We start from the raw sequence: 43,252 nt of genomic DNA, 5'->3' as shown, positions 1-43,252 counted from the left end.
AAAGAACTCACGACCCTTGATTACTCAAACGCCGCTCTTTCGTACTACCGAGGCGCATGGACAATTCCTCGGACGGGACTTTAACCCGCTAGCTAAATTACTGTTACTGCGAACACCTGACCCCTTTACTTTCGTTACTTTTTCTGAAGTACAAAAAACTGCAACGCAATGGCTTTTAACTTACAAAAACGAAAGCCAGCACATGAGATTGGGCGGCATCACCCCGAAACAAAAACTAGCATTACATGCCCAGCTATCTAGTTTTAAGTGAGCTTAAAAATGGTGGGACTACCAATGGAGCTCCGAGCTTGGTTTAGGGAGCTACTGATTTACAGTGGATCATCGTTCTTTGAAAGAACACGGTTCTGTTTGTGGTTAGTATATAAACTTTATATGGCTAATGAAATTCAGGGTAGCGTAAAAAACTACGAAGGGATTTCTATCTTTTATAAAGATTTACGGGAATTTCAATCTGCAAATTGGGTAACTTAAGACACTTGCTTTAAATTAAATAGGAATTTATTTAAATGAAAATATTTTCAGCCTGCTTTCCATCCATTAATAGCCGCAAGGAAAATGAAAAAGAAATTTCCGTTGATGCGCTAGACAAAAAAATCCACTCTGCCATTATTAAAAACCATTGTATTTCGAAATCCGCATGTCATCATACAGCAATAGAGATTGCCTTGTTTGATGGCAAAATAGGGAAAGAAACAAAGTCTGAACTATATAAATCTCTGGAGAATAATTATTCACAACGATATAGAGATATTATGGAAATTGGGGAGAACAACACAAATAGTAGTTTAGTTGTGGATCAAAAGCAGAGTGGATTTCTTAATTTTATCAAACAAGACGGAGTCTTGTGTCATACGGCATATTTAAAGGCCAGTGATAATGGTAGTGTTGAATATTATCACACAAACTCCATGACAATTGACAAGGAAATCCTTGATGAATGTGGTTCTAATTCTATGTCACTAGTATCGGGATCAGGCATTACGCATTATGAAATGAACCACAATTCAATTTCTGCAATAAATAGAGTAATTTCATCAAATAACTGGAGTGTTTCTTTTACTCCGGCATCTTCACTGGCTGATCTGAATTAAATTTGGAGGCTGTAATCAGTTCAGGGCGACTTTCCTGACAGGGGGCGTACCAATGAAGCGCTTGATTTTCAACACATTTTAAATCGCATTTTTTTAATGTGTTAAATTAATTATATGTATTTACTTGTAAATAACTGGTAAATAACTGGGGTCAAATAACTAGGGTCAGAGTAAAGTTAAATCTGCTTACATCAGCTCTGAGGGTATGAAGCACCGCAGGATTTAAGCTTACTCTCTCCCCAGTCATTCGAGATAGCAGATAAGATCTGAGATAGCAATTGCGCTGAAATCCCATTGCCCTACCCGCCCAAACCCACTAAGCGATCATCAAATAATTGCAAAGCACGCCCCAATTGGGCAAGGGTAAATCCGCAATAATAAAGCCCCGATCCTATTGCTATCGGGGCTTTATTTAACTGATGTTATGGCTATTTAATCCGCCAATGCTTCTTCCAGCACTTCAATAAAGCGGGCGTTTTCTGCTGGTAGGCCAATCGAAACGCGCAGGGTGTTGGTTAGGCCGTAAGGGGCGAGTGGGCGGATAATTACGCCGCGTTGCAGCATAAACAGATTAAGCGCTGCGGCATCGCCACAATGAAAAGCGATGAAGTTGGCTTGGCTAGGAATAAAGCTTACGCCTAGGCGCACAAAGGCTGCTGTTAATTGCGCCATGCCTTCGCTATTGATACGCAGGGTTTCTTTTAAGAATTCTTCATCATCCAGCGCGGCTGTCGCTGCGGCTTGCGCAAGGCTATTCACATTAAACGGCTGGCGTACGCGGTTGATCATATCGGCCACTTCTGGTGAAGTGAGCGCCATGCCCACACGCAAACCGGCCAAGCCAAAGGCTTTAGAGAACGTACGCACCACGATAAGGTTGGGGAAGTCTTTTAACCAAGCGATTGAATCTGGGCGCTTTTCTGGGGTAAAGAACTCGGTATACGCCTCATCCAATACCACCAGCACATTTTTTGGGCAGTTTTGTAAAAACTCAAGTAAATCACCTGGCCTTGCCATGGTGCCGGTTGGGTTATTAGGGTTGGCAATCCAAACCACCTTAGTGCTTGGCACAATAGCGGCCTGCATGGCGTCTAAATCATGGCCGTAATCCAGCGCATTCACTTGAATACCCTGCGCGCCAACGGCCTGCGTTGCTAAAGGGTAAACAGCAAAGGCATATTGCGAATAAACCGCCGAATCGCCCGGTGCTAAGAATGCGTGGGCAATCAGCTCCAGCACATCGTTCGAGCCATTGCCTAAAACAATTTGCTCGGTTTTAACATTGTATTTTTTTGCAACTTTGCTTTTTAAATCAAAGCCATTGCCATCTGGATAGCGGGCTAATTCGTTCAACTCTTTTTCGATAGCCGCTCTGGCCTTGCTCCCCATCCCCAGCGGATTTTCATTTGAAGCCAATTTCACGATATGGTCAGGGTTTAAGCCCATTTCACGCGCCAATTCAGAAACCGGCTTACCTGGCTGATAAGGCGCAATTGAGCGAACATATTTTGGAGCTAGATCTTGCAAACTCATTTGAAAATCCTTTTTGCTATCCGACGAATCGGGTATAGAGGGGAACCACACACTGCCGCGCGATAAATTAAACGACAGCCTTAAAGTCAATCCAGCACAAATACTTTCTAAATACCTAATATGCTAAGTTTTCCACCACTGACCTTCTATTGCACTCGGCATATTCGCCAAAATATCCAATAAATTGCGTGGATCGGCTGCAGATTGCAATTTACTGTATTCTGCCGCAGCCAAAAAGCCCGCAGCTACCGTTTCTTCAAGGAATTTTGTGAGTGAATTGTAATAATTACCCGTATTAAGCAAGCCAACCGGCTTGCTATGCAGCCCGATCTGCGACCAAGTTAAAATTTCAAACAGCTCATCCAGCGTACCAAAACCGCCTGGCATGGCGATAAAGCCACTGGCTAACTCGGCCATTTTGGATTTGCGGCTATGCATCGAATCCACAATATGCAACTCAGTGCAGCTCTCCAAAGCCAGCTCTCGCACCGCCATAAACTCTGGGATCACCCCAACGACCCTACCCCCTGCATTCAAACACGCCGTGGCTACTTCGCCCATCAGGCCAACGTGGCCGCCACCGTAAACAAGGGTGATTTCGCGCTCGGCTAAAGCCACGCCTAAATCCCGCGCCGCGGCCGTAAACTCAGGCTTAAGGCCGTGTTTAGCACCACAAAAAACAGCGACTGATTTCATTTTTTACCTTAGTTATTAAAACGATGCCTCAGCTAGCCTTGATAAAGCGCTAAACCTTGAACCACAGAGTAAAACGAGCACACAGAGCACACAGAGACTCCCCCTTCAAACCTCGCTTTCTCTGTAAAACTCTGTGCTCTCTGTGTGCTCTGTGGTTTAAGATTTTGCCTACGCAGCATTAAGCGGATGCATACTTATAATCAGGAAACCACACCTACCGCTGACAAAACAATGCCGCTCCCGTAAGAGCGGCATTGCATTTAGCGACGTCAGATTTAAATAACAGCGACGGGATAGGAGCCTAATACTTTGACAAAAGCAGCCACATCACTCAGCTCGGCCAAAGCGGCTTGTAATGGCGCACCGCTCACATGCCCTTCTACATCCACAAAGAACACGTATTCCCACAGACCGGCTCGACTAGGGCGGGATTCGAATTTATCCATTGAAACACCGTTTCTTGCCAGTGGCTCAACCAAGGTATGTAACGCACCAGGGCGATTAGGGGCGGAGATCACTAGGGAGGTTTTATCCCGCCCGCTTGGGCCCACTTCCTGCATGCCCAACACCAAAAAGCGCGTGGTGTTGTTTGGCTCATCTTCGATGTTTTGTGCCAGGCTGATCAGCGCGTAGTTTTCTGCAGCCGCATCGCCAGCGATAGCCGCAGAAGATTCATCTAAGCTGGCCAACCGTGCTGCTTCGGCATTGCTAGAAACCGAGACCCGCTGCACCTCGGCAGGCAGGTTTTTATTTAACCACTCATGGCATTGCGACAAGCTTTGCGCGTGCGAATAAACCCGTTGCAATCCTGCCTTGCCTTCCACCTTGCGCAGCAAATGATGATGAATGCGCAGCACCACTTCGCCACAAATCTTAAGCGGGGTATTGACCATTAAATCCAGCGTGCGGCCCACCGCGCCTTCGGTAGAGTTTTCTACTGGAGCCACCACATAATCGGCGGTTTTAGCTTCTACCACGCGAAACGCTTCGTCAATCGAGCTGCAAGCCATAGTATGCGCCGCATGGCCAAACTGCTTAATTGCCGCAGCTTGGCTAAACGTGCCTTCTGGCCCCAAATAGGCAATGGTTAGCGGGCGCTCCAGCGCGAGGCAAGCCGACATAATTTCGCGGAACAGCTTGGCCATGGTTTCGCCGCTTAATGGGCCTTTGTTTAAAGATTTTACCCGCGATAAAACCTGCGCTTCGCGCTCTGGGCGATACACAATGCCGCTGCCTTTAATCTCACCAATAGTGCGGGCATGGCTAGCACGCTGGTTGAGCAGCAGGATGATTTGTGCATCGATGGCATCGATGGCATCGCGATGTTGGCTTAATTGTTCTTCGCTCATTGATCTAGCGGCCTGTAAATAACAATGGAATATTTATGAATTAGGGAATTGCAGTACGTTGAGCAAATTAATCAATATGGTTAAATCTTAAACCACAGAGAACACAGAGACCCACAGAGTTTCACAGAGGAAATAAAGTACAGCTCTAAGTAGTTCTCTGTGATCTCGTTTTTCTCTGTGGTTCAAGGTTTAGCGCTATGTCACACCCAGCTTATATATAACTTCAGCCCCCGCCCTAGCCCATCGCACACCGAATTAGCCGTGACTTTTTGCAAAAGTGCGCATGTATTCGCATAACACACGTACGCCTTCGATGGGCATGGCGTTATAAATGGAGGCGCGCATTCCGCCTACAGATCGATGGCCCTTTAATTGCAATAAGCCAGCGGCCTTAGCTCCCGCTAAGAAATCATCGTCTAATTTCTCATTTTTCAAATTAAACGGAACGTTCATGCGCGAGCGAAAAGGTTTATCCACTGGGCAGTGATAAAAACCATTCGATGATTCGATGGTTTCATACAGCAAAGAGGCTTTTTCAATGTTTTTTTGCTCAACTGCCGCCAGCCCACCTTGATTCAACAACCATTTAAACACCAGCCCCGCCACGTAAATACCAAAGGTAGGCGGTGTGTTGTACATGGATTCGGCATCGGCGTGCACGCTGTAATCCATCATGGTTGGGGTATTGGCGCGAGATTTACCTAGCAAATCTTCCCGAATAATGGCGATACAAAGACCAGACGGGCCAATATTTTTTTGCGCACCGGCGTAAATCAAGCCAAATTTAGAAACATCCATAGGGCGAGATAATATCGTTGACGACATATCACAAATCAGAGGCACTTCGCTTTTTGGGATTTCAGCAAACTCAACACCACCAATGGTCTCATTGGCACAGTAGTGCAAAAGCGTCGCTTCTTTAGAGCGTTGCCAAGTCGATTCGGCAGGCACATAGCAAAAGTTGCGATCTTCGCTTGAGGCAATCACATTGACCTTGGCAAACCGCTTCATTTCTTTAATGGCGATTTTGGACCAGTGGCCGGTATTAACCACATCAATCGTGCCGTTTTCGGGCAGCAAGTTAAGCGGGATCATGGAGAAATGCAGATGCGCTCCGCCTTGCAAAAACAGCACTTTATAATTTTTAGGAATGCCCAGTAGTTTTCTAAGGTCGGCTTCGGCCTCATGGATAATCTGGGTGAATTCTTTACCGCGATGGCTCATTTCCATCACGCACATGCCCGAGCCGTGCCAATCGGTTAGCTCTTGTTGCACAGTGAGCAATACTTCACGGGGCAAAACAGCGGGGCCGGCAGAGAAATTATAAATCTGAGTCATGGCGTTGATCCCTTAGGCAAGTAGAAAATGGGCGCGGGCAACCGCGACTGGCTTGCTACGATCATCCTGCCAAGCGGTCATCAGCACATTGGCGACGCGCTTACCTTGGCGAATAATCTCACACTGGCCGTAAAGCTCCGCTGGCCGCCCAGTGCGTAAATAATCAATAGAAAAATCAATAATCTTTGGCACGCTTTGCGCCTCAGAAGCCCACATCACGTGCAAAATAGCGGCGTTTTCTAAAAAGCCACCAATCACACCGCCATGCAGTGCAGGCAAGATGGTGTTGCCAATATTGTGTTTTTGAAACGGCAAGAAAAACAGCGGCTGGCCATCTTGTTCGCGGCTTTGAATACCCAGCAATTTGGCATAGGGCACGGCATCAACTGCGATAGAAAGCGATGCAAAATCAGTAATAGGCGGGCTCATGCGGCCACCTTGCGGGCTAATCGCCCATAAACACCGTTAAGCACCTCAAGCGTGATTAAATTCATGACACCACCTCGCGTGCAGAGTTGCGCATAAAAGTACCTACGCTATAGGCAATCGGATCATTAATATCATCCTGATAAGCCGTGGCACGGGTAAAAGCGATCTGCTTAGTAAGTTTATAGCACTCGGCAGTACAGTAAATGGGGAAATCAGGCTTAGCTGGGCGCAAATAATCAAGGCGTAAATCTAAAGTGGCGATCGCTTCCAGCTCGGTCAGCATGGTGTAAATTGCCCCAGCGCTGGTTGAATCCACCAGGGAAGTAACAACCCCACCATGAATCACCCGCGTTGCGGGGTTGCCAATCAGCTCATCTTTAAACGGCAGGCAAACCGTCATGCTGCCGTAGTGTGCGTCACCAAATTTAAAGCCCAGTACTTGGCAATGCGGCAGGGTCATAAACCAATCTGAAATTTGTTTAAATAATGCAGGTGATGCGATCGGCTTTTTTTCGCTCATTGACCATCCCTTATTTTTAAAGGCATCCACACACAACACTGGCCTGTCATGCAGGCCAGTGTTGTATTGCGCTTAAAACAATTACTCGCTATCTGGCGCATCGCCCTCAGCAGCAGGTGCATCGTCTGTTGCAGCGGGGTTTTCTGTATCCACTGCATCAGCAGCTACTTCACCCTCTAGCAGCTCTTCATCGCCTTCAAGATCATCATCTGAATCGGTTTCGCATACTTTTTCGAGACCAGACAAATGCTCGCCTTCATCCAGATTAATCAAGCGTACGCCCTGTGCGGCGCGGCCTGTTTCACGGATTTCAGCCACCTTGGTGCGAATCAGCACACCACCCGTTGTGATCAGCATCACATCATCGCTATCTTCAACCAGCGTTGCCGCAACGAGCTTGCCGTTACGATCGCCGGTATCAATGGCGATCACGCCTTGCGTACCACGGCTAGTCAGGCGGTAATCGCCGACTGGCGTGCGCTTGCCATACCCGTTTTCGGTTGCAGCCAGCACTTGCTGATCGTCGCGCTCGGCCACTAGCAAGGAGATCACTTTCTGACCTTCTTGCAGCATCATGCCGCGTACACCGGTAGCAGTACGGCCCATGGCACGCACATCGCCTTCGTGGAAGCGTACTGATTTACCTGCGTCAGAGAACATCATGATTTGATCGCCACCATGCGTCAGCTCAACGCCAACGAGGTAGTCGTCCATATCCAAGCCAACCGCGATAATGCCTTTCTTCATTGGGCGTGAGAAATGCACCAAGGATGTTTTCTTCACGGTACCCATTGCGGTTGCCATAAAGACAAACTGATCTTCGGTAAATTCTTTAACCGGCAGAATTGCACTGATTTTCTCGCCATCTTGCAGTGGCAACAGGTTCACAATCGGCTTGCCACGGCTATTACGGCCGCCCTGAGGCACGTTGTAAACTTTCAGCCAGTACACGCGACCATGCGATGAGAAGCACAAGACATAATCATGGGTATTCGCCACAAATAGCTTGTCGATGAAATCGTCTTCCTTGGTCGCAGCGGCTTGTTTACCACGGCCACCACGGCGTTGTGAGCGATATTCATCCGCTGGTGTGGCCTTCATATAGCCACTGTGCGTCAGCGTCACCACCATATCTTGCGGCGTGATCAAGTCTTCTAAGCTGAGATCTTCGCCGTAGGCAATGATTTCAGACTTACGCACGTCACCAAACACGGTTTTGACTTCGTTCAACTCAGTGACGATGATTTCGGAAACGCGCTCTTCACGCGCCAAGATATCGAGTAAATCGAGCACTTTTTCCATCACATCGCGGTATTCAGCCACGATCTTGTCTTGCTCAAGGCCAGTCAGGCGCTGCAAACGCAGCTCCAAGATAGCTTGAGTTTGCACATCGGATAAACGATAGCCATCGGTCAAGCTAAAGCCGAATTCGAGCGCCAAACCATCTGGGCGCGATGCGCTGACATCGGTGCGGCTGAGCATTTCTTCAACCAGCTCGGAGCGCCAAGTGCGGCTCATCAAGCTCACTTTTGCTTCCGCTGGCGTTGGCGCAGCTTTAATCAAGGCGATAATTTCATCGACATTAGATAATGCAACCGCCAAGCCTTCCAGAATATGGCCGCGTTCGCGTGCTTTACGCAGCTCAAATACGGTGCGGCGCGTCACCACTTCACGGCGATGACGCAGGAAGCATTCCAGCACCTGCTTGATATTCAATAGGCGCGGCTGGCCATCGACCAGTGCCACCATATTGATACCAAAGCTGTCTTGCAGCTGAGTGTGCTTGTAGAGATTATTTAAAATAACCTCGGCCACTTCACTGCGTTTAAGCTCAATCACCACGCGCATACCGGATTTATCCGATTCATCACGGATTTCGGTAATGCCTTCGATGGTTTTCTCGCGTACCAACTCAGCAATACGCTCCAAAAGGCGCGCTTTATTGACCTGATACGGCAGCTCATCCACGATGATGGCCTGCTTATCGCGACTCACATCTTCGAAGTGAGTGCGGGCACGCATAATCACGCGGCCACGACCGGTGCGATAACCCTCGCGCACACCGTGAATACCATAAATGATACCGGCAGTCGGAAAATCAGGCGCGGGGATGATGTCAATAATCTCATCAATGGTTAGCTCTGCATTAGCCAGCAAGGCTAGGCAGGCATCAACCACTTCGGTGAGATTATGCGGCGGAATATTTGTCGCCATCCCAACGGCGATCCCCGACGAGCCATTAATCAACAGATTAGGCACGCGAGTAGGCAGAACTGTAGGTTCGAGTTCTTTTTCGTCATAGTTTGGGGTGAAATCGACGGTTTCTTTGTCGATATCCGCCAACAACTCGGATGAAATTTTTTCTAAACGACACTCTGTATAACGATATGCAGCGGCAGAATCGCCATCAATCGAGCCAAAGTTACCTTGGCCATCAATGAGGGGATAACGCAGGGAAAAGTCCTGCGCCATCCGCACGAGCGCCTCGTAGGCGGCGCTATCGCCGTGCGGATGATACTTACCGAGCACGTCACCAATCACGCGGGCACACTTCACATAGGAGCGATTCCAAACGTTATTGCTTTCATGCATTGCAAACAGAATGCGGCGGTGTACCGGCTTTAAGCCATCACGAACATCGGGCAATGCGCGTCCCACGATTACACTCATCGCGTAATCGAGGTAAGAGCGGCGCATTTCCTCTTCGAGACTTACCGGGATTGTTTCTTTGGCAAAGTTTTCGAGCATTAGATAGGGGCCGGGGCGTCATGTAATACGCACCACGCGTTTTTGACGACGGTGGTGCCGTTGCAATGCCACAACACATTAGTTGCAGCACGCGCGTTCGATCATCAAGTGTACCACGGGGGCGTAGATGCTCCAATTGACCCCATGCTTGAAGTGTCTCTCCACAACAAAATAGACACATTGCGGCAAAAATTACAGCCTTACTATTTGCCGCAAGCATTGTGAAACCATTAGAATGCAGCACGTGTATGGAAAAAAAGCCTTGACGGTTCCTCTCGCGAGGCTTATCCAGAACCTACAAGCAATATAAATATCAGCTTGCTAAACGATTTTCTAGGAGATTAAAAATGCTGTCGATCAAGCAATCCCTGACACGCCTTGCCGTTGTTGCTGCCTTAGGTGCTATGAGCACTGCTGCATTTGCTGGCGTAGAAGCTTACACACAGAATGCAAACACCACGGGTGGCGTTGTTAAAAATGGTATCGGCGAATGCTGGCGCACAGGTACTTGGACTAAAGAAGCTGCAAACGTTGAAGGTTGTGATGGCTACGTTAAACCAGCTGCTGTAGTTGCTCCCGTTGTAGTTGCTCCAGCTCCAGCTCCGGTTGTTGTTGCTGCACCAGTAATCAACACTAAGCACTTCACACTGAAATCAGACGTTCTGTTTGATTTCAACAAAGCAAGCCTGAAGCCAGCTGGTAAAGATGCTTTAGACAAGCTGTACGACGAAGTTAAAGCAATGGACCCTAAAGACGGCCAAGCTGTTGTAATTGGTTACACTGACCGCATTGGTTCAGACAAATACAACCAACCACTGTCTGAAAAACGTGCAAAATCTGTTGCTGATTACCTGATTACTAAGGGTGCTCCAGCAGGCCAAATCAAGTTTGAAGGCCGTGGTAAAGCAGAGCCAGTTACTGGCGACACATGCGGTAAGATCAAAAAACGCGCTAAGCTGATTGAATGCCTGTCCCCAGATCGTCGTGTTGAAATCGACATCAAAGGTACAAAAGAAGTTATCACTCCAGCTAAGTAATCCTTAGCCACGGCAAAAAGCCCCGCCAGTGCGGGGCTTTTTTCTATTTAACTTGAGCTTGGAGAAGCCCAATGCGTCAACTTGCTCTCACCCTTTTGCTAACACTGACGAGCCAAATCGCCTTGGCAGACGCGGCAAGCAGCCTTAAAGACTATCTAAACAATACCAAATCGATGCAAGCAAGCTTTAAACAAGTTGTGAGCGATAGACAAGGCAAAACACAAACCAGCAGTGGTATTCTTGCCATCCAACGCCCAGGTTTGTTTCGCTGGATGTCACAAAAACCTTTCGAGCAACTCCTGCTTGCTGACGGTAAACAATTTTGGGTTTACGATCCAGACTTAAAACAAGCCATTGTTAAAGATATTGGCAAGGCTCTAGAAAGTAGCCCTGCGGCGCTGTTGGCGGGTAATAATCAATTTGAGCGCCTCTACACCCTCAATGCACTCCCCAACAAAAACAATATCGAATGGCTAGAGGCCAAGCCTAAAAAAGCAGACAACTCCTTCGACACCATCAAGCTTGGCTTTAACCAAGGTCAGCTTACGCAGATGGAACTCCACGACCATTTTGGGCAAACCACCCGCATCTACTTTAGCGATATAAAAATCAATCCTAAAATTGATGCCAGTCAGTTTCGCTTCACCCCACCCAAAGATGCCGATGTAATTCGTGAATAAACACAAATATTCTTTTTCACCTACAAAATGCACGTAAAACACACATAAATCCGCATCGTTTACAGTTTGTTTTTTGTGTTTTATGTAAAAAACATGTGCTTGATATCAGTTAACCATCGCTAGGTATGCCATTTCAGTGAGTGATTTATTTTCCAATCTCGGCAAAGGACATATTCCACTTGCCGAGCAATTACGCCCAAAAACCATAGACGAAGTCGTTGGCCAGCAACATTTACTCGGCACCGGCAAGCCGCTAGCGGCCGCTATTTTAGGCGGAAAACTGCATTCCATGATTTTATGGGGGCCACCTGGCGTTGGCAAAACCACCCTTGCCCGCTTATTATCTGGCGCCTTTGATGTAGAATTTATTGCACTTTCGGCGGTTTTTTCTGGCGTAAAAGATATTCGCGCAGCAATGGAAGAAGCCGAAAACCACCGCAGCATGGGGCGGCACACCCTGCTATTTGTGGATGAAGTGCACCGTTTTAACAAGGCCCAACAAGACGCTTTCTTACCCTTTGTTGAATCAGGCCTTGTCACTTTTATCGGCGCAACCACTGAAAACCCTTCATTTGAAGTCAACTCCGCCCTCCTTTCCCGCGCTCAAGTTTATGTTTTAAACGCGCTATCAGAGGCCGAGCTGACCGAATTACTACTACGGGCCTGTCAAAAATGTCTGCCAGAGCTGACTTTTGAGCAGTCGGCCATCGATACCCTCACTGGCTTTGCCGATGGCGATGCTAGGCGCTTACTCAATTTAATTGAGCAATCTGCCACCGCAGCACTGGCCGCCAAGCGTGTACAAATTGATGCAGCCTTTTTAAGCGACACCCTCACCCTCAACGCCCGACGTTTTGACAAAGGCGGCGACTCGTTTTATGACCAAATATCCGCATTGCATAAATCAGTACGCGGTTCCAACCCTGATGGTGCGCTGTACTGGCTGACCCGCATGCTAGATGGTGGCTGTGACGCACGCTATTTATCACGGCGTATTGTACGTATGGCCTGGGAAGACATCGGCCTTGCCGACCCGCGCGCCATGCAGATCTGTAACGATGCTGCCACAACGTTCGAGCGCCTTGGTAGCCCAGAAGGTGAGCTAGCCCTCGCCCAAGCCGTAATTTACCTTGCCATCGCCCCCAAATCTAACGCGGGCTACTTGGCCTATAAAAATGCCAAAGCACTCATCGCCACAGACAAGAGTCGCGAAGTCCCCATACACCTACGCAATGCACCCACCAAGCTAATGAAAGAGCTTGGTCATGGCAAACACTACCGTTATGCGCACGACGAACCAGAAGCCTATGCAGCGGGGGAAAGTTATTTGCCTGAGGGTTTAGAAGACGTGCACTTTTATGAGCCGACGCCACGGGGCCTAGAGGCCAAAATTGCCGAAAAACTACGCCACCTTGCCGAGCTAGACGCCGCATGGCTAAAGCTAAATAAAATGTAGCTTAGGCACGATTTTATGCCCAGCCTGCGCATCAACTTAAACCGTTGCCATAACAAAATACGGCATTGCATCAAGATGCATCTTTTTGTTGGGGACGGGTGCAGCCCTCGTGCTTTTGCGGCACGAAAAAGATCTTTTCAACTTTGCTTAGCGCCCATGGGGCCTAGGACAGGTTAGAAGCTTGTGTCTGGACCAGACATAGCTTGGCAGACACACTACTAAGGCTCAAATCGATCACCAACTTGAGCCTTGGCATACCAAGCAAGTAATGCAGGAACAAGCTCCTCGCCATCGGCAGGGCCCCATGCGGCAAAGTCTGCTTCAGCAATCGGCTGATATGGGCCGTGCTTGACTTCAAAAATCACCCCACCCTGATCCAAAGACAATACCGCATGCCATACCCCCGCTGGGGTTTCTAATACAGCAGCTTCTGCCCCTAAAACACAACGCTCAATCACATAGCCTGCTTCATCAAAATGCAGCACGACAAATCGCCCCGCCAAAGGATAGAGCAGCTCCCAAGTATGCGGATGGCGATGCGGGCGCACCAAGGTATCTGGCTCCATCGCAATCGCCAGCCGTTGAATGGGGTCGGCTAGTTCGGCATGCATATTTAGATTGGCACGACGGCGTGGCGAGGCCTGCGCCGCATCAGCAAGCTGGGCGATATGGGCTGGGGTAATTTGTTTCATCGTAATTTACTCAGCAGCCGCAACAACGCGAATCAAAATTGCATCACCCACCTGCACCACTTGGCCAGCACGAATTTTGCACGCCTTACGCAGCTCTTGCTGCCCATCCACCTGCACATCCCCCGATGCCACAATCATCTTGCCTTGCCCACCAGAGCTGGCAACATTAGTGATTTTGAGTAGATTATGCAGCTCGATAAATTCATTACTCAGTTCTACTTCAAATTCTTGCATTTCATGATCTCTTATTTTAATGCCCAATTAAGGGCTGGAATGATACCCGTTTCTTAATAATTATTTTTAAAACTTCACCCGGTATAAACCAAACCGGCACGCAAGCGCCGTACAATACCTTGTAAATCCAGAGCATGATCGGCCTCTAATTTAGAAGCTAAAAATAATAATTTAATCCAATTTATTTTATAATTTTCATCATTACTTGCAAATACAATCACGTTATAGCTATTAAATGCACGGCAATACCATATACGGCCATTAAAGATGCGCTTTAAGCGTTCTAAATAAATACTTAATTTAGCATCCGTGCCCCATAAGTTAATCACTAATACACCTTGCTCTGAAAGCGCCATTCGGCAATGATCGTAATAAGATTCACTTGCCAGCTCGGCAGGTAGGCCCTCTTTGTTATACGCATCCAGCATAATCACATCGGCACTAGCTAAACCATCGGCCATGTATTTAACCGCATCTGCTTGAATAATTTCAAATCGCTGATTATCTTTCGGAATAAAAAATTCATTACGCAGCGCAATCACTTCATGGCTTATTTCTAAGGTAGTGACTTTACATTCAGACAAATGCCGATAACAATATTTAGGCAAAGACCCACCCCCTAATCCCACAATAAGCACATGGGCAGGCTGAGCGTTAAATAATAAAAATCCCATCATCGTTTGCGAATAACCCAATGCCAAAGCATAAGGATCATCGAGATCCATCGCACTTTGTGTCGATTGCTCATCAAAATGCAAAGACTTAAGACCATTTACTGTCGTAAGATAAAGGTCTTGCTCTAAATATTCAGGAATTGCGGTCATTAACTATGCCTAAAGAATTACCCACGCAGAATAAGCCATGGTTTTTATACCTGATCGAATGTCAGGATGATTCAATTTATACAGGAATCACTGTTGATGTAAAAAAACGCTACGCCGCACATGTTAGCGGCAAAGGCGCCCGCTATACGCGCATCCGCCCACCACAAAAATTATTGGCCGTGATTGAATTTAAAGACCGCGCTAGCGCTGCCAGCAGCGAGTACACCATCAAGCAATGGACGGCCGCACAAAAACGCGCTTTTGCGCAAAAACACAGCTTGAGTTAGTTTATGGCTGCTCGTCTTGCTCAACCCGCTCGCGAATGTGCACTGATCTTGCCAATAGCATCAATAAACCAGCCAAAACCATTAAAGCCGGAATCGCCAGCTTTAAGCCTAGGCCATGATAATCTTTAAGATACACGGCAAACCCTGTCGCAATCAGCATAGGAGCGGTCACAACACTAGATTTATTAATCCCTTCAAAAGCCAGTACGGCCACGCCTGCAGCAATCAAGCCCAAAATAATTAAGGTGCCCATTTGCGGCATAAGCTGCAGCTCATTCACCAGCCAGCCCGCACCAATTGCAATTAATACAATAGGAAATGCTGCACTGCGTTGCGTCATGATTTGACCTCCATTTTAAAAATTTCGCCCACAAAAAAATATAAACTCACGAGCAAATGCACATTGGAATCGAACTAGCCTATACCAGCGCTACTTGCTGCGCCCCTACGCGTTTATATTCCTAAACGTTGACCATCTCAAACAAATAAAAAAATGAGCAAGAGACATCATCAAGATAAAAAGTATAAAGTGAATCAAGCGCCCATCAGCGTATTACATTTTTTTTAGTGCGCTTAGTATTTCAAACCCACCAATCATTGTAATTTGCTAGTGCTTAGCTATAAGACAAGCCCATTACTTCGCGCACATCGCGCATCGTATCTCTTGCCATATCACGAGCAGCTTCACAGCCATCTGCCACAATACTTTTAAGCAAGGTGGGGTCTTCAACATAGGGCTGGGCACGCTCAAACATGGGCTTTTGCTCCGCAACAATCCCATCAATCACCGGCTGCTTACACTCAATACAGCCAATCCCTGCACTTTTACAGCCTTCTACCACCCACTGCTGCACCGCCTGATTTGAGTACACCTGATGCAGCTTCCACACAGGGCAACGCTCAGGATTACCGACATCGGTGCGGCGCGCACGCGCTGGATCAGTTGGCATTTGCCTGATTTTTTTTGCCACAGAATCAGCATCTTCGCGCAGACCAATGGTATTACCGTAAGACTTAGACATTTTTTGCCCATCTAAACCAGGCAAACGGGGCACGCTAGACAGCAGCGGCTGCGCCTCGGGCAAAATCATTTTGCCACCGCCCTCTAAATAACCAAATAAGCGCTCTCGATCGCCATAACTTAAATTTTGAGTATCTTGCAATAAAGCTCTAGCAGCCTCTAATGCTTCAACATTGCCATCCTGCTGGTAGCGAGTGCGTAAATCATCGTAAAGCTTGCCTTTTTTGCCGCCAATTTTTTTAATCGCAGCTTCGGCTTTTTCTGCAAAGCCGGCTTCTTTGCCAAAGACATGGTTAAAACGCCGCGCAATTTCCCGCGTCATTTCAATATGCGGCACTTGGTCATCCCCAACCGGGACTAAATTACTGCGGTATAACAAGATATCTGCGGCCTGCAGCAGCGGATAGCCTAAAAAGCCATAGGTATCCAAATCTTTATGGCTCAGATTCTCGATTTGGTCTTTATAGCTGGGCGCACGCTCTAGCCACGAGAGCGGCGTTACCATAGAAAGCAATAAATGCAGCTCCGCGTGCTCTGGTACACGGCTTTGGATAAAAATAGTTGCCTGTGCAGGATCGACCCCTGCGGCAATCCAATCAATCACCATATCCCAAACGCTTTTCTCTATCTCGCCAACATCATCATAATTAGTTGTGAGCGCATGCCAATCGGCCACCATAAACAAACAGGGATGTTCACTCTGTAGCTGCACCCAGTTCTTGAGCACACCATGATAATGCCCAAGATGTAGCTTGCCAGTGGGGCGCATGCCGGAGAGAACTCGATCGGGGAACATCGCAAATCCTATAAAGAGAAAAACCTAATATCAACTAGACAATAAAATGCACTAAGCGGTAAGCCAGCGCAATAAAGGGAGCCATAATACCGCTTAATAACCCTGTTGCTAGCAAGCCTATTAAAACAAACATACCATAAGGCTCAACACGGGCCAGCTTTGCGGCCAAATGATTGGGCAAGACCGATAGCAACATCCGTCCCCCATCAAGCGGTGGGATGGGAATAAGATTTAGCACCATTAACACCACATTAATGCTAATCCCCGCTTGGGCCATATACGCCAAGGGTAATTGAAACGAGTTGCCATCTAAGCCTTCGGCCAATTTAAATAACAACCCCCAAATAATCGCCATCACAAAATTAGAAGCTGGCCCCGCCGCGGCCACCCACAACATATCGCGTTTAGGATTATTTAAACGGCTAAAATCAACTGGCACGGGCTTAGCCCAGCCAAATAAAAACCCACCAGGCAGAATAAGAAAAATAAGCGGCAATAAAATTGTGCCAATAGGATCAATATGCTTTAAAGGATTGAATGTCACCCGCCCTAATAGATAGGCAGTTGGATCACCCAATTTTTTAGCCACAAAGGCATGGGCGGCTTCATGTGCAGTAATCGCAAACAAAACCGGCAACGCCCAAATGGCGATTTTTTGAATCAAATTGAATTCCATTTAAATCCTTAGCAAAAAGTAGGTGGGCAAAAAAAGCTCAGCACGGCGCACTGGCAGTGCCATCTAACAGCCTGTCAAACCTCGCATCGATCGCGAGCAAGAGATGCAACAATGCTAAAACACGCCCAATCTACAAGCCCAAAGGCGCTAGGCTACCCTTGCCTTCTCGTAGCAGCTCGGCACTTTCACTGGATAAATCCACCACGGTCGTTGGCTCTATACCGCAATAACCACCTTCAATCACCAAATCAACATCATGCTCAAGGCGATCACGAATCTCCCACGCATCCGTCATGGCCTCTTCGTCACCGGGTAGAATCAATGTAGAGGATAAAATCGGCTCGCCCAATTCTTCTAGCATTGCCAAGGCAATGGGATGATCTGGCACACGCAGGCCAATGGTCGATTTTTTAGGGTGCCAAACGCGGCGCGGCACTTCTTTGCTGGCTTCTAAGATAAAAGTATAGCTACCCGGCGTAGTGGCTTTAAGAATGCGGTACACCCGATTATCAACTTTAGCATAGGTGCCAATTTGCGATAAATCGCTGCAAACCAAGGTGAAGTGATGTTTATCATCCAGCTGACGAATGCGCTTAATCCGCTCTAATGCGTCTTTTGAATCCAGCTTACAGCCAATGGCATAACAGGAGTCGGTGGGATAAACCACCACCCCACCCTTGCGGATAATATCAACGGCTTGCTTAATTAAACGGGCTTGCGGGTTTTCTGCATGAATAGAAAAAAACTGAGACATTATTTAACCTACTGAAATTGGAGAATGCATTGCCTCTGGCGGCAACCAGCGATGCCAAACCGGTACGCAATCCATAGGGAGATCTGGGTTTAAACCAGGCTCACGCGCACCTTCACCCGTGGCGTGATAATCCGTGCCACAAGAGGCCAAAAAGCCAAATTCCTGTGCCAAGCGGCCAAAGCGGGCGGCATCTGGAATACCATGGCAGCCAGAAACCACTTCAATGGCCTGCCCACCTAAGCGTTTGTATTCGGTGAGCAAGACACGCAAGGTTTCATTGCCCATTTCATAGCGGGCTGGGTGGGCCAAAACGGCGATGCCGCCTGCACCCGTAATCCATTCGATCGCTTCGTGCAAACGTGCCCATTCGTGCTCTACAAAGCCTGGCTTGCCCCGCACCAAATAGCGTTTAAACACCGTGCCCATATCTTTACATACGCCGGTATTGACCAAATGCCGCGCAAAATGTGCGCGGCTTAAAATAGCGGGGTTATCGGCGTATTGCTGCGCCCCTGCCAAAGTGCCATGAAGGCCTACTTTATCTAGCTCACGCGCCATGCGCTCGGCACGCTCGCCTCGGCCAGAGCGCACAGTGGCAAGCCCTGCGAGCAGCGCCTCATTATGGCGATCAAACCCTAGGCCAACGATATGCAAAATATGCTTACCCCAGCTCACTGAAATCTCTACGCCATTGATAAACTTCATCCCCAGAAGCGCCGCTTCGTCCTCTGCCTCGGCCAAGCCACGGGTTTCATCATGATCGGTAAGTGCAAATAACTGACACCCCCGCGCATGCGCTTTACGCACCACTTCGCGCGCAGGCAGCAAGCCATCGGAATGGTTTGAATGGCAATGTAAATCGACGGGGGTCATGCTTTTTCCTTGTTACAACACACTTTCAAATAACAAATGGTCCATAAAATACACCAACATAAGCCTGAAGTATTAGTCGCCTTGCAGGCTCTTTAGCATTTTTCGTGGACTAAAAATTCTAATTAGATACATCTAACAATAGTTACGCCGGAAACACACCGGTCGAAAGATAACGGTCTCCGCGATCACAAACAATGGAAACAATCACTGCGTTTTCTACTTGTTGTGATAATTGCAGAGCCGCCGCCAGCGCACCGCCGGATGAAATCCCGGCAAAAATGCCTTCTTCACGGGCAAGGCGGCGCGTGGTTTCTTCTGCCAGCGCCTGATTAACTTCCATCATCCGATCTAACTTAGAAAAATCACAGATAGCAGGCACATAATCCACGGGCCATTTACGAATACCAGGTATTTGCGCGCCATCGCAAGGCTGAACACCCACAATTTGCACGGCTGGATTTTGTTCTTTTAAATAACGCCCAGTGCCCATAATGGTACCGGTAGTACCCATGCTGGAAACAAAATGAGTGATACGGCCCTCTGTATCTTGCCAGATTTCTGGGCCAGTGCTTTGGTAGTGAGCAAGCGGATTATCTGCGTTGGCAAACTGATCTAATACAAGGCCTTGGCCTTTTTTTACCATTATTTGCGCCAAATCACGGGCGCTTTCCATGCTTTCTTCCAAAATTACTTCCGCACCGTACGCTTTCATGCTTTGCACACGCTCAATGCTAGCGCTTTTAGGCATGATCAAAATCATGCGATAACCCATGACCGCTGCGGCCATTGCAAGGGCAATACCGGTATTTCCTGAGGTAGCTTCAATTAAAGTATCACCCATTTGGATATCTCCGCGAGCCGCTGCGTGCCGAATCATGGATAATGCGGGCCGGTCTTTAACTGATCCGGCGGGGTTATTGCCTTCGAGCTTTACTAAAATAATATTACTGGTGTCACCAGGCATCCGTTTCAAACGCACTAAGGGTGTATGTCCGACGAAATCTTCTAAATACTTAAACATGCAAGGCTCCATTCTTCTTGTTTTGATTATACCTGCCACGCCATGCAAGCACACTTGCCAATATGCAGCCACACGCTGGCAAATGAATCGCCATTATTAATAAGGTTTTACCGTAAATTGTTTTTAAAACAGGAAACACATAATGAGTAACACATCCCGCGACGGCTTCACCTCAACCTTTGGTGTGCTCGTTGCCACCTTGGGCTCTGCCGTTGGCCTTGGCAATATTTGGAAGTTTCCTTATCTCACGGGTACAAATGGTGGGGCCAGTTTTTTATTGGTGTATATCATTGCCACACTATTAGTTGGCTTACCGGTTATGGTGACTGAAATCATGCTGGGGCGAGCGTCTCGCGCTAATGCCATTACCACCTTTGAGAAATTAGCCCCCAAAGGGCAAGGCTTCTGGAAACTTATTGGCTTTATGGGGATTGCGGCTGCCGTTTTAATTCTGGCCTTTTACACTGAAGTAGCAGCTTGGGTCTTTGCTTATATTTTTAAAGCCCTATCTGGGCAGCTAAGCTCAATTGATCCGGCCCATACCAAAGCTGTATTTGGCGAGCTAGTGGCCAATCCACAGTCTGCCCTTATCTGGCAATGGATTGTACTTGGCTTTACCGGTGCAATTATCATGTGTGGCGTTTCCAAAGGCATTGAGGCCGTTAGTAAAAAGCTCATGCCGGTGCTGTTTTTATTACTGATTGCACTGTGTATCCGCAGCCTGACTTTACCCGGCGCAATGCGTGGCCTTGAATTTTTATTCACGCCTGATTTTAGCAAGATTAATGCAAGCGTTATTTTAACGGCAGTCGGGCTGGCATTTTTTAAGCTATCCATAGGCATGGGGACCATGCTCACTTACGGTAGCTATTTCCGTGCTGAGCAAAATATACCGCTCACCGCCACCCGCGTGATGTTTGCCGATTTAACCGTATCTTTACTCGCGGGGATCGCTATTTTTCCAGCAGTATTTGCTTTTGGCTTTGAACCTGCTGCAGGCCCATCGCTGGTTTTTATTACTATTCCAGCCGTCTTTCATAGCATGCCAGGCGGTAGTATTTTTATGGCCTTATTCTTTATTCTGACGGCGATTGCAGCAACAGGGGCCATTCTTTCTATCATGGAAGTGCCTGTTGCCATGCTGATTGAACGTTGCAACTGGAGCCGTAAAAAAGCCACGGTCATCAGCCTATTAACGATTGCCCTCTTTGGCCTACCCGCTGCATTATCCCAATCGTTAACTGCAAATTGGAAACTATTTGGCTTAAACACATTTGATTTATTTGACTATATCAGCTCAAATATTTTAATGCCTGTCGGTGGTATTTTAATTTGTATCTTTGCAGGCTGGTCTTATGGCTTACCCAAACTTAAAGAAGCACTATCCAATGGTGGTACATTAAACAATCAAGCGCTGATTAAAGTGCTGTTTATTTTACTGCGCTATATTGCACCGCTCTTAATCGGCATTATTCTTTTAAACGGTTTTGGTTTAATTTAAGCAACGGCAAGCACTGACGGGCACTCTGCCCGTCAGTGTGATCAATTAAACAGCCAATTAAGTGGGCCAGCTTATTTTTCTGGCTAATACCGCAATCATCAAAGCCCCCAGCGCCACAAAAGCCAGCCCCCAACCCAGATTACTCATCTGCGCGATAAAGCCAATTAAAGGCGGGCCCATTAAAGCGCCTATCGAGCCCATCGTTGTAACCGCAGCTAAAGCCACTGCCCCCTGCCTTGCCGCAGCCATATACACACACGGTGATACCGCCGCCACCCCCAAACCCACCAAGGCAAAGGCAAGCAAGGCCGGAACAATGCCGCCCATGGCCAAGCCTAATAACAATCCTGATCCAGCAAGGGTACTGCCCACCAATAAAAGCTTGCGACTACCCCAACGAGTACGCCAACCATCCCCAAACCAACGCGCCAATAGCATGGCTCCAGAAAAACTCGCCAAGCCCAAAGGAGCTAGCCATTGTTCTGCTTGTAAATCATTACGTAAATAAAGTGCAGTCCAATCAACCATCGATCCTTCTACGATCGTACCAAACAAGGCTGTTAAACCCAGCAACACCGCCATACCCGTTGGCAAAGCAAAGCGCTTGCCACGGGCCATAGACTGCTGCGTCCGATCTGCCAAGAGCCTCGACGAAGCCCACAACACCGTTGCCCAAATCAACACGGCAACAATACATAAATGTAAGGATAAATCGGGTGAAATACTGCTTAGCAAAGAAGCAAACAAAGCCGCAGCTAAGCCGCCCAAGCTAAATACGGCATGTAATCTAGACATAATCGGCTTGCCGTTTTCTAGCTCCACTGCCACGCCCTGTGCATTCATGGCTACATTTAGGCAGCTATGCGCTACGCCCTCAAAAGCCATAATCACCAAGGCAAAACTATAACTTGGCGCAAAAGCCAGCGCGGGCAGCACCAAAGGCAAGGCCAGTCCTGCGCCTAGACACACTTTTTTGGAGCCAAAGCGTTGCAATACATAAGTGGTAACAGGAAAAGAAAACACCGCACCTAAACCTGCGGCCAAGAGCAAAAAGCCAACTTGTGCAGCATCCAAATGGAGTTGTGATTTGATAGCAGGTAAGCGCGAAGCCCAGCTACCATAATTAAAACCAAGGGCAAAGAAGAGCGCTGCAACAGCATAAGTCGCAGTTTTTAAGTGATGGCGAAGCATGGGATGGGATTACTCGGGCTGATCGTCGACTAGGGGCGGTAAATCAAAAACAGGCGCAGTCGCTGTTTCTCCGCGTTCCAAATGATAAACGAAGGCCAGCAATTCGGCGATAGCTCGATAAAGCTGCGGGGGAATATGTTGATCTAGATCCACTTGCATCAGCATCGCCACCAACTCAGGCGATTCATGCACAAACACGCCCGCTTCTTGGGCGCGTTCAATAATCCGCTCAGCCAGCAAGCCTTGGCCTTTTGCAACGACACGGGGGGAATTACTACCTTGCTGGTAAGCCAGCGCAACAGCTTGCTGGCGACGGCTATCAGGATGCTTACGTGACATTCACAGACTCAGCATTAACCACCACCAAGCTGGACGCCAAAGTTAAACCAGCGGCCTCAAAGCGGTTTTGCAGATTCTTAGTTTCTGCACGAATTTTTTCTGCAGTTTGGGCCGACGCCTCAAAGCGCAAAGCAAATTCACCGTTATGCAGAACCGCCACAATATTTAAGCCACCCAGTTCGGGAAGCTGAAGGTTTAGCCGTGTTTGCCAACTACGCTGCTCTTCATCTTGCCCTCTACCCGCTTGGCGCTCGTTTTCGCTTTCTACCTCCCAGCGCAATGGCTGACCAGGCCATGCTTGCCCTGTCCAAACAACGGGGCGCTGCTCGAGCACATCCAGCTGCTGCTGCACCAAACTACGTAAAGCGGCATCTGGTGCTTGTGCCGCTTTCTCAGCTGGCTGTGTGTCTTTAGCCAGAAGCGTACTGTTTGTTTTATCCGTGTTCTCTGTTTTAGCTTCTGTGCCATTCGCTGCAGGCTTAGCTAAGCCTGCTTGCGGTTCCCTTAATAGTGATTGCAATGGCCGTTCACCATTTACCCACTCAGCCTGATGTGATTCATAAAATAAACCACTATCGGCCAGCCCTTGCGAGAGCTTAGCGGCCAATTTTTCTGTATCAGGGGGCCCATCAAACAATGCTGCAGCAGAACTCAAATGAGCCGCTTCGGGTTTAGCTTCTCCTTTGCCAAGCAAGGAGGCCAAAAAGCGAGCCCCTTGGCTTAAGGCCATTTCTTGTGGCAAAGCTGGCTGCGCGCCAGTGCCAGTCAAAGTAAAGGTTAGCTTAGGATTGCCCGTTACCACGGTAAGATCTAGCTTTTCACCAGGCTCGGTATTTCTAGGTAAATTAAGATCAAGCAGCTGATCTTTAATGAGCACGGCATAGCGCCCGTTTGGCAGTAGCCCAGTGACCGTTGCCTGCACCCGCTCGCCCACGGTATAACGCACATCGTCTGGTGCGATGCGCGTAACCTCAGCCACCCCCTCCTGTGCTTTGAGGTAGTGCTGAACTAAGCTGATCGGGCTAGAGCCGGGAAGCATAATGATCTTTTAAACCAGGCAAGAGGCGCGCAAAGTGCACCTCGCCTCTTGTGATTGAATATGCCAGCAAGGGAGCTGGATTGGTGCAAAGCCGGAATGCATGCTTATCTCTGCGTACTAGAGCGATAAAGCGCAACGATTAAATCAGCTTCCCCACGTGAAATACCACACTGATGCGCCACGCTATTTGAATCTGCTCCAAGCTTTGCCAAGCGAATAGCATGGCTATAGGGACTTTCTTGATCGCCTTCCATAACCAATTCAGTAGAAGAACTGGTCCACTGGGTTTGAGAGGCAGCCAAGCGCAGTTTAAGAGCATCCATCTCAAATCGAAGCTGAGCAATTTCATTACGCAGCTTATCCATCTCTTGAGGGTCTTGGCCTACCCCGCGATACATGGATGCTTTACGCATAAATAAAAGCAATTCAGCCACATAAAATAAAATCAAAATCAGGCTGATATAAAGTAGCTGTACCCAAGTAATGACGATGCCATTCATAAGACGATCTCCCCTGCCGGGGCGGGCAGGCTATTATTAGACGTCATACGCGCGCTGTAGTTTTCCAGTGTTATGCATATTTTGCAGAAGCGTCGCCAGCTCACCGCGCTGATTGACTGCCATTTGCTCTATCTCTTGCACTTCGCTGTTACATACTTGCAAAATTGCAGCGAGTTGTTGCTGCTCTAAGCTTGTTAACGCGCCCCATTCAATCATAGGCAAATTCGAGCTTAATTCTGCAAATAATTGAGCATGCACCAACATATTATCCCAATCTTCAGCCTTGGCTGTGAGTAACATTTGAGTGGTGCATGCCTTTAAATTGGAATAGACGGAAAAATACTTAGATACGCCCATAACTTAAGTTACTCCGCTCTTGTTCATCACGCACTACAGCGGGCGTTTCGTTCTCAACTTTGCTAAACCCAATAGATAACCATGCGTCTTTTAATTGGCCTAACAAATTCAACATTTCATCCAATCGTTCAGGGGTGTTATTAATATTAGCCTGCAATAATTCAAAACTAATATAGTCATACAGAGAATCTAAATTTTCAGCCAACTCACCGCCATTTTCTTTATCTAAAGCCAGCCGCAAACCATCTTCTATAATTGCAATAGCCTTTGAAATTGCCGCACCTTTTTGTGCAATCAGGCCCTGTTGCATGTAAATCTTACCCAATTGAATGGCTTTAATCGCACCTTCAAATAAAAGCACAATAAGTTGATGGGGACTGGCTGATTCTACAACCATGTCGAGGCTGGTTTGCCCATAAGCAGAAATTGCTTTTTTAACCGCACTCATAACAATAACTCTCTAAAGTAATTCGAGAAATACCGGCCCATTGTAACAAGCCTTATTTAATAAACTAAGCAGCCAACTTAATGAAAAATAAAGTGTAAATTTAAATCAAGCATTACACTTTATACTCATAAAAATAAAGCACTTATTTTGGCAAACTTGCAAGCTGTGCCGTTAAATTACTACTTGTATTTCTCATAGTAGCAATAGCAATATCCATCGCCGTAAATTGCTTACGATAAAGAGCCTCAGTGGCATCATACTGGCGATTCATCCGAACTCGTTTTTCGCCTAGTTGAGCAATGCTATTGGTAACCCCTTCTGTTTGCTTCGCCACCAGCCCCGTTCGATCTTTAACCATGCTATCAAGTAATTTATCTAGGGCAAAAGCCACGCCACGGTTAAAGGAAACCGAGCCATAATCTCCTTTTGTGCTCGCCGTCACGATTAAACTTAAACCTTCACTGGCCCCTGTACCTGTTAAAGCTTGCCCAGACCCCTTGGCTTTTTCACCGCCAATCAAGCCTTCCACATCCGCTCCTACGGTATAGGTATAACCAACGGTTGGGCCAGAAGACGTATCAGAATATCCGCCAATGACTAGACCTAAAGTTGCCGCAGAAGTGCTCGTGGTTGAGTTACCCACTCCTGTAATTTTAATTTTTGAATCTTTCCCATATAGGCCGGAGGATAAATCAAACTGACTAGTTGCTTCATTAAAAGCGACGCCTACAGTTTTGCCTGCTTTAACCAAGGAAGTATCACTATTAATTTTTGACTGCATTTCTGCCGCCAAATCCGCCATGGTGGCATAGCTACCTTTACCCAGCGTAATAATTTGACTATTCACACCATCGACGGAAACCAATAATGTTTTATTATTTTCATCAATGGTAATGGGCTTAGGAGCAGAAGCAACACTTAAAGCCATTGAGTCTTTTTGAATCGTTGCGGGCGAGCCAGCAACTGTTCTTTCACGGCTAATATCAAAGTTTTTATTCAACTTATTGAATTCAACTTTAATAGTATCTGTGCCAGAGGTAAACAAAGTTGAATCAGCTTCAATTTTAGATTTAATTTGAGCAGCCAAGCTTTCTGTTGTGTAATCATTATTATCAATGGCAATACTGGCGCTGACTCCACCTAAAGCGACATTCTTAGTATTATTTGTTGCATCAACTTTAAGAAACGAGAGCGCAGAGCCGCTATATTTTGCTTGGCTAGCAGGGGTAGTCACCTCAACCGCATATTTACCCGATTGAGTCGCCAAAGATCCAGCCAAAAAGGTAACTTGATTGCTACTTGAAATACCATTAACCGTAAATAAATTGGCAACATCCCCAGGGTGGCTTGCAATAGCCACCTGTAATTTTGCCTCATTAAGTGATAAATCACCCTTAGGTGTCGTTCCACCAATAATTGTGCCTTTAGCATCAGTTTGATAGCCACTAAATGAAACACCAATATCACTCAGGGATTTAAAATAACTCCCCTCACCCTGCATTTCATTGACTACTGCGCGCATTTGATTTTGAATAGAACGAATAGCTGAATCACCATTGAGCGGTGCAGCTTTAGCAGAGGTCGTTGCATTACCAGGCGTATAACTTGAAACGTCTTTGAGCGTTTTGTTCAATTCATTATAAGATTTAATAAAACCTTTAATAGAATCTTTAAGCCCAGATAAATCTGAACCAATCGTAATCGTGGTCGGCGCAAGCGTAGTTGCACCGGTACTAGTTGGTGAAGAAACTTTAGTTAAATTAATGGTTAAACCTTGAATAGCATCCGTTACTGAATTAGTAGGCTTGCTAACATTAATACCATCAATTTTAAATTTAGCGTCTTTCGCTGCCTGAGTTTCAATTAAATTACGCGCTCCTGCCGGATCGTAAGCCAATGCAGACAACCCTGCAGTGTCCGTGCTATTGCCATCGGCATCAATGACCGATACTTTTATTGAGTTCTCAGCACCAGAATCTTTACTGGTTAAAACTAAGCGACTGCCGGTACCATCATTTAAAATACTGGCACTTACACCTTGATTAGCGAGATTAATTGCATCACGCACCCCTGCTAAGGTATTGTTTTTGGAAGTAATGTCGATAGAAAACGAAGGTTTTTTTGCATTGGCAGTAAAAGTGTCATCGCTTGTAGCATCCGTATCATGCTTATCAACCGTGCCTAGTTGAATTGTAAGCGTACCCGTACCCAAGCCCGTATTAATACTGCTAAAGGCATTTGATGTGAGTTTTTGATTTTGAGCTAACTGTGAAACTTCTAGACTATACGAGCCAGGCTGAGCAAGGCTATTCGATGTAACGGTTGCAATCGATGAATCAGCCAACGTAGCCGTTGTACTTCTGAACGTTTGTACACTGGAGAGGTTTTTTAGTGATGTTTGAAACGCAGACAAAGCACTTTTTACAGAGCCATAGGCAGATATTTTAGCTTGGTATGATGCTTCTTTAAGCAGTAAATCTTTTAATGGCGCTTTTTCAGCAGTCATTAGCTTATCAATCAAGCCCGATAAATCCATCCCTGAACCTGAGCCTAAAGAAGAAATTCCAGCCATGATAGCCTCCCTATTTATGTATTCAATATATCGGCCAAACTAGACACGATCTTTAATTAAAAGCCCCTGAAATCGATCAATTGCCTTTGCAATAGAAATGGCTTCTTCGCTTGGGAATTGTCGAATCACTTCTTTTGTTTTGGTATCAATTAATTTGACAATAGGTAGCTTAGTTTCTTCTTCAACAGAGAACTGCAAGCTATCAGAAAAACCTTGAACCGCTTGATTTAACTTCTCTACAGCCTGCTTCACTTCTTTAGCGTCCGCTGCGGGTTTAAGCGCCTGTACCGCATCAGGACTCACTTTAACCGGCTCTGCACTGGCTACCTTTACCTGCTCACTAGAAGGCGGAGGCACATCATGAAAGCGTTCACTAACACTTTTTGCCGCAACAGCGGGTACAAGCTGCGATGTTGATTGAATATCCATGATACACCTTCCTGTAGAAACGCCCCAGCAACACGAGTTTGCCGGGGCCTTGACTCATTTAAGCCTAGCTTAAACTTAACCGCGCAGCAAACTTAGCACTTGGTTTGGTAGGGCATTAGCCTGACCTAACATCGCTGTACCTGCTTGTTGCAAGACTTGAGCTCGGGTCAGCGCAGCAGTTTCACTTGCGAAATCTGCATCTCTAATCCGGCTACGCGCTGCACTCATATTCTCTGACGTTGTGGCCAGATTATTAATCGTAGCAGTGAAGCGGCTTTGCAGCGCACCAAACTTAGCACGTTGGTCGTTTACTGTCGACAAAGCGTCATCAACCACACGTAAAGCTTGGTTAGAACCTTCAACCGTTGAGATATCTAACTTTTCAACAGTTTTCAGGGTAGATGCATAAGCTGCACCGCTGGTTAAAGCCGTAGTGGTAGAAGAACCACCCACCGCCAACACACCAGAAGCAAAACCGGCACCGCTGGTTGTTACAGAGTATGAGTTAGTAGAGTTCAGTACAACCTGACCACCGAAAGTCACTACCCCCGAACCCGCCGCCGATGTAGAAATTGCACCAGCCTGACCACTGGCCATATACTGGATAGCACCACTGGAATTAGTTACATCCATATCCCATTTAGTAACGCCACCACCAAAACCGCTGGCATTACTTGGGTCATTACTTATCGCAATGTTTGAGCCATCTGCAGCAGTTAGCTTCAATGCATATTGAGTGGTTTTAGAAGAATCTTGGAAAGTCGCCAGCTCAGCGGTAATCCCCGTCTTAGAAGACTTGGCATTAAACGCCTGAATCGCTTGCGAATATTCATCGGCTTCAATTTTGCCGTTGTTATCCAAGTCATTCACGTTAAAAGACACTGACTCAAATGTGCTGCTTTTTGAAGCTGCAGTTAAGCTGTATGTACCAGAGGCCAAACCTAAGTTGACTTCAGTACGTGCAGTGGCGGTTACGCCTGTTCCGGCTGCATTGATTTTATTGGCAAGATCTTTTGCCATATCTGTACCAGAAACCGAAATATTGGTACCGTTAATACTGAATGAGCCAGAAGAAGTAACAGCGGCACCATCCACATTTACCGTACCCGTAGCACCTGCAGTTACAGCTGTAGAGCCAGAAACAGAATTGGTTGTAGCTAGATTGCCAGTGCCATTACCCACACCCATCTGGTAAGTACCATATTGGTTGGTGCGCAAATTTGCAGTATTAGCAGTAATAGTCTGGTTAGTATTTGCACCAACCTGATATGTTGCTGCAGTAAAGCTACCGTCAAATAATTTCTGGCCGTTAAATTCGGTAGAAGTTGCAAAACGATCGAGCTCAGAGACTAACTGTGTTACTTCAGAGTTGATCGCTAAGCGGTCATTTGAAGTGTTGGTGGCATTAGCAGACTGAACAGCCAGCTCACGTACACGTTGTAAAATATCGCCCATCTGGCCTAAAGCGCCTTCACCCGTTTGCGCAAGTGAAACACCATCGTTGGCATTACGCTTGGCTTGATCCATACCGCGGATCTGGGAAGTGAAACGCTCTGAAATCGCCAGACCCGCTGCATCGTCCTTGGCACTATTAATACGCAGACCCGAGGACAAGCGTTGCAGAGAATTGGTTAAGCTCATTTGCGAGGTATTTAAATTTCGCTGCGCATTGAGTGATGGTACGTTGGTGTTAATGACTTGAGACATGGTACTTCCCCTTGCTTGTCCTGGAATCGGTGCTTAGTGTTTCAGGCATATAAGTAAGCCCTTGTATGCTTTATCGGAAGAGCACCGATAAACTTGAGGACTATTTGTAATCTTTTTTCAATCACTAACAGCAAACAAAGCGATTGAGGTTTGTTCCCACCAAGCTAATAACAAACCTCATCCCCTTAATTAGGCAACCAAGCTGCACGCCATTTATCTAGATTGCCTCCATCTAGCATCCAGTCTTTTAATACTGCTGCTTTTAAAGTACTCCCTAGCCGGGCGCTGGCATCTAGGTCGGCTAAATGATCCCGAATCGCGTCTACCCAGTCTTTGTGCTTATTTTTTACCCGCGTAACCGGCAAGCTACCTCGATACGGCGCAATATCCGTACAAATCACTGGGAAGCCGCATACGCCATACTCTAAAAGACGCAAATTACTTTTGCACTGATTGAAAATATTTTGCTCTAAAGGCGCTAAAGCTAAATCAAGATTCAAACTAGCTAGCTTTGCCGGATAAAGGCCAATCGGCACACCCGCATGAAACTCATGCACAAAGGGGCGCAGCTTATCTGGGCACATGCCAAAGAATACCCATTCAACTTCATCGGCAAGCGCTTTAACCACGCTCTCTATCAACTCTAAATCACCCGTGTGGCTCGCGCCTCCCGCCCAGCCCACGCGTGGCTTTTTCCCCTGATTTCTTGCTGAGTGCAAATCCCCCCAAAGTGGCACAGGCAAGTAATTGTTTACGACATGCATGACCGAATGCATCCCCTGATAAGCACTGGCCAGCTCATCAGTTGACACCGTAAAACGGTCAACAAAGGTCAGCGCCTTACGTAAAGACTTCACCACGTCTTTAGGCATATGCGAGCGATGGGCACTTTTAATCGGGATATTGGGCAGGTAATCATCCAACTCATAAACCTTAAAGGAAGGCGAGCAGGCTTTGGATAGGCGCAAAAAATCAATTTGTTGGGCCGAAATCTGCCGCTGAAAAACCATCACATCAGGGGCAAACTTTGCCAACTCAAACGCCGGAAACAGCTCAAAAGCAATCGCTCCAGAGATTTTCTGCTCCTCTTGCATCGCGGCAAAAGGCTGCAAAATACGGTATTGCCCGCAGCCAGTCTGATCAGCCGGATGGCAAAGCACCACAGGTAAAGGCTTCCAGCTTAATGGCCGCCAAGATAAGAGCGAGCGGTGCTCTAATTCAAAACCATTACCACTCAGGGTTAAGTTCTTATTATATGCAGGGTCATTGCCTATCTCTGGCCGCCACTTGCGATACATGGCCTGCTGCTCACCTTCAAAGCGCAATTGCTTAGCCGCGGCCTTATCAGGGTTAATTTGCGTCTGACTCACGCTCCCCTCGTGCATCACCACTGAATAAGGGGTCCAAACCGCTGAATAGCCCAGCTCTCTCACCTTTAGGCATAAATCAACGTCGTTATAAGAAACCTTGAAGTCCTGCTCATCCATCCCCCCTGCCTGCTCATACACAGATTTTCGGATCATCATGCAGGCAGCCGTCACCACCGAATACTGCTGATCTAGCTGCAGCCGGTGCATATAGCCAGATTCCTCCAGCGAAGCGCCAATAAACGGGTGATCAGCTGGCCCACGCAAGCCAAGCACCACGCCTGCATGCTGGACTAGGCCATTTGGATACAGCAGCTTAGCGCCCACAATTCCTACTTCTGGCCGCATGGCATGATGCAATAGCTCATCCAGCCAGCTGTCCTGAATCATGGCCGTATCATTATTTAATAACAGCAGATACTCACCATTGGCCTGGCCGACAGCGGCATTATTAATGGCAGAAAAATTAAATGCGTGTGGGTAAGAAAATACCCGTAAACGATCACTGAGTAATAATTCAAGCTGCTCTAAATATGGCTGCACCAGCGGATCATCACTATTGTTATCAATAATAATAATTTCATAATTTGGATAGCGGGTTTTCTCCAAAATAGATTCAATACAGCGTTGCAGCATAGGCAGCTGATTTTTAGTCGGAATAATAATGCTCACAAGTGGGCGCTCTGGCAGCGCATATTTCACCCGCACTGCACCCTCTACTCGGCCATTAGGCAATACTTCAGCCTCAATCCCTGAACGCTGTAAATGCATTTCGATTAATTGAGAGAAATCTTTATAACGACGAGGATCGGATAAAGTTCTGGCATCATTAATCTGCAGATGAGTAACAAGCTCTGGGATATGCCCAATCGATTTCGCCCCATATTGCTCATAGCAATGCAATAATAGCGTGAGCTGCTCGCCACCCCAGCCTTCAAGCTGATGGTATATATCCGCCGAAGCCGCATTGGCTCTGAGCAATAAAAAGCCATCGGCATAAGGAATACTGCGTAATAAATTAATATCAAAATCAGGCTTAAAGCGCGGGCAGGCTGGCCGGCCGTCGGCATTCATCACATCATCATCAAAATAAACCGCTTGCCAATCTGGGTGATCGGCCAGCTGATGCATAGCCAGCAATAAGCCGCTCATAGTGAGCTGATCACCGGCCTCCATCAGCCCTAGCCATTCGCCCTGCTGCTGGGCTAAAGCCGCCAGCACGGCAGAATAAAATCCATCTTTAACTTGAATCCATTCAATCCCAGACTCTGGCATAGGATTGGCCGCGCTTGAGCACACCAATAATTCTACATCGGCATAAAACTGGCGTGAAACGCTATTAATTGAAGCAATTAAACCGCTTTTATTGGCAAAACGATCAACAATACAAATTTTAACCTTAGGCAAAGTCACAGTTTGTGCGTGCAGATCAAATAACTTAGCCTCAGTAATACTTAGTTCTTGCTTACTTAGCCAGTGCAAATACTCTTCGCTACTATTAGGAAAACGTGGATTAGGCACATGCCCCTGATAACCTGCATCCACCGTTAACAAGCCCTGATGATAAGCAATTAACGGAAACAAACGCTCAATCGCGTGCGCCAGCGTGCCATTGGTTTGCCCCGTTTCTGGCTCAAAATCATGAATAGAAATATTCAGTGCATTAAATGAATTAAACACCCGCCCACGGCACCAGAACATCGATCCGCCAGGAAACTCATAAGCCGTTTCATCTAAATTAAACCCCAGCCGCGCGGCTAATTCGCGCAGCAAGCCAACATTGCCGCCGGGAGTGTAATGCGCATGCACCAGCACGCCCGCCCCCGTCACAATACCCACCTCTGGGCGGCTATTAAATAAATCAAAAATAGCCTGCACGCCTTCTTTGGAAGGCAGCAATGAAATCAACAACTCTTCACGCCATTTTTGTACCAGCTCAGGATCTAAATGTGGTGATTTTTTAGTATGCAATTTACAAACAAAATCATAAGACGCTAAATTGCTTTGCTGCAAAAGACTAAACAAGGGCCCAATATCTCGGCCACGGTTTTCAGTAATACTGAGGGCCGCCTCAGGAAAATCTTGAGCAAGCAAATCCTTAGCTACAGGATAATTTTCTGCAACGGTGGATACAAACAAATCAAATTCATAAGGAATATTTTTTAATAAAGGCTGAATATCCACCCACTGCTCAAGATAAAAAAGATGCAAGACCACCGCAACACGCGGAGCAATCAGTGCAAGCTCATCAGCAAAATGCCCCTGCTCTATTCTTAAACGCACATAGGGGTCATTTTCTTGGGTGGGTAGTTTGCTCAAATTTTCAAGCTGCAACTTACCGCAAGGCATAACCCTAATCAGCGTATCAATTTCAGCCAATTTATTAAAAAAATCAGCACTATAAAATGGTAACTCAGTGATTGGCTGCTTAGCCAAGAAAGTCCAATCTGGTTTTTGCGGTATAGATTCGGCAGTTGAAAAGAAAAGCTCAGCCAGTTGCAGCGATGTTTGCGCCCCTAAACAATCTACCAGCGCAGTTACTGAATGCTCAATGAGCTGACGGGCTTCAGCTGGGCTATATTGCGCATCTGCACTAATCAGTAAATCTTCAAGACGAGAATAAAATGCTTTTCTTTTTTCAGGATGAAAGCTAGCCAGCTCCATTGCCATTTTTAAATCAGTTAAATGGTCTGAAAAGGGATAATTAAATTCACGCACCATAAAAGGTGAGTGCAAAACATGGGCTTTACCCATATTAAGCAATTGAAAGGCATGCCCAAATTCATTAAATTCTAAAAGAATATCATCATTAACATCTGCGAACCAACTCACGAGTGCATTCGTTCTTTGTACGGCATAAAATGGTGGTTGATACTCCCCCATAAAAGACAATATTCTATCTCTTCTTTGCTCGGCGTAATCGCCATTTATTTTTTTTGCATATTGAAAATAGTGAACTTCTTTAGCATCGGCAAGATACATCATTGAATAACCATGGCATACTGAGTAATCATGGTTATCTACTAAAAAATCCATACTTTCAACTATGCCATCTAACAATGTAAAGTCATCATCGGCAATAAACAAAACATATGGCGAAGTAACTAGTGACGCACCATATTTTACCTTTTTTATAACATCGGAGTACGCATGAAATTCATAGTGAATATAATCAATATCAAAATTTTTATACTTACTCAACAAAGAAACATTAGATTCAATAGAAGAATCTAAAATCAACAACTTAAAAGGGAATGTTGAATAGTACGCAATAGATCTCTCTAAGAATTTTTTCCTATTGTGCGTAAACAAAACAAGCGTGAGATCTTTCGTATATTTTGCCATTTATTTTATCCATTATGAATTAACAATACAATCAGCCCTAACATAGACATATTTTTCAGCAGCGCCACTGGCTGAATCAACTACTCAACAGATAAATTGCATCTACGCCTTTTCTAAAAAAACAAGGAAAAGTATTTATTCATCATTAATAGGGCATAATTCCCCATACTTTTATTTTATAAAACAACACTAAATTCCAACAAGCAGCCTTAACAAATAAGCCGCCAGCGTCAATTTCAGTCTATGTTTTCATTTAAGTAAATATCAACCATAATGCATTCCCCATTAAAACTAAAAACCACTATCTCATAGTCAATTTATACGCACCTATTCGTACTAATTATATTTTTTAGCACAAAGGAATTACCTTAACCATCAATACGCTTCAAATATCCATCAGGCGCAACTGTAAGCATAATCTTCGATTCAATAAGGCTATCTATCTCATAGTTTAATTTATATCCATCTAGTGCAGTCACTTGGCTTATTGCCAAGTGCTTTAAATAGGCATGGACAGCTGTTTTAGGATTATCGCCAGGCCCCCAGCTGCGATGTGGAAACGAATCAGCCGGCATATCTTCGATAACCGTATCAAATACAACACAATAACTGCCTATTGAAACCATTGGAGCATAGGCTTTAAGCTCTTCCAAAACGTGATCGTGGGTATGGTTAGAATCAAGACACACCAATATTTTGGTATACCCTGCCGCTATATCTTTAATCTGATTAACAATCTCTGGATCAATCGACGAACCTTGAATCATTTCAATTTTATGAGCCAATGGATGAGCGAGGATCGCTTCCCGATTATGCTGGCGAATATCAATATCTACCCCTAGCACTTTACGTCCAGCAGCATGTGGATCAAGCGTTTTTCCTTGTTCCACAGCATCACAATAATCAAGCATGGCTAACATTGAGGCACTCATAATCAGCGAGCCACCATGGGCAATTCCCGTTTCAATAATAAGATCCGGTTTTATTTTCCATATCAATTCTTGCATAGCAATCATATCTTGAGGATATTGAATAATGGGCCGCCCTAGGCTCTCAAAGTGATAGGAGTATTTATACTCATTGGACTTTAAAAACCAGTCTGATGTGAGTGACCGCAAACTTACATCGTTTGCCTGAGCCAGAATCTCACGCTGACATTCATCTTTAAATTTTGTATTTTCTTGCATAACGCACCTCTTTATTAAATTTAAAATTGATTGCAGCAGAAACAGCCTGAATCTATTCCAGTTATTTTCAATAAACTCAATTATTTAAAAACCACTTATATTTCTTCTAAATCAATTAACGCTATTTCGATATTTAGTTCTGCTAGCAAGGCTATATTTTCTGCTCGATAATTTGGATTCATCAATATCGCAGCTTTTACTTTTCGTGCTTTTAACTCATGAGGGGACACAATCAAGTGGGCCGAGCCTGGTAGATAACAACCTTGCTTCCCAGGGTTGAGATCTACGATGCAGTCAATGATTTCACCATCAGCATCAATTAAGCTGGCTAATGTTGCCCCCTTCGCCCCCGCCCCCCACAACGCCACTGGCCCTTGTGTAGCGAGGCTAAGCAGTTTATTTTTCCACTGCGTAGTCCGCTCATGGATAGCAGCACCATACTGCTGTGCCAGCTCACTGCTTGCATGATGATTGCTGCTATTTAATTTTTTTTCTTCTGTTAGCCTCGCCTCCAACCAAAGATATTGACCTCCAAACACATGGTCTATTTTCACCACACTAAAACCAGCCAATTCAAAAGCTAAACAAAGTGAATGACTATTAAATAAAGAGCAGTGCTCGTAAAAGAAATCCCATACTACTTTATTTTTTAATATCCAGTCTACGCAAGGCGTTTCAAAAAAAATCTTGGCATTAGGATTGTTTTTTAAAGCCACGCGAACTGAACGTAGTAATACCAAAGGGTCGGCGACGTGCTCAATCACATGGCGACAAATCACCACATCCGCAATAACGTCGCTACAACTGTCATCGTAATAGCGAGGGTAAACGATTAACCTGCCCTCTAATTCACTTCCATTACCTGTATAGCTAGGGTCAAACCCAACCCCTTTGTTATTAGCGCTGGGATAATTCAGCAATTTTTTTAAAAAATCCGCGTTTTTTCCACATCCTATTTCTACAATTTGGCAATTGCGTACACCTTGCTTTTCAACTAAATACTCAACTAAGCCATCAAGATATTGATCAAAAAATGGGGAGCATGACTGGCAATTATTATAATGATCACCATAAGAAAGCAACGATGGATCAAAAGCACGATTGTGCACAAAACCGCAGCTTTCGCACACTTGCATCAGTAAGTCACCCCTTACCGCCTTTTGCGCAGCAATATGCTCTACAAAAACAAGGTTTTGATGCACGGGTACTTGATCGCGCTGTAAAAAGCCAAGTGTTTTAGCTTCACATATTGGACATTTATCATTCATCATTACGCCTTTGCCGGTAATAATTTTAAATCTTGTAGAATTGAAATCTTATGCTGCCAGCCCAAAGCCATTAATTTGCTATTGTCGCCCAACAATAAGTGCGGCTCACCTTGGCGTTGGGCAGGTAAGCCCAGTACACGCTGAGGATCTGCATTCAAACTCCCCGCAATTTTAATGACCAAATCTCGAATCTGTACTGGCTCTGCCGATGAAATATTAAATGCACCATATGCATGGTGCTTAAGTAGCGTAATAAAACCATCCGCCACATCAGATGCATGCAGAAAATCGCGATAGACATTGGAATTCACTCCAAATGCAGCTCTTTTCCCTTGAAAGATATCGATTAATGCAGGAATAAGCCGTTGGCTATTTTCGCCATGGCCATAAGGTAGAAATACACGCCCCCAAGCACAGGGAATTTGATAATACTCACAACGGGCCATGATGATTCGTCGAGTAGCATCCTTGCATACACCATAAAGCGTCGCAGGAATAAGCGGCGTTTTATCCTCGTCACAGTAGCCATAAGACCAGTCATATTCTGCACATGTACCACCTACCGTCACATGTTTTCCACCTTGCGCACAAAAAGCTTCCAGCAACTGCAGGGTAATATTGACCCAAGCTAAATTAGCGGGTGCTGTCCAGAATTTGCCGTGTTCCGTGCACCATGCCAAATGCAATAAATGGGTTGCACCGCTATCTTTTAATAGCGCACCAAGATCGCTGGCCTCTTGTAAATCAGCATAAATAAATTCTGTACCTAAATCCTGTCCCGAATGGCGTCTCCCCAACTCAAGCACCGGCACGTTCTGGCGATGTAGTGCTTGCAATACATAGCGCCCCAAAAAACCACTCGCCCCCGTGAGTAAAACTTTCATCGCACGGTACTTTTTATGATCTGTAGCTTAGGCACCGCCGTAACAAACTGCCCGCCCCACTCTGCGATCACCGCCAGCTCTTGCATCACTTCGGCTTTTAAATTCCACGGCAAAATCAGGACATAATCTGGGCGAGCCTGAATGAGTTCGGTAGGCGTAAGGATTGGTATATGGCTACCCGGTAGATATTTGCCCTGCTTAGAAGGCGCGGCATCCGCCACCATGGGCAACAACACCGCATCGATTCCTGCGTAATTGAGCAAAGTATTGCCCTTCGCTGCCGCGCCATACGCCAGCACACGTTTACCCGCACGGTGTTGTTCCAGCAAAAAAGCGGTGAGCGCTAAACGCACTGTAATGGCCTGCTGCTGAAACTGACGATAAACATGAGCCTGATTTAAGCCTGCGCTTATTTCTTCATCAATCAGATTTAAAACCGCTGCCGAGCTAGCTTGCTTAGCCTGCTGATGGCAGGCATAAACCCGTAAGCTGCCGCCATGTGTACTTAAGCGCTCAACATCATAAATTCGCAAGCCTGCCGCTGCCAGAATACGCTGCACGGCCAGTAAGGAAAGATAGGAGTAATGCTCGTGATAGATGGTATCGAACTGCGAGTGAATAATCAGCGCTAATAAATGAGGGAACTCTAGCGTAATGGTTCCGCCCTGAGCCAAGCCAGTGGCAAGGCCAGCAACAAAATCATTAATATCGGGCACATGGGCCAACACATTATTTGCCACAATTAAATCGGCCAAGCCATAGTGATTGCGCAGCGCTGCGGCACTTTGCTGGCCAAAAAACACCTCTTCAACCGTCAAGCCCTTCGCCCTTGCCGCCTCAGCCGTGCCATGCGTTGGCTCAATTCCTAGGCAAGGAATCCCTCGCGCTGCAACATACTGCAGCAGATAGCCATCATTAGCAGCCACTTCCCACACCATAGAAGCACTGGTCAGCCCCAAACGGGCAGTGATCATCGCAACGTAATGCTGTGCATGCGCAAGCCAAGAAGAGGAAACCGATGAAAAGTAGGCGTAATCCGCGTTAAAAAAAGCATCGCGCTGGGCAAAGTCTTCGGTTTGCACTAGCCAGCAGCTTTCACATACTTTGACCCGAAGTGGGTAATAAAGCTCAGGTCGAGATAAATCATCCAAACCAAGATAGGCGTTTGAAGGAGGAGCAAAGCCCAGATCGATAAAATCCAAATGCAAGGGGGATGCGCAGTGACGACATTTCATAAAGTAATTCCAGGGAAATCGACTGGCAAATGGGCATGCTGCTTGTCTCGGTCCGATACCACGCTCACAGCTAAAGGCCAAGCAATATTGATGCAAGGATCATTATAGGCAACAGCCGATTCTGCTTCCGGCGTATACGGGGCCGTGTGTAAATAGAGTAGCTGTACATCGTCCGTTAAGGTCTGAAAACCATGGGCGCAGCCTTCAGGAATCAGTAAGGCTTTATGATTATCAGCAGATAATTCAACCGCCTGCCACTGCAAAAAAGTAGCCGAGCCCGCACGTAAATCCACCACCACATCAAACACCCGCCCCACTAGACAGCGCACAATTTTCTTTTCGGCATAGGGTGAGTATTGAAAATGTAGCCCTCTTACCGTACCCATCTGCGCACTATGCGAGTGATTGATTTGCCGAATCACCGAGCCGCCCAACACATCGGCCAGCTCATTCTCACAAAACCAGCGTGCAAAGCTCCCCCGTGCATCGCCGTGCCGATCTGTTTCTAGCACAGCCACGCCTGCCATCGCTGAGCGCTGCACTTGCATCAGCAAGCCCAGCCTAATTTGGCATCTATTGCATCGTGCAGATAAGCATTTAGCTGAGGCAAAGTATGTAAATGTGCCAAATCTGCGCGCTGGTACCAAGCTGCGGTTTCAAACAAAGCACGGGATAGTGGCCAGACGGGATGCCAGCCTAATTCTGCTGCAATAAGGGATGAATCCAACCGCAGCGCCTGCGTTTCGTGCGCAGATGCATCCGTCGCCTGCCACTGTAGCGCTGGCCAGTGCTCTGCCATACCATCTAATACAGCCGCAACAGAGGCGACATCACGCTCGCTAGGCCCCACATTCCATGCCTTAGCAGCGAAAACATCCCCAGCCAAGAGGCGCTGACCAATCAATAAATAGGCCGACAAAGGCTCCAACACATGCTGCCAAGGGCGAACTGCCCTAGGGTTACGAATTTCAACGGGCTTTGCAGCCTGCACGGCGCGTACCGCATCGGGCACGAGTCTATCTTGCGCCCAATCACCCCCACCAATAACATTACCCGCTCTTGCCGTAGCAATAAGAAGGGGCTGAGGCCGATGTGCGCTAGAAAAACTGGCGCGATAAGATGCTGCCACAAGCTCAGCCGCAGCTTTAGAGGCGCTATAAGGATCATGCCCACCCAGCGCGTCTACCTCACGGTAGCCCCAAGGCCACTCCTGATTTTGGTAACACTTATCCGTGGTAATCACCACCACGGCCTTGACTGAAGGTACGTGGCGGCAGGCTTCCAGCAGATTAACCGTTCCCATCACATTGGTGTTCCAGGTATTGAGCGGATCGCGGTAGCTTTCTAGCACCAAAGGTTGGGCGGCCAAGTGAAAGACAATCTCTGGGCTTGCTTCCTGTAGAGCCGCACTTAGCCTTGCAAAATCACGAATATCCGCCATGGTAGATTCAATAGGCAACGCAAGCTGAGCGTAATGCGAACGCTCGCCCTCTAGAGGAGCCAGAGCATAGCCATAGACCTTGGCGGATAATTGGCTTAACCACAGACTTAACCAGCTGCCTTTAAAGCCAGTATGCCCAGTAATAAATACTTTTTTATCGCGATAACAATCAGCAAACATTTTTAGCCCAATTCATTCTATTGCTTCCATGGCGCTTTGCCTTGGTCCCAAAGCTGATTAAGTTGGATTTTATCCCACAAGGTACCCATGCATTTCCTAATAGCCGCATACCGGCAGGCAAACCGAAACTATCTAGCCCAATTCATCCCACTGCTTCCATGGCGCTTTGCCTTGGTCCCAAAGCTGATTAAGTTGGATTTTATCCCACAAGGTATCCATGCATTTCCTAATAGCCGCATACCGGCAGGCAAACCGAAACTATCTAGCCCAATTCATTCCACTGCTTCCATGGCGCTTTGCCTTGGTCCCAAAGCTGATTAAGTTGGATTTTATCCCACAAGGTATCCATGCATTTCCTAATAGCCGCATACCGACAGGCAAACCGAAACTATCTAGCCCAATTCATCCCATTGCTTCCATGGCGCTTTGCCTTGGTCCCAAAGCTGATTAAGTTGGATTTTATCCCGCAAGGTATCCATGCATTTCCTAATAGCCGCATACCGACAGGCAAACCGAAACTATCTAGCCCAATTCATCCCATTGCTTCCATGGCGCTTTGCCTTGGTCCCAAAGCTGATTAAGTTGAATTTTATCCCGCAAGGTATCCATGCATTTCCAGAAACCTGTATGCCTATAGGCAAGTAGTTTGCCATCACTGGCCAGCTCTTCGAGAGGAAGACGCTCAAATATGGTCAGATCCCCCTCTTTAATATAATCAAACACGCCTGAGCGGCACACCATAAAGCCGCCATTAATCCAAGCCTGATCAGAAATCGGTTTTTCTTTAAATTCGCGGATAAACCCAGCTGAATCAGGATCGACCATACCAAAGCGGGCCTCAGGCTGAACTGTCGTCATTGTCACTAAGCCATCATGCTGCTGGTGCTGCGCCAATAAGGCTGCAATATCCACATCTGAAACGCCGTCGCCATAGGTCAGCATAAAATCTTCATCACCCAAGTAATCTCTGGCTCGCAGAATACGCCCGCCGGTTTGGCTTTTTAAGCCGGTCTCTAATAAAGTGACTTTCCATGGCTCTGACTGATTGCGGTGTACTTCAATCTGGTTATTACTTAAATCAATGGTTACATCACCCTGATAAAGAAAATAATTAGCAAAAAACTCTTTAATTAAATTTCCTTTATATCCCAGCAAAATAACAAACTCGTTATAACCATAATGCGAATACATTTTCATGATGTGCCATAAAATAGGCCGCCCGCCAATTTCAACCATAGGCTTAGGATGCACGTCAGTTTCTTCACCTAAACGAGTGCCTAAACCACCGGCTAAAATGACTACCTTCATGTTTGATTCCTTAAGATATTTATAAAATTCGTTTTTAAATTTACAAACCTTATAAAAAAACCGACTAAACCCGCAAAAAACAATATGTGCAAAGCCAGAATTAAATACTGAAATAGCATATATTTATCTAGATCAGCTTACTAAGCATCATAGAGCAAAAAAAAAGGCGACACCAGAGGTGTCGCCTTTTTTGCAAGCTTATTGAAATAGCACTTAAGCTTTTAAGCTCTTCACGTAAGCCGAAAACTCTTCACCAACTTCACCATGCTTCATACCATAGGCCATTGTGGCTTTCAGGTAGCCCAGCTTAGAACCACAATCGTAGCGTGTACCGATGATCTTATGCGCGAGGATATGCTGCTCTTGCATCAGGGCAAAGATGCCGTCAGTAAGCTGGATTTCACCGCCCTTACCTGGCTGCACATGTTGCAGGTGGTGGAAAATACGCGGGGTTAAAATATAGCGCCCCACCACGGCCAAATTAGAGGGGGCTTCTTCTGGCTTTGGTTTTTCAACGATATTGGTGATTTTCAATTTACCGTTACCATCATTCACTTCAACAATGCCGTACGAGCCGGTGTCTTGCTGTGGCACTTGCTCAACGCCCAAAATAGAGCAATGGGTATCACTAAATACATCGACCATGCGTTTCATTTCGCTGGTGGCACCGCCATCGATTAAGTCATCTGCCAAAATCACAGCAAATGGCTCGTCTCCAACAACAGGCTTAGCGCAGAGCACGGCGTGGCCTAGGCCTAGGGCTTCTGGCTGGCGGATATAAATGCAGCTGACTGATTTTGGAATAATACCGCGCAAGATTTCCAGTAGAGCTTGTTTGTTTTTGGCTTCTAGCTCGGCTTCTAACTCATAGGCTTTAT

40 protein-coding genes and 1 pseudogene (1 of these 41 running past the window's edge) are annotated in these 43,252 nt (G+C 46.5%); 7 read left to right on the top strand and 34 right to left on the bottom strand.

Annotation, left to right across the window (positions count from 1 at the left end):
* Both R6242_RS12235 and R6242_RS12230 read left to right on the top strand, forming a co-directional pair.
* Nucleotides 1-271, top strand: a pseudogene (locus tag R6242_RS12235) (hypothetical protein); the annotation flags it as partial.
* A 256-nt stretch (nucleotides 272-527) separates the two neighbouring features.
* Nucleotides 528-1,112 carry a hypothetical protein gene (locus tag R6242_RS12230; RefSeq protein WP_318427184.1) on the top strand — a complete coding sequence of 195 codons (585 nt, stop codon included), beginning with the start codon at nucleotides 528-530 and terminating at the stop codon, nucleotides 1,110-1,112.
* A gap of 432 nt (nucleotides 1,113-1,544) precedes the next feature.
* Here the strand turns inward: R6242_RS12230 and hisC are convergent, their stop codons facing one another.
* The 7 genes from hisC to gyrA all read right to left on the bottom strand — a co-directional run bounded on the left by hisC (nucleotide 1,545) and on the right by gyrA (nucleotide 9,725).
* Nucleotides 1,545-2,645 carry a histidinol-phosphate transaminase gene (gene hisC / locus R6242_RS12225; protein ID WP_318427182.1) on the bottom strand — a complete coding sequence of 367 codons (1,101 nt, stop codon included), beginning with the start codon at nucleotides 2,643-2,645 and terminating at the stop codon, nucleotides 1,545-1,547.
* Between the two features lie 123 nt (nucleotides 2,646-2,768).
* Entirely contained in the window at nucleotides 2,769-3,341 is a 573-nt protein-coding gene (locus R6242_RS12220; protein WP_318427179.1) for a TIGR00730 family Rossman fold protein, read from the bottom strand.
* Nucleotides 3,342-3,616: 275 nt separating this feature from the next.
* Nucleotides 3,617-4,690 carry a prephenate dehydratase gene (gene pheA / locus R6242_RS12215; RefSeq protein ID WP_318427176.1) on the bottom strand — a complete coding sequence of 358 codons (1,074 nt, stop codon included), beginning with the start codon at nucleotides 4,688-4,690 and terminating at the stop codon, nucleotides 3,617-3,619.
* Nucleotides 4,691-4,945: 255 nt separating this feature from the next.
* Entirely contained in the window at nucleotides 4,946-6,028 is a 1,083-nt protein-coding gene (serC, locus tag R6242_RS12210; protein ID WP_318427173.1) for a 3-phosphoserine/phosphohydroxythreonine transaminase, read from the bottom strand.
* Between the two features lie 12 nt (nucleotides 6,029-6,040).
* Complete coding sequence (locus R6242_RS12205; RefSeq protein ID WP_293932505.1) at nucleotides 6,041-6,457, bottom strand: PaaI family thioesterase; 417 nt, start codon at nucleotides 6,455-6,457, stop codon at nucleotides 6,041-6,043.
* Between the two features lie 61 nt (nucleotides 6,458-6,518).
* Nucleotides 6,519-6,977, bottom strand: a complete 459-nt coding sequence (locus R6242_RS12200) for a PaaI family thioesterase (RefSeq protein ID WP_318427168.1) — start codon at nucleotides 6,975-6,977, stop codon at nucleotides 6,519-6,521.
* An 81-nt stretch (nucleotides 6,978-7,058) separates the two neighbouring features.
* Nucleotides 7,059-9,725 (bottom strand): DNA gyrase subunit A, encoded by a 2,667-nt coding sequence (gene gyrA / locus R6242_RS12195; protein WP_318427165.1) that lies wholly within the window; start codon nucleotides 9,723-9,725, stop codon nucleotides 7,059-7,061.
* Nucleotides 9,726-10,072: 347 nt separating this feature from the next.
* Here gyrA and R6242_RS12190 point away from each other — a divergent pair, with 347 nt between their 5' ends.
* From R6242_RS12190 to R6242_RS12180, 3 genes are all read left to right on the top strand, one after another.
* Nucleotides 10,073-10,762 (top strand): OmpA family protein, encoded by a 690-nt coding sequence (locus R6242_RS12190; protein ID WP_318427162.1) that lies wholly within the window; start codon nucleotides 10,073-10,075, stop codon nucleotides 10,760-10,762.
* Between the two features lie 71 nt (nucleotides 10,763-10,833).
* Nucleotides 10,834-11,442 (top strand): outer membrane lipoprotein chaperone LolA, encoded by a 609-nt coding sequence (gene lolA, locus R6242_RS12185; protein WP_318427159.1) that lies wholly within the window; start codon nucleotides 10,834-10,836, stop codon nucleotides 11,440-11,442.
* A 136-nt stretch (nucleotides 11,443-11,578) separates the two neighbouring features.
* Entirely contained in the window at nucleotides 11,579-12,898 is a 1,320-nt protein-coding gene (locus tag R6242_RS12180) for a replication-associated recombination protein A (RefSeq protein WP_318427156.1), read from the top strand.
* A gap of 218 nt (nucleotides 12,899-13,116) precedes the next feature.
* Here the strand turns inward: R6242_RS12180 and R6242_RS12175 are convergent, their stop codons facing one another.
* The 3 genes from R6242_RS12175 to R6242_RS12165 form a co-directional block, all read right to left on the bottom strand.
* Complete coding sequence (locus R6242_RS12175) at nucleotides 13,117-13,590, bottom strand: WbuC family cupin fold metalloprotein (RefSeq protein ID WP_318427153.1); 474 nt, start codon at nucleotides 13,588-13,590, stop codon at nucleotides 13,117-13,119.
* A 6-nt stretch (nucleotides 13,591-13,596) separates the two neighbouring features.
* Complete coding sequence (locus R6242_RS12170; RefSeq protein ID WP_293932491.1) at nucleotides 13,597-13,824, bottom strand: RNA-binding S4 domain-containing protein; 228 nt, start codon at nucleotides 13,822-13,824, stop codon at nucleotides 13,597-13,599.
* 74 nt (nucleotides 13,825-13,898) lie between these two features.
* Nucleotides 13,899-14,648, bottom strand: coding sequence for a transferase spermidine synthase (locus tag R6242_RS12165; protein WP_318427150.1), 750 nt, complete (start codon nucleotides 14,646-14,648; stop codon nucleotides 13,899-13,901).
* 5 nt (nucleotides 14,649-14,653) lie between these two features.
* Here R6242_RS12165 and R6242_RS12160 point away from each other — a divergent pair, with 5 nt between their 5' ends.
* Complete coding sequence (locus tag R6242_RS12160; RefSeq protein WP_318427147.1) at nucleotides 14,654-14,935, top strand: GIY-YIG nuclease family protein; 282 nt, start codon at nucleotides 14,654-14,656, stop codon at nucleotides 14,933-14,935.
* Between the two features lies 1 nt (nucleotide 14,936).
* Here R6242_RS12160 and R6242_RS12155 read toward each other — a convergent pair whose 3' ends face one another.
* The 6 genes from R6242_RS12155 to cysM all read right to left on the bottom strand — a co-directional run bounded on the left by R6242_RS12155 (nucleotide 14,937) and on the right by cysM (nucleotide 20,076).
* Entirely contained in the window at nucleotides 14,937-15,275 is a 339-nt protein-coding gene (locus tag R6242_RS12155; protein ID WP_318427145.1) for a hypothetical protein, read from the bottom strand.
* Nucleotides 15,276-15,549: 274 nt separating this feature from the next.
* Nucleotides 15,550-16,752, bottom strand: coding sequence for a tryptophan--tRNA ligase (locus R6242_RS12150; RefSeq protein WP_318427143.1), 1,203 nt, complete (start codon nucleotides 16,750-16,752; stop codon nucleotides 15,550-15,552).
* Between the two features lie 34 nt (nucleotides 16,753-16,786).
* A complete protein-coding gene (locus tag R6242_RS12145) occupies nucleotides 16,787-17,428 on the bottom strand; it encodes a site-2 protease family protein (RefSeq protein ID WP_293932481.1) in 642 nt (213 codons plus the stop codon).
* Between the two features lie 130 nt (nucleotides 17,429-17,558).
* Nucleotides 17,559-18,182 (bottom strand): L-threonylcarbamoyladenylate synthase, encoded by a 624-nt coding sequence (locus tag R6242_RS12140; protein WP_318427141.1) that lies wholly within the window; start codon nucleotides 18,180-18,182, stop codon nucleotides 17,559-17,561.
* A gap of 3 nt (nucleotides 18,183-18,185) precedes the next feature.
* Nucleotides 18,186-19,055, bottom strand: a complete 870-nt coding sequence (locus R6242_RS12135; RefSeq protein WP_318427139.1) for a 3',5'-nucleoside bisphosphate phosphatase — start codon at nucleotides 19,053-19,055, stop codon at nucleotides 18,186-18,188.
* A gap of 142 nt (nucleotides 19,056-19,197) precedes the next feature.
* On the bottom strand, nucleotides 19,198-20,076 hold the full coding sequence (cysM, locus tag R6242_RS12130; protein ID WP_293932476.1) for a cysteine synthase CysM: 879 nt from the start codon (nucleotides 20,074-20,076) through the stop codon (nucleotides 19,198-19,200).
* A gap of 142 nt (nucleotides 20,077-20,218) precedes the next feature.
* Between cysM and R6242_RS12125 the strand changes: the two genes are divergently transcribed.
* The gene (locus R6242_RS12125) at nucleotides 20,219-21,577 is read left to right on the top strand and encodes a sodium-dependent transporter (protein ID WP_318427136.1); all 1,359 of its coding nucleotides are present in this window, start codon (nucleotides 20,219-20,221) and stop codon (nucleotides 21,575-21,577) included.
* Between the two features lie 57 nt (nucleotides 21,578-21,634).
* Here the strand turns inward: R6242_RS12125 and R6242_RS12120 are convergent, their stop codons facing one another.
* The 18 genes from R6242_RS12120 to galU all read right to left on the bottom strand — a co-directional run.
* Nucleotides 21,635-22,768, bottom strand: coding sequence for an MFS transporter (locus tag R6242_RS12120; protein ID WP_318427134.1), 1,134 nt, complete (start codon nucleotides 22,766-22,768; stop codon nucleotides 21,635-21,637).
* A 9-nt stretch (nucleotides 22,769-22,777) separates the two neighbouring features.
* Nucleotides 22,778-23,107, bottom strand: coding sequence for an EscU/YscU/HrcU family type III secretion system export apparatus switch protein (locus R6242_RS12115; protein WP_293932470.1), 330 nt, complete (start codon nucleotides 23,105-23,107; stop codon nucleotides 22,778-22,780).
* Nucleotides 23,097-24,146 (bottom strand): flagellar hook-length control protein FliK, encoded by a 1,050-nt coding sequence (locus R6242_RS12110; protein WP_318427130.1) that lies wholly within the window; start codon nucleotides 24,144-24,146, stop codon nucleotides 23,097-23,099. Before R6242_RS12110 ends, R6242_RS12115 begins: the two co-directional genes overlap by 11 nt.
* A gap of 104 nt (nucleotides 24,147-24,250) precedes the next feature.
* The gene (locus R6242_RS12105; protein ID WP_318427128.1) at nucleotides 24,251-24,646 is read right to left on the bottom strand and encodes a DUF2802 domain-containing protein; all 396 of its coding nucleotides are present in this window, start codon (nucleotides 24,644-24,646) and stop codon (nucleotides 24,251-24,253) included.
* Between the two features lie 36 nt (nucleotides 24,647-24,682).
* Nucleotides 24,683-24,946, bottom strand: coding sequence for a hypothetical protein (locus R6242_RS12100; protein ID WP_318427126.1), 264 nt, complete (start codon nucleotides 24,944-24,946; stop codon nucleotides 24,683-24,685).
* 43 nt (nucleotides 24,947-24,989) lie between these two features.
* A complete protein-coding gene (fliS, locus tag R6242_RS12095; protein WP_293932462.1) occupies nucleotides 24,990-25,451 on the bottom strand; it encodes a flagellar export chaperone FliS in 462 nt (153 codons plus the stop codon).
* 142 nt (nucleotides 25,452-25,593) lie between these two features.
* On the bottom strand, nucleotides 25,594-28,023 hold the full coding sequence (gene fliD / locus R6242_RS12090) for a flagellar filament capping protein FliD (RefSeq protein WP_318427123.1): 2,430 nt from the start codon (nucleotides 28,021-28,023) through the stop codon (nucleotides 25,594-25,596).
* Between the two features lie 39 nt (nucleotides 28,024-28,062).
* On the bottom strand, nucleotides 28,063-28,452 hold the full coding sequence (locus R6242_RS12085) for a flagellar protein FlaG (protein ID WP_293932458.1): 390 nt from the start codon (nucleotides 28,450-28,452) through the stop codon (nucleotides 28,063-28,065).
* 75 nt (nucleotides 28,453-28,527) lie between these two features.
* Nucleotides 28,528-30,159: a flagellin gene (locus tag R6242_RS12080; RefSeq protein ID WP_318427119.1), complete on the bottom strand. Its 1,632-nt coding sequence runs from the start codon at nucleotides 30,157-30,159 to the stop codon at nucleotides 28,528-28,530.
* Between the two features lie 185 nt (nucleotides 30,160-30,344).
* The gene (locus R6242_RS12075) at nucleotides 30,345-34,871 is read right to left on the bottom strand and encodes a TIGR00180 family glycosyltransferase (RefSeq protein ID WP_318427117.1); all 4,527 of its coding nucleotides are present in this window, start codon (nucleotides 34,869-34,871) and stop codon (nucleotides 30,345-30,347) included.
* A 368-nt stretch (nucleotides 34,872-35,239) separates the two neighbouring features.
* Nucleotides 35,240-36,058, bottom strand: coding sequence for a cephalosporin hydroxylase family protein (locus R6242_RS12070; RefSeq protein ID WP_318427115.1), 819 nt, complete (start codon nucleotides 36,056-36,058; stop codon nucleotides 35,240-35,242).
* Between the two features lie 95 nt (nucleotides 36,059-36,153).
* Complete coding sequence (locus R6242_RS12065) at nucleotides 36,154-37,326, bottom strand: class I SAM-dependent methyltransferase (protein ID WP_318427113.1); 1,173 nt, start codon at nucleotides 37,324-37,326, stop codon at nucleotides 36,154-36,156.
* Nucleotides 37,327-37,328: 2 nt separating this feature from the next.
* Nucleotides 37,329-38,210: an NAD(P)-dependent oxidoreductase gene (locus R6242_RS12060; RefSeq protein WP_318427111.1), complete on the bottom strand. Its 882-nt coding sequence runs from the start codon at nucleotides 38,208-38,210 to the stop codon at nucleotides 37,329-37,331.
* Nucleotides 38,207-39,445 (bottom strand): class I SAM-dependent methyltransferase, encoded by a 1,239-nt coding sequence (locus R6242_RS12055; RefSeq protein ID WP_318427108.1) that lies wholly within the window; start codon nucleotides 39,443-39,445, stop codon nucleotides 38,207-38,209. The genes R6242_RS12060 and R6242_RS12055 overlap by 4 nt, the downstream gene beginning before the upstream one ends.
* The gene (gene rfbC, locus R6242_RS12050; protein ID WP_318427106.1) at nucleotides 39,442-39,993 is read right to left on the bottom strand and encodes a dTDP-4-dehydrorhamnose 3,5-epimerase; all 552 of its coding nucleotides are present in this window, start codon (nucleotides 39,991-39,993) and stop codon (nucleotides 39,442-39,444) included. The genes R6242_RS12055 and rfbC overlap by 4 nt, the downstream gene beginning before the upstream one ends.
* The gene (gene rfbG, locus R6242_RS12045; RefSeq protein ID WP_318427103.1) at nucleotides 39,993-41,066 is read right to left on the bottom strand and encodes a CDP-glucose 4,6-dehydratase; all 1,074 of its coding nucleotides are present in this window, start codon (nucleotides 41,064-41,066) and stop codon (nucleotides 39,993-39,995) included. Before rfbG ends, rfbC begins: the two co-directional genes overlap by 1 nt.
* A gap of 522 nt (nucleotides 41,067-41,588) precedes the next feature.
* Nucleotides 41,589-42,374, bottom strand: a complete 786-nt coding sequence (rfbF, locus tag R6242_RS12040) for a glucose-1-phosphate cytidylyltransferase (protein ID WP_293932441.1) — start codon at nucleotides 42,372-42,374, stop codon at nucleotides 41,589-41,591.
* 213 nt (nucleotides 42,375-42,587) lie between these two features.
* Nucleotides 42,588-43,252, bottom strand: the 3' portion of a protein-coding gene (gene galU / locus R6242_RS12035; protein ID WP_293932439.1) for a UTP--glucose-1-phosphate uridylyltransferase GalU. 385 nt of this gene lie beyond the right edge of the window; only the last 665 of its 1,050 coding nucleotides appear in the window; its start codon lies off the right edge, out of view — the gene reads right to left on this strand; the stop codon is at nucleotides 42,588-42,590.

Origin of the sequence: Iodobacter sp. CM08 (genome assembly GCF_033446605.1) — a bacterium.
Classification (GTDB): Bacteria; Pseudomonadota; Gammaproteobacteria; order Burkholderiales; family Chitinibacteraceae; genus Iodobacter.
The sequence above is the reverse complement of the archived record's forward strand: the minus strand, read 5'-3'. Positions and strand labels throughout refer to the sequence as shown.

What these genes read in the sequence shown, in the direction of transcription:
- R6242_RS12230 (WP_318427184.1), top strand. Translation starts at nt 528, where the DNA reads ATGAAAATATTTTCAGCCTGCTTTCCATCCATTAATAGCCGCAAGGAA.
- hisC (WP_318427182.1), bottom strand. Translation starts at nt 2,645, where the DNA reads ATGAGTTTGCAAGATCTAGCTCCAAAATATGTTCGCTCAATTGCGCCT.
- R6242_RS12220 (WP_318427179.1), bottom strand. Translation starts at nt 3,341, where the DNA reads ATGAAATCAGTCGCTGTTTTTTGTGGTGCTAAACACGGCCTTAAGCCT.
- pheA (WP_318427176.1), bottom strand. Translation starts at nt 4,690, where the DNA reads ATGAGCGAAGAACAATTAAGCCAACATCGCGATGCCATCGATGCCATC.
- serC (WP_318427173.1), bottom strand. Translation starts at nt 6,028, where the DNA reads ATGACTCAGATTTATAATTTCTCTGCCGGCCCCGCTGTTTTGCCCCGT.
- R6242_RS12205 (WP_293932505.1), bottom strand. Translation starts at nt 6,457, where the DNA reads ATGAGCCCGCCTATTACTGATTTTGCATCGCTTTCTATCGCAGTTGAT.
- R6242_RS12200 (WP_318427168.1), bottom strand. Translation starts at nt 6,977, where the DNA reads ATGAGCGAAAAAAAGCCGATCGCATCACCTGCATTATTTAAACAAATT.
- gyrA (WP_318427165.1), bottom strand. Translation starts at nt 9,725, where the DNA reads ATGCTCGAAAACTTTGCCAAAGAAACAATCCCGGTAAGTCTCGAAGAG.
- R6242_RS12190 (WP_318427162.1), top strand. Translation starts at nt 10,073, where the DNA reads ATGCTGTCGATCAAGCAATCCCTGACACGCCTTGCCGTTGTTGCTGCC.
- lolA (WP_318427159.1), top strand. Translation starts at nt 10,834, where the DNA reads ATGCGTCAACTTGCTCTCACCCTTTTGCTAACACTGACGAGCCAAATC.
- R6242_RS12175 (WP_318427153.1), bottom strand. Translation starts at nt 13,590, where the DNA reads ATGAAACAAATTACCCCAGCCCATATCGCCCAGCTTGCTGATGCGGCG.
- R6242_RS12170 (WP_293932491.1), bottom strand. Translation starts at nt 13,824, where the DNA reads ATGCAAGAATTTGAAGTAGAACTGAGTAATGAATTTATCGAGCTGCAT.
- R6242_RS12165 (WP_318427150.1), bottom strand. Translation starts at nt 14,648, where the DNA reads ATGACCGCAATTCCTGAATATTTAGAGCAAGACCTTTATCTTACGACA.
- R6242_RS12160 (WP_318427147.1), top strand. Translation starts at nt 14,654, where the DNA reads ATGCCTAAAGAATTACCCACGCAGAATAAGCCATGGTTTTTATACCTG.
- R6242_RS12155 (WP_318427145.1), bottom strand. Translation starts at nt 15,275, where the DNA reads ATGACGCAACGCAGTGCAGCATTTCCTATTGTATTAATTGCAATTGGT.
- R6242_RS12150 (WP_318427143.1), bottom strand. Translation starts at nt 16,752, where the DNA reads ATGTTCCCCGATCGAGTTCTCTCCGGCATGCGCCCCACTGGCAAGCTA.
- R6242_RS12145 (WP_293932481.1), bottom strand. Translation starts at nt 17,428, where the DNA reads ATGGAATTCAATTTGATTCAAAAAATCGCCATTTGGGCGTTGCCGGTT.
- R6242_RS12140 (WP_318427141.1), bottom strand. Translation starts at nt 18,182, where the DNA reads ATGTCTCAGTTTTTTTCTATTCATGCAGAAAACCCGCAAGCCCGTTTA.
- R6242_RS12135 (WP_318427139.1), bottom strand. Translation starts at nt 19,055, where the DNA reads ATGACCCCCGTCGATTTACATTGCCATTCAAACCATTCCGATGGCTTG.
- cysM (WP_293932476.1), bottom strand. Translation starts at nt 20,076, where the DNA reads ATGTTTAAGTATTTAGAAGATTTCGTCGGACATACACCCTTAGTGCGT.
- R6242_RS12125 (WP_318427136.1), top strand. Translation starts at nt 20,219, where the DNA reads ATGAGTAACACATCCCGCGACGGCTTCACCTCAACCTTTGGTGTGCTC.
- R6242_RS12120 (WP_318427134.1), bottom strand. Translation starts at nt 22,768, where the DNA reads ATGCTTCGCCATCACTTAAAAACTGCGACTTATGCTGTTGCAGCGCTC.
- R6242_RS12115 (WP_293932470.1), bottom strand. Translation starts at nt 23,107, where the DNA reads ATGTCACGTAAGCATCCTGATAGCCGTCGCCAGCAAGCTGTTGCGCTG.
- R6242_RS12110 (WP_318427130.1), bottom strand. Translation starts at nt 24,146, where the DNA reads ATGCTTCCCGGCTCTAGCCCGATCAGCTTAGTTCAGCACTACCTCAAA.
- R6242_RS12105 (WP_318427128.1), bottom strand. Translation starts at nt 24,646, where the DNA reads ATGAATGGCATCGTCATTACTTGGGTACAGCTACTTTATATCAGCCTG.
- R6242_RS12100 (WP_318427126.1), bottom strand. Translation starts at nt 24,946, where the DNA reads ATGTTACTCACAGCCAAGGCTGAAGATTGGGATAATATGTTGGTGCAT.
- fliS (WP_293932462.1), bottom strand. Translation starts at nt 25,451, where the DNA reads ATGAGTGCGGTTAAAAAAGCAATTTCTGCTTATGGGCAAACCAGCCTC.
- fliD (WP_318427123.1), bottom strand. Translation starts at nt 28,023, where the DNA reads ATGGCTGGAATTTCTTCTTTAGGCTCAGGTTCAGGGATGGATTTATCG.
- R6242_RS12085 (WP_293932458.1), bottom strand. Translation starts at nt 28,452, where the DNA reads ATGGATATTCAATCAACATCGCAGCTTGTACCCGCTGTTGCGGCAAAA.
- R6242_RS12080 (WP_318427119.1), bottom strand. Translation starts at nt 30,159, where the DNA reads ATGTCTCAAGTCATTAACACCAACGTACCATCACTCAATGCGCAGCGA.
- R6242_RS12075 (WP_318427117.1), bottom strand. Translation starts at nt 34,871, where the DNA reads ATGGCAAAATATACGAAAGATCTCACGCTTGTTTTGTTTACGCACAAT.
- R6242_RS12070 (WP_318427115.1), bottom strand. Translation starts at nt 36,058, where the DNA reads ATGCAAGAAAATACAAAATTTAAAGATGAATGTCAGCGTGAGATTCTG.
- R6242_RS12065 (WP_318427113.1), bottom strand. Translation starts at nt 37,326, where the DNA reads ATGAATGATAAATGTCCAATATGTGAAGCTAAAACACTTGGCTTTTTA.
- R6242_RS12060 (WP_318427111.1), bottom strand. Translation starts at nt 38,210, where the DNA reads ATGAAAGTTTTACTCACGGGGGCGAGTGGTTTTTTGGGGCGCTATGTA.
- R6242_RS12055 (WP_318427108.1), bottom strand. Translation starts at nt 39,445, where the DNA reads ATGAAATGTCGTCACTGCGCATCCCCCTTGCATTTGGATTTTATCGAT.
- rfbC (WP_318427106.1), bottom strand. Translation starts at nt 39,993, where the DNA reads ATGCAAGTGCAGCGCTCAGCGATGGCAGGCGTGGCTGTGCTAGAAACA.
- rfbG (WP_318427103.1), bottom strand. Translation starts at nt 41,066, where the DNA reads ATGTTTGCTGATTGTTATCGCGATAAAAAAGTATTTATTACTGGGCAT.
- rfbF (WP_293932441.1), bottom strand. Translation starts at nt 42,374, where the DNA reads ATGAAGGTAGTCATTTTAGCCGGTGGTTTAGGCACTCGTTTAGGTGAA.